The sequence below is a fragment of the Jatrophihabitans sp. genome (assembly GCF_035474675.1).
In the GTDB taxonomy this organism is placed as follows: domain Bacteria; phylum Actinomycetota; class Actinomycetes; order Mycobacteriales; family Jatrophihabitantaceae; genus Jatrophihabitans_A.
Genome location: NZ_DATINC010000075.1, coordinates 57,672 through 98,829, shown reverse-complemented (window position 1 = coordinate 98,829; position 41,158 = coordinate 57,672). Strand labels below are relative to the sequence as shown.

35 protein-coding genes (1 of these 35 running past the window's edge) are annotated in these 41,158 nt (G+C 70.8%); 13 read left to right on the top strand and 22 right to left on the bottom strand.

Annotated features, from left to right (window positions below; all coding sequences use genetic code 11):
• On the bottom strand, positions 1-1,008 hold a 1,008-nt coding region (locus tag VLJ82_RS09370; protein ID WP_408663070.1), incomplete at its 3' end, for a KUP/HAK/KT family potassium transporter.
• Between the two features lie 265 nt (positions 1,009-1,273).
• Between VLJ82_RS09370 and VLJ82_RS09365 the strand changes: the two genes are divergently transcribed.
• The gene (locus VLJ82_RS09365) at positions 1,274-1,531 is read left to right on the top strand and encodes a PspC domain-containing protein (RefSeq protein WP_408663069.1); all 258 of its coding nucleotides are present in this window, start codon (positions 1,274-1,276) and stop codon (positions 1,529-1,531) included.
• 87 nt (positions 1,532-1,618) lie between these two features.
• On the opposite strand, the gene VLJ82_RS09360 is transcribed toward VLJ82_RS09365, so the two are convergent.
• Entirely contained in the window at positions 1,619-3,364 is a 1,746-nt protein-coding gene (locus VLJ82_RS09360) for a prealbumin-like fold domain-containing protein (protein ID WP_408663068.1), read from the bottom strand.
• 569 nt (positions 3,365-3,933) lie between these two features.
• Here VLJ82_RS09360 and VLJ82_RS09355 point away from each other — a divergent pair.
• Positions 3,934-4,746, top strand: coding sequence for a class I SAM-dependent methyltransferase (locus VLJ82_RS09355; protein WP_408663067.1), 813 nt, complete (start codon positions 3,934-3,936; stop codon positions 4,744-4,746).
• Here the strand turns inward: VLJ82_RS09355 and VLJ82_RS09350 are convergent.
• Entirely contained in the window at positions 4,743-7,040 is a 2,298-nt protein-coding gene (locus VLJ82_RS09350; RefSeq protein ID WP_408663066.1) for a LamG domain-containing protein, read from the bottom strand. The genes VLJ82_RS09355 and VLJ82_RS09350 overlap by 4 nt on opposite strands.
• 174 nt (positions 7,041-7,214) lie before the next feature.
• Between VLJ82_RS09350 and VLJ82_RS09345 the strand changes: the two genes are divergently transcribed.
• The gene (locus VLJ82_RS09345) at positions 7,215-7,991 is read left to right on the top strand and encodes a DUF5995 family protein (protein WP_408663065.1); all 777 of its coding nucleotides are present in this window, start codon (positions 7,215-7,217) and stop codon (positions 7,989-7,991) included.
• A gap of 71 nt (positions 7,992-8,062) precedes the next feature.
• On the opposite strand, the gene VLJ82_RS09340 is transcribed toward VLJ82_RS09345, so the two are convergent.
• From VLJ82_RS09340 to VLJ82_RS09330, 3 genes are all read right to left on the bottom strand, one after another.
• Entirely contained in the window at positions 8,063-9,175 is a 1,113-nt protein-coding gene (locus tag VLJ82_RS09340; protein ID WP_408663064.1) for a cytochrome P450, read from the bottom strand.
• A gap of 98 nt (positions 9,176-9,273) precedes the next feature.
• Complete coding sequence (locus tag VLJ82_RS09335) at positions 9,274-10,371, bottom strand: glycosyltransferase family 2 protein (protein WP_408663063.1); 1,098 nt, start codon at positions 10,369-10,371, stop codon at positions 9,274-9,276.
• A 7-nt stretch (positions 10,372-10,378) separates the two neighbouring features.
• Positions 10,379-11,065, bottom strand: a complete 687-nt coding sequence (locus VLJ82_RS09330) for a lysophospholipid acyltransferase family protein (protein ID WP_408663062.1) — start codon at positions 11,063-11,065, stop codon at positions 10,379-10,381.
• Positions 11,066-11,250: 185 nt separating this feature from the next.
• Between VLJ82_RS09330 and crtI the strand changes: the two genes are divergently transcribed.
• The 4 genes from crtI (at position 11,251) to VLJ82_RS09310 (ending at position 15,024) form a co-directional block, all read left to right on the top strand.
• Positions 11,251-12,744: a phytoene desaturase family protein gene (gene crtI / locus VLJ82_RS09325; protein ID WP_408663061.1), complete on the top strand. Its 1,494-nt coding sequence runs from the start codon at positions 11,251-11,253 to the stop codon at positions 12,742-12,744.
• Positions 12,745-12,805: 61 nt separating this feature from the next.
• Positions 12,806-13,450, top strand: coding sequence for a TetR/AcrR family transcriptional regulator (locus VLJ82_RS09320; protein WP_408663060.1), 645 nt, complete (start codon positions 12,806-12,808; stop codon positions 13,448-13,450).
• Positions 13,451-13,478: 28 nt separating this feature from the next.
• Entirely contained in the window at positions 13,479-14,549 is a 1,071-nt protein-coding gene (locus VLJ82_RS09315) for a phytoene/squalene synthase family protein (protein ID WP_408663059.1), read from the top strand.
• A gap of 37 nt (positions 14,550-14,586) precedes the next feature.
• Positions 14,587-15,024 carry a VOC family protein gene (locus VLJ82_RS09310; RefSeq protein ID WP_408663058.1) on the top strand — a complete coding sequence of 146 codons (438 nt, stop codon included), beginning with the start codon at positions 14,587-14,589 and terminating at the stop codon, positions 15,022-15,024.
• 40 nt (positions 15,025-15,064) lie between these two features.
• On the opposite strand, the gene pepN is transcribed toward VLJ82_RS09310, so the two are convergent.
• From pepN to VLJ82_RS09235, 15 genes are all read right to left on the bottom strand, one after another.
• Positions 15,065-17,569 (bottom strand): aminopeptidase N, encoded by a 2,505-nt coding sequence (gene pepN, locus VLJ82_RS09305; protein WP_408663057.1) that lies wholly within the window; start codon positions 17,567-17,569, stop codon positions 15,065-15,067.
• A gap of 111 nt (positions 17,570-17,680) precedes the next feature.
• Complete coding sequence (locus VLJ82_RS09300) at positions 17,681-18,193, bottom strand: hypothetical protein (RefSeq protein ID WP_408663056.1); 513 nt, start codon at positions 18,191-18,193, stop codon at positions 17,681-17,683.
• A 41-nt stretch (positions 18,194-18,234) separates the two neighbouring features.
• Positions 18,235-18,585, bottom strand: a complete 351-nt coding sequence (locus VLJ82_RS09295) for an NIPSNAP family protein (RefSeq protein WP_408663055.1) — start codon at positions 18,583-18,585, stop codon at positions 18,235-18,237.
• Positions 18,586-18,665: 80 nt separating this feature from the next.
• Entirely contained in the window at positions 18,666-19,970 is a 1,305-nt protein-coding gene (locus VLJ82_RS09290) for an MFS transporter (protein ID WP_408663054.1), read from the bottom strand.
• A 14-nt stretch (positions 19,971-19,984) separates the two neighbouring features.
• The gene (locus tag VLJ82_RS09285; protein ID WP_408663053.1) at positions 19,985-21,262 is read right to left on the bottom strand and encodes an ATP-grasp domain-containing protein; all 1,278 of its coding nucleotides are present in this window, start codon (positions 21,260-21,262) and stop codon (positions 19,985-19,987) included.
• A gap of 46 nt (positions 21,263-21,308) precedes the next feature.
• Positions 21,309-23,117 (bottom strand): ABC transporter substrate-binding protein, encoded by a 1,809-nt coding sequence (locus tag VLJ82_RS09280; protein WP_408663052.1) that lies wholly within the window; start codon positions 23,115-23,117, stop codon positions 21,309-21,311.
• The gene (locus VLJ82_RS09275) at positions 23,114-23,494 is read right to left on the bottom strand and encodes a hypothetical protein (protein ID WP_408663051.1); all 381 of its coding nucleotides are present in this window, start codon (positions 23,492-23,494) and stop codon (positions 23,114-23,116) included. The genes VLJ82_RS09280 and VLJ82_RS09275 overlap by 4 nt, the downstream gene beginning before the upstream one ends.
• A 17-nt stretch (positions 23,495-23,511) precedes the next feature.
• Entirely contained in the window at positions 23,512-24,369 is an 858-nt protein-coding gene (ddaH, locus tag VLJ82_RS09270) for a dimethylargininase (RefSeq protein WP_408663050.1), read from the bottom strand.
• The gene (locus tag VLJ82_RS09265) at positions 24,366-25,646 is read right to left on the bottom strand and encodes an ATP-grasp domain-containing protein (RefSeq protein ID WP_408663049.1); all 1,281 of its coding nucleotides are present in this window, start codon (positions 25,644-25,646) and stop codon (positions 24,366-24,368) included. Before VLJ82_RS09265 ends, ddaH begins: the two co-directional genes overlap by 4 nt.
• Before the next feature lie 10 nt (positions 25,647-25,656).
• On the bottom strand, positions 25,657-27,309 hold the full coding sequence (locus tag VLJ82_RS09260) for a class I tRNA ligase family protein (protein WP_408663048.1): 1,653 nt from the start codon (positions 27,307-27,309) through the stop codon (positions 25,657-25,659).
• On the bottom strand, positions 27,306-27,671 hold the full coding sequence (locus VLJ82_RS09255; RefSeq protein ID WP_408663047.1) for a cupin domain-containing protein: 366 nt from the start codon (positions 27,669-27,671) through the stop codon (positions 27,306-27,308). The genes VLJ82_RS09260 and VLJ82_RS09255 overlap by 4 nt, the downstream gene beginning before the upstream one ends.
• Before the next feature lie 20 nt (positions 27,672-27,691).
• The gene (locus VLJ82_RS09250) at positions 27,692-28,984 is read right to left on the bottom strand and encodes a lysine N(6)-hydroxylase/L-ornithine N(5)-oxygenase family protein (protein WP_408663046.1); all 1,293 of its coding nucleotides are present in this window, start codon (positions 28,982-28,984) and stop codon (positions 27,692-27,694) included.
• Between the two features lie 27 nt (positions 28,985-29,011).
• Entirely contained in the window at positions 29,012-29,272 is a 261-nt protein-coding gene (locus tag VLJ82_RS09245; RefSeq protein WP_408663045.1) for an acyl carrier protein, read from the bottom strand.
• Positions 29,269-31,095, bottom strand: coding sequence for an HAD-IIIC family phosphatase (locus VLJ82_RS09240; protein WP_408663044.1), 1,827 nt, complete (start codon positions 31,093-31,095; stop codon positions 29,269-29,271). The genes VLJ82_RS09245 and VLJ82_RS09240 overlap by 4 nt, the downstream gene beginning before the upstream one ends.
• 44 nt (positions 31,096-31,139) lie before the next feature.
• Complete coding sequence (locus VLJ82_RS09235; RefSeq protein ID WP_408663043.1) at positions 31,140-32,228, bottom strand: 3-oxoacyl-[acyl-carrier-protein] synthase III C-terminal domain-containing protein; 1,089 nt, start codon at positions 32,226-32,228, stop codon at positions 31,140-31,142.
• 242 nt (positions 32,229-32,470) lie between these two features.
• Between VLJ82_RS09235 and VLJ82_RS09230 the strand changes: the two genes are divergently transcribed.
• The 5 genes from VLJ82_RS09230 to VLJ82_RS09210 all read left to right on the top strand — a co-directional run bounded on the left by VLJ82_RS09230 (position 32,471) and on the right by VLJ82_RS09210 (position 38,914).
• Positions 32,471-34,933, top strand: a complete 2,463-nt coding sequence (locus tag VLJ82_RS09230; RefSeq protein WP_408663042.1) for an AfsR/SARP family transcriptional regulator — start codon at positions 32,471-32,473, stop codon at positions 34,931-34,933.
• A gap of 249 nt (positions 34,934-35,182) precedes the next feature.
• The gene (locus VLJ82_RS09225; protein ID WP_408663041.1) at positions 35,183-35,320 is read left to right on the top strand and encodes a hypothetical protein; all 138 of its coding nucleotides are present in this window, start codon (positions 35,183-35,185) and stop codon (positions 35,318-35,320) included.
• Positions 35,321-35,666: 346 nt separating this feature from the next.
• Entirely contained in the window at positions 35,667-36,416 is a 750-nt protein-coding gene (locus tag VLJ82_RS09220; protein ID WP_408663040.1) for a helix-turn-helix transcriptional regulator, read from the top strand.
• A 135-nt stretch (positions 36,417-36,551) separates the two neighbouring features.
• Positions 36,552-37,535 carry a DUF1702 family protein gene (locus tag VLJ82_RS09215; RefSeq protein WP_408663039.1) on the top strand — a complete coding sequence of 328 codons (984 nt, stop codon included), beginning with the start codon at positions 36,552-36,554 and terminating at the stop codon, positions 37,533-37,535.
• A gap of 98 nt (positions 37,536-37,633) precedes the next feature.
• The gene (locus VLJ82_RS09210) at positions 37,634-38,914 is read left to right on the top strand and encodes a cytochrome P450 (RefSeq protein WP_408663038.1); all 1,281 of its coding nucleotides are present in this window, start codon (positions 37,634-37,636) and stop codon (positions 38,912-38,914) included.
• 71 nt (positions 38,915-38,985) lie between these two features.
• Here the strand turns inward: VLJ82_RS09210 and VLJ82_RS09205 are convergent, their stop codons facing one another.
• Positions 38,986-40,533: a GMC family oxidoreductase gene (locus tag VLJ82_RS09205; RefSeq protein ID WP_408663037.1), complete on the bottom strand. Its 1,548-nt coding sequence runs from the start codon at positions 40,531-40,533 to the stop codon at positions 38,986-38,988.
• 277 nt (positions 40,534-40,810) lie between these two features.
• Here VLJ82_RS09205 and VLJ82_RS09200 point away from each other — a divergent pair, with 277 nt between their 5' ends.
• A protein-coding gene (locus VLJ82_RS09200; RefSeq protein WP_408663036.1) for an SAM-dependent methyltransferase crosses the window boundary here: on the top strand, positions 40,811-41,158 show its beginning. 495 nt of this gene lie beyond the right edge of the window; the window shows 348 of its 843 coding nt (coding positions 1-348); the start codon lies at positions 40,811-40,813; its stop codon lies beyond the right edge, outside the window.

The window sequence follows — 41,158 nt, the reverse complement described above, 5'->3', positions numbered from 1 at the left end:
GAGCTGCATCGCCTGCCGGGACAGCGAGAACGCCCCGGAGATGACCGCCTGGCTGGCGATCACCGTCGCCGCGGTGGCCAGCACCACCATCGGCAGCCGGCTCCAGCCCGGCAGCAGCAGGAAGAACGGGTTGGCCGCCGCCTCTGGGGAGTGCAGGATCAGCGCCGCCTGGCCCAGGTAGTTCAGGGTCAGCGCCGGGAACACCAGGAAGAACCAGGCCCGCCGGATCGGCGCCGGCCCGAAGTGCCCCATGTCGGCGTAGAGCGCCTCGGCGCCGGTGATCACCAGCACCACCGCGCCCATCGCCACGAAGCTGACGAACGGATGGTCCGCGCCGAACAGCACCGCGTAGCTGGGCAGGAGTGCCCGCAGCACGCCGGGGTGTTGCAGCATGCCATGCAGCCCGGCGAGGGCCAGCGCGCCGAACCACACCACCATGACCGGCCCGAAGAACCTGCCGACCCGGCCGGTGCCGAACCGCTGCACGGCGAACAGGCAGGTCAGGATCACTGCGGCGACCGGTACCACCACGTGTTCCAGGCTGGGAGCGGCGACCTGCAGGCCCTCCACCGCCGACAGCACGCTGATCGCCGGCGTGATCACCGAGTCGCCGTAGAACAGCGACACCCCGACGATGCCGACCACCAGCAGCAGGCCGGTCCGGATCCCGCGGGCGGCGTAGAGCCGCTGGGCGAGCGCGGCGAGCGCCATCACGCCGCCCTCGCCGTCGTTGTCGGCCCGCATGATCACGCTGACGTACTTGACCGACACGATCAGCGTGACCGACCAGAACATCAGCGAGATCACGCCGTAGACGTCGCCCGGGGTGGGCCGCACCGCGCCGTTGTCGATCGAGAAGACCGTCTGCAGCGCGTACAGCGGGCTGGTGCCGATGTCGCCGAACACCACGCCCAGCGCCGCGAGCACCAGCCCGCGGGCACCCGACGGATGACCGCCGGACGGAGCCCGCTCCCCTGCCGTGCCGGCCGGTGCCGTGGACACGCGCATGCCGCCTCTTTCCGCCGGAATGGTCTTCCCGCAGGTCGATGGAACCCCTGACCATGATCGGCCTTTCCGATCGCCGGCGTGCGACCGCCCTCCCCGGAACCGGCTCCGGGTGGCGCGGCCGGGTGGACCCCGACCCGGTGGGTGCGGCATCCAGGGTGGTTCTCAGGGCTGTTCCCGATGCCCGGGCACCCCTGCCGGCGGCATCGTGAAACGCATCGACATTCCACTACCGCCGGCCCGGCCGGCACCGAAGGGAAGAAAGATCATGAGTTCCATCTCCGAGCTGTTCCGTAGCCACGGCCTGACCCGGGCGGCCGAGGGCGGCATCCTGGGCGGCGTCTGCGCCGGGTTGGGCCGGCGGATCGGCCTGGACCCGTGGCCGGCCCGGCTGCTGTTCTTCCTGGTGCTGCTGGTGATCCCGGGCTGCCAGCTGCTGGTCTACCCGATCCTGTGGATCCTCATGCCCAAGGACGAGCCCAGCCAGCCCACCGCCCCCACCGCCACGGCCTGGCCGACCGCCTAGCCATCCCAGGGCCGCGCCGGTTTCCGAGCCGGGACGTGACCGTGCCGGCCACCCGTCGCAGGTGGCCGGCACGGCGTCTTGCTGCGGTCAGCTGTTGGCGATGGTGAACCGCTCGGTGCCACAACTGGACGTGGCGGCGAGGTTGAAGGTGTCACCCGAGTAGCTCGACTGCCAGCGCCAGGTTCCTTCGGTGCTGGCGACGAAGCTGGTGTTGGTGGTGGAGTAGGTGCCGTTGCCGGACACGTTCACGGTCTGGGTCAGGGCCGGCGCACCGGAGCAGGTGGCATCGGCCGGGCCGTACAGGCTCATCGTGATCGTGCCGCCCGCCGTGCTGGTCGCCCCGGACAGCGTGAAGCTGTCATTGGGGATCAGGTGCTGGGCGGTGCTCGCCGACGGCTGGGCCTGCACCAGCAGCTGCTCGGTGGAGCACACGCTGGTCGCGCCGGCGTTGGCGGAGTCACCTGAGTAGACGGCCTGGAAGCTGTAGTAACCGGCCGCCGCGGCGACGAACGCGTCGGAGTTCGGGACCACTGCGTTGGTCACCGTCTTGGTGCTGTTGAGCAGGTCGGTGCCGGTGCAGGTGTTCTGGCCGGCGTAGGCGGAGTAGGTGACGGTGCCACCCGCGGTCGAGCTGGCGCCGGACAGCGTCGAGGAGTCGGTGATGCTGTCACCCACCTTGGCCGTGCTGGCCGACAGCAGGGTGGCGATCGTCGGGTGGAAGGTCCGGTTGTTGGTGTAGGTGCACTCGACCAGGCCCACGGCCCCCATGGTGATGTTCACCGTCGCCCCGCTCGGCGTCGCGCTGGTGCCGGAACCGGTGGCCGTGCACTGGAGGTTCTTCAGCGTCCAGCCGTCGCTGACCTGGGCCGCGGTGAGGTTCTCGGTGACCGAGTAACTGCCCACCGGCACCGGGTCGTAGGTCCGGGTTCCGCCGTTGGACAGGCTGAAGGTCGCCGGGGTCAGGCCGGTGGTGGTGTAGCCGAAGCTGCTGTCACCGTTCTCGGTGACCTTGTGGATCACGATCCGGCCGCAGTTGCTGATGTTCACCGGGATCGGGGCGATGAAGTCCTTGATCTCGGCGGTGAAGGAGGACGACGAGCGGCTCTTGACGAACGCGCTGCCGAACGCCTCACAGATGCCGGCCGGGAACACGTTGGCGGCGGTCAGGTCGATCGACGCCTCGCCGAACAGCCCGACGCCCAGGGTCGGCGAGCCGGCCTGCAGCGGGTCGACGATGCTGACGGTGTTCACCGCGCCTTCCGACACCGCGCCGCTGAGGTTGATGTGCTTGCCCCAGCACGGCAACGCGTTGGCCGAGAAGCACTGGCCGGCGGTGTTGCCGGCAGCCGCGGTCAGCCAGAAGTTCAGGCCCAGCGTCGGGGTGCCGCTGCCGCCGAAGTCGTAGGTGACCAGCAGGTCGCCGGCGGTGCGGTTCAGGGTGACCGGCCCGGTAGTGGACGAGGTGAAGCCGGTGGTGGTCTTCTGGTTGATCTCGAAGTCCAGGTTCGCGTTGCCGATGTTGACCAGGCGTTCCCAGGCGAGGTAGAGGTAATTGTGGTTGTTGGCACCCAGCGACGAGGCGACGTAGAAGCGCGACAGGTCGTTCTTGTTGGGCGGAATGGAGCCGGTGACTACAGTAACCGCCGCGTTGTCCTCCTTGGTGCCCTGCCCGAAGGAGTTGTCGGTGCTTCCGCTGGGCTTGTCGACTCCGGTGCTCACGCCGGCGACATTGGCCCAGTCGGTGTTTCCGGCGGTGTTGACCACCATGTTGCCGTCATTGCCCTCGAACGTGGTGCCCGCCAGATTCGCAGATGCGGTGGTGGCAACCAGCATCGAGATTCCCAATGCTGCAGCACTTGCGACGAAAAGCGTGTTCCGCCGCCGGACGTGCTGGTTGGACCTGTTTCTCGGCATAGCATTCCCCCCGATCGGTCAAGCACATTCGCGCGGGCTCAACAGCCCGCGGACAGAGCCATATCAGGCACAGGGGCAGCGAAGGGGGAAGCTCCTAGGGTTCAGCTGGCACCCCCGGTTCCGCCGGGCAGGCACCGATGATGACGCGGCAACCGGTCGTCCGTCAGGAAGCCGCCCGTCCGGACGAGAGCTGCCGCATGCACCGACGGATTGCCACCGGCAATCCACATATGCTTTCGGCTAGGAGAAAGGTGCCCGTACAGTGGCACACCTTCGCCTGCTTGCCAAGAGAAATTGTGCCGGCCTGGCAATTCTTGAAGAACCCCTGAAGATTTCACGGCTTTCGACCAGCCCACATAACCATTTTCCGGAAATGTAAGAACACCTCAACAGGCTCGGACGGTACCGGCATTCCTGTCGCTCGACCGGAACTGATTGTCCTGCCCGCAATCCCCGGTCGCGTCGCGCGTTGTCGCTATCCTGCGACCATGCGCCCGGATTCGGAATGGAACGCCGCAATGCCCGAGGTGTACGACGAGTGCCTCGGGTCGGCGCTGTTCGCGCCGTACGCGAGCCTGGTTGCCACGGTAGCGGCGCGGCTGGCACCCCGCCGGGTGCTGGAACTGGCCGCGGGCACCGGCATCCTCACCGCCGAGTTGCTGCGGGCACTGCCGGCGGCCGAGATCACCGCCACCGATCTGAATCCCGCGATGGTGACCCGGGGTGCCGCCCGGGTGCCGGGGCCGGACTGGCGGCAGGCCGACGCCCAGCAGCTGAAGCTGTCCGATGACTGCTTCGACCTGGTGGCCTGCCAGTTCGGCGTGATGTTCTTTCCGGACAAGCCGACGGCGTTCGCCGAGACCGCCCGGGTGCTACGGCCCGGCGGGCACGCGCTGTTCACCACCTGGGACACCGTCGACACCTCCGAGCTGCCGGCGGCCATGGTCGACAGCCTGCAGGCGGTGCTGCCGGAGGATCCGCCCCGGTTCATCGAGCGGATCCCGCACGGCTACGTCGATGCCGGGCAGATCACCGCCGACCTGCGCGCGGGCGGGCTGACCGACATCGGCATCGAGCGGGTGGTGCTGCACGGCCGGGGCGATCGCCCGCGGGTTCTGCCTGGGCACCCCGCTGCGCTTCGAGTTGGCCGAACGCGGGTCGCTGGCCGAGCTGACCCGGCAACTGGCTGCGGAGATGACTTCCCGGCTGGGCCCCGGCCCGGTGGCCGGCGAGCTGGCGGCGTTCCTGGTCACCGCCCGCGCGCCGGGCTGACCCGCGGCGCCGACCGGAAAGGGCGCTAGGACAGCCGGCGTCCGGAGGCGGTGTAGTGCCGCTGCACCGAGGTGAGCGGAAGCACCCGGTTGTACACCGCCGCCTCGTCGATGCTGCCGGCCAGGTACCGGCTGGTCGGCGTGAGCGGCCAGCCGGTCAGGTTGTCGCCGCCGATCCGCCAGTACCCGTAGTAGTTCTGGTTCGTGGTGGCGGCTGTGTACCGGGCCACCACCTTGCCGTCGACGTAGAGAACCAGGCCGGACGAGCCCTGGGTGCCGACCACCTGGTGCCACGCGCCGTTGTTCAGGCCGGGCCGGGAACCGATGGTGTAGTTGCGGTCGGCATGCACGCCGAACACCACCCGCCCGTCGTTGGTCAGGTAGAGGTGCTTGTCGTACTGCTGGCTGACGGCCGGCGTCCCGTTGAGGGTCAGGCCGCCCTGCTGGTTGCCGAAGCCGATGATCCGGCCGCCCTTGGTGCTGGTGGTCTTGAACCAGGCCTCGATCGAGAAGGTGCCCGGCGACCACTGCCCCCGGGTCGCCGAGACGTAGCCGGACGAGCCGTCCACGGTCACCGCGGTGCTGCCGGCGACCGCGCCGGCCGCTCCCCAGCTGATGCCGCCGCCGCCCAGGGTCAGCCCGCCGGGGTTCTTGGTGTTCGAGCTGTCCGCGGTCAGCGGGCCGCCGGGGTCGCCGAGCCGCCAGAACAGCACCGGGCTGTCGGCGTTCACCGCGGCCTCGTAGGCCGGAGCGGCGCTGACGACGGTGATGGTCCGGCTGGGCAGCGAGCGCGGCCCGACCCGCGGGCCGGAGGTTTCCTTCACGTCGACGGTGTAGCTGTGCCTGCTGCCGACGGCCAGCCGGTCGTCGGAGAAGGTGACCACCGGCCGCTTCCAGAACAGCGACTTGACCGCCGCGGTGGCGATTGGGGTGCTGCCGCCGTCCCGGAAGAGCCGGACGGTCAGGTGCACGTCGTCGGTGTCCAGCGGGGACTGCACGTAGATGGTGACCTTGCCGCCGGCCCGGGCCACCGCGGTCGGTGCGGCCGGCCGGGAGGGGCTGGCCAGGTCGCCGGTGGCCGGGTTGAACCGGGCCAGGCCCTGCTGCGGCAGCCCGTTGACGGTGGTGAACTCGCCGCCGACGAACAACTGGCTGCCGTCGGTGGCCATCACGCGGGGACCGAGGCCGGTCTTGTTCGGGCCGCCGTCGGTGTTCGGGTACCAGGTGGACAGCAGCCCGGTGCTGGTCGAGCGCGAGAGCAGGTGCCGCGACAGCCCCTTGGCGGCACCGACCTCGCCGAAGGCGTCCGGGTCGCGCGGCCGGTCCCCGCTGCAGTCGTGGCTGTGCGAGCCGGTGTAGAGGATGCCGCCGATCGGCTGCACCGCCTGGGTGGCGCCCAGGCACTTGCTCTGCCAGCGCAGCGAGCCGTCCGCCCCGTTGACGGCGAAGGTGCCGTCGAAGCAGCCGAGCCCCGAGCCCTCGACGCCGAAGTAGGCGCCGGTCGGGTCGGTCTTGACGGTCTTGGCCTCCACCGTGCAGGACGGGCTCTTGGGTGGGATCACCGAGCCCGCCGGGAACGGCAGCGCGGTGCCGGTGCTGCTGTCCACCACCGCTGCCGCGTGCTGGGCGGGATCGCCGTTCAGGCTGGTGAAGGCACCTGCCAGGTAGAGCTTGCTGCCGTCGCCGGACAGCGCCGTCTGGTAGACCACGTTGTCGGCGCTGGCTGTGAAGGTGGGCAGCGCCGAGCCGGTGACCGGGCTCACCGCGGCCAGCCGCTGCTCGCTCGCCCCGCCGGCCGTGGTGAACGAGCCGGACAGGTACACCGCCGCCGCGGTCGCCGAGATGCTGGTCACCCGGGCGTTGGCGCCGGGGTTGAAGGAGGTCAGCGCCCCGGTGGGGGCGTCGAAGGCCGCCACCCGGCTGCGCGCGAGGCCGTTGACGGTGCTGAAGTCGCCGCCGAGGTAGATCGTCTGCCCGTCCGGGCTGGCCGCCAGGGAGTGCACCGGCGCGTCCACGTCGAGGTTGAACCCGACCACCAGCCGGCCGGTGCCGGCCTCGAAGGCCGCCAGGTGGTGCCGGACGATCTCGCCGGAGCCGACCGGCCGGCCCGGCAGCCGGACGCTGGTGAACTCGCCGCCGACGTAGAGCACCCCGCCGGTGGCCAGCAGCGCCGAGACCGGTGCGTTGGTCTGCCAGGTCGGTGCGACGTTGGACGGCATCGGGCCCTCGATCGCGCCGGCCCGGGTGGGCCGGGCCAGTGCCGACAGGCCGGACACGGTGGTGGCGACCGCGGCGACGGCCGCGATCAGGCGCCCAGCGCGCATGTCGTTCTCCCTGCATCGGTAACGCATTCCACGGTAACGCCGGGTTACGCGCCACCAAACCTGGGCGGCATACGGCGTTTGTTGCCGGATGCCGCTCCCAGGCATTGTTAGTTTTATGCTAAACAATCTAACTCGGGGCTGGGCGGAGTACAACCGAACTGCTATCCCTGTCCCATGTCGAACTCCGATGCCCGGAACTCCGACCCGACCGGTCTCGATCCGGTCGCCGAGGTGGTGGCCCGGCTGCGGCACCGCCTGGACAGCCTGCCGGCAGATGCCCGGCACCGCGCGCCGTTCCTCGGCGCCTACCTGCGCACCACCGAGGCGGTGGGCTCGGCGGTGTACGACGGCCTGTTCGAGAGCCCCGACTGGGTGCAGCGCTGGGACGTCGCCTTCGCCGAGCTGTACCTCACCGCACACGACTGCGACCTGCGCGGCGACACCGCCGGCGTCTCCCGGCCGTGGCGGCTGGCCTTCGCCGCCCCGCCGGAGCTGCCGGAGCTGCGGCACGTGCTGCTCGGCATCAACGCCCACGTCAACTACGACCTGCCGCAGGCGATGCTGGCGGTGATCAGCCCGGCCGACTTCACCGATCCCGGCCTGATCGACGCCCGGCGCCGCGACCACGAGCGGATCGACACCGTGCTGGCCGGCCGGGTCAAAGCCGAGGACGCCGAGCTCGACGACCCGCGCCGGCTGCTGGACCGGGCGCTGGGCCCGCTGAACCGGCTGAGTTCCAAGCGGTTCCTGCGCGAGGCGCGGCAGAAGGTCTGGCACAACGTCGGCGAGTTGCACGCCGCCCGGCTGGCCGGCGACGGGGCGTACCGGGCCCGGCTGGCCGAGCTGGAGGTGCTCAGCGCCGCCAAGATCGCCGACCTGCTGGCACCCGGGCAGGTGCTGCTGCGGCTGGCGGTCGCCGGCTTCGGGGTGACGCTGCCGCCGGCCGCCTGACCGAGCGGTGCCCGGGACGCGGCAGTTCCGGACCAGCCGCCGAGCTCAGGCGCCGCCGCAGCCCGGCCGGCTCAGGCCCGCGGGGCGTGGCGCAGGATCAACGGGCCGGCCGGCGCCAGCGTGATGCCGGCCTTGGGGCTCGGGTCCGCGGCGACCACACCCAGCCGGCCGCCGGCGAACGCCTCCAGCACGGTGTCGAGCACCAGCCGGGCGTAGGCGCTGCCCAGGCAGGTCCGCTCGCCGGCGGCGAACGGCAGGAACCCCCAGGCCGGCAGCGGCCCGGCGAAGCGCTCCGGGCGGAACTCGTGCGGCTCCGGCCACAGGCCTGGATCCCGATGGGTCAGGTAGGGGCTGTAGAGCACCAGCGTGCCCCGGGCGATCGGCAGGTCGCCGAACGCGGTGTCCCGGGCGGCCCGCCGGCTGCCCAGCCAGCCCGCCGGGTACAGCCGCAGCACCTCGTTGACAGCCAGCGGGCGCAGCTCGGCGGTGTTCAGGTCCGGCCGGGCGGCGACGTGGTAGAGCAGCCAGGCCAGGGTGTGGGCCGTGGTGTCATAGCCGGCGCTGAGCGCGACCCGCACCTCGTCCAGGCCGCCGGGCAGGTCCCGGAACGCGGCCGCCAGGCAATCGTCCGGGGCGGCCGGCAGCGCCCGGGCCAGCGCCCGGTTCATCCGGCCGAACAGCACCGGACGGCGCAGCAGCGGCCCGGGCAGCGCGGTGTCCAGCGGCCGCAGGAACCGGGCCAGCAGCGGCCCGGGCAGCACGTCGCCGAAGAAGGTGGCCGACAGGATCTGCCGGACGACGGCGGCCGACCAGGCCACCGCGTCGAACTCGCCGCTGGGCAACGCCCGCTCGGCTACTTCCCGGATTCGCGGCCGCAGCCCGGCGATCGAGCGCCGGGCGAAGGGCGGGTTCAGCTCGGCCCGGCGCTGCCGGTGCTGCGGCGCCTCGGTCTGCACCACCCCGGCGGCCAGGTGCGGAGACAGCCCGCTCATGCTGCCCCGGCTGCGGAACAGCTCCAGATCGCCCAGCACGAACCGGTTCCAGTCCGGCGAGTAGCCCACCACGGTCTCGCGCCACAGCCGCAGCCCGAACACCGGGCCGAGGCCGGCGCCCTCCTCCAGCAGCGGCAGCGGGTGCCGGCCCCACCGGCCGAGATGACCGATCACCGGCTGGGACCGGGGCATCGGCGGTCCCGGGCGCGGCCCCTGGAGCGGGCTCTGAACCGATGTCTGGAACGGTCGCCGGAGCGACCTCTGCGGCGGGCTCACGGGTAGTGGCGGGCTCATGGGTAGCTGCGGCCCTTCCAGTACTGCCGGCGGCGCATCGCCTGGCCGGCCACCGGCACGAAGGCGAGCGGGTACAGCGGGGTGAGAACCGTCTGCCAGGCCGCCCGGGGATGGCACTTGAGGGCGACCAGCAGCCGCTCGGCCAGTCCCAGCCCCAGCGGCAGCAGCCAGCGCCGCCGCCGGCCCGCGGCGAGGAAGGGCAGCGTGTAGACCACCAGGTGCCAGCCGGCGGCCGCCACCAGCCGCCACCGGGCACCGCCGGTCACCGCCAGCAACCCCCGGCCCAGCCCGCGCACGGCCTCGGAGTAGCCGGAGTACATCTGGGTTTGCACCAGATTTCCGCCCAACGCCAGCCCGAGCTTGCAACCGGCCCGGCGGGCCGCCCGGGCCAGTGCCACGTCCTCGACGAGCTCCGCGCGCACCGAGGAGAAGCCGCCCAGCGCGCTGCAGGTCTGCCGGTGCAGGGCCAGCAGCGACCCGTTCGCGGTGGCCGCGGCCGGCACGTCCACCGACAGCAGGCCGAAGGGCAGGAAGCAGAGCAGCACGTCGTCGATCAGCGGGGTCAGCAGCGCGTCGCCGAGGCCGCCGGTGAGCTGGCGGGGGAACACCGAGAACAGGTCCGCCCGCTGGCGGGCCCGCTCGGCCAGCACCGCCCGGACCGCCCCGGGCGCCAGCAGCACGTCGGCGTCGCAGAACACCAGCAGCTCGCCGCTGGCCTGGTCGGCCAACTGCTGGCAGGCCCAGTTCTTGCCGACCCAGCCGGCCGGCGGAGCGGTGCCGGCGACCAGCCGGGCGTGCGGGGTGTCGGCCAGCAGCGACCCGGCCAGCGCGGCCGAGCCGTCGGTGGAGCCGTCGTCCAGCACGATCAGCTCCGCGACCCCGGCCTGGGCCAGCGCCGCCGGCAGGAACCGGGCCAGCCGGCCGGCCTCGTTGCGCATCGGGATCAGCAACGACACCCGCTCGGCAGGGTGCACTGCCGGCCCCGGCCGGCCGGCGTCCGGGTGGCCCCGGCCGAGCACCGGGAACCAGGCAAGGTTGGCCAGCAGCGTCGCGAGCTTGGCCAGCAGGAAGCCGAGGACGGCACGGAAGATCACCGCGGGATCACCGTCCCCGCCGGGCCAGTCGCGACCAGCGGTCGATGCGCTCGTCCCAGCTGGGCCGGCCGGCGATCAGCCGGACGAAGCCGGGTACCGGCTCGCGCGGGTCGCCGGCGGCCAGCGCGGCGTCCAGCCCCGCCAGCCGGTCGGCCAGCTCGGCCCGCAGCCGGTCGGGCGGGCAGGCCGGGCCGATGTCGATCAGCGCCTCGGGGTACTGGTGGCCGCGGGCCACCACCCGCACCGCGACCGGCAGCACCGGGGCCGGCGCCCGCCGGGCCAGCCACGCCGCACCGGGCGCCAGCTCGCCGAGCGGGCCGGCCGGCCGGAGCTCGGCCTCGGGATAGATCACCAGCACCCGGCCCTGCCGCAGTGCCTGCAACGCTCGCCGCGGCCGGTCGACCGGGATCACCCCGACCGGGGCCAGGAAGCGGTAGTCGCCCAGGTTGTCGCCGTCCATCAGCAGTGCCGCCCGGCGGTGCAGCCGGCCCAGCACCGCCGAGGCCAGGAAGCCGTCCCACCAGCTGTGGTGGTTGGCCGCCCAGATGCAGCCGCCGGCCGGCAGCTGCCCGCGCACCCAGACCCCGCGCAGCCCGCGCCTGACCAGCTGGTCGAAACCCGCGCTCAGCGCCCGGGCCGGCAGCGGCGGTCGCTGTGCCCAGCTGCCCTCGGCAGCGTCGCTCGCAGTAGCCATCCCACCCCCGCACCCGGCGTGCGCCGGCCGGCCGGCATCGTGGCCAGTATCGAGAAGTTGCACAAGTTATGCATAGCATCTGCCGAACCGTAGAGTGACTCTAACATCGACTGAGGAGCCCGGCGTACCAGCGGCAGACCGGCCGGCCGGCTCCCGAGACGCCCGCCCGAGCCGAAAGGACCGCCGTGCCCCGACGCCCCCGGACGGTGCCCGGGCCCACCGACTCCGTGGTGATCGTCGGTGCCGGCCTCGGCGGGCTGTCGGCCGCGTTGCGGCTGGCCGGTGCCGGGCGGCAGGTCACCGTCGTGGAGCGCTCGGCAGAGCCCGGCGGCCGGGCCGGGGTGCTGCGTCGCGGCGGCTACTCCTTCGACACCGGCCCGACGGTGCTCACCATGCCCGAGCTGCTCGACGACGCGCTGGCCTGCGTCGGCGAGCGGCTGACGGACCGGCTGGAGCTGTTGCCGCTGAGCCCGGCCTACCGCGCCAACTTCGCCGACGGCTCCCGGATCGACGTGCACACCGACCCCGAACGGATGGCCGCCGAGATCGCCGAGGTCGCCTCGGCCCGGGACGCGGCCGGCTACCGGAAGCTGGTGGACTTCCTGCGCACGCTCTACCGGGTGGAGCGCGACAGCTTCATCGACCGCAACCTGGACTCCCCGCTGCAGCTGCTGGGCAGCGCCGGGATCCGGCTGGTGGCGCTGGGCGGGCTGCGCCGGCTGGCACCCAAGATCGGGCAGTACCTGTCCGACGAACGGTTGCGGCGGATCTTCTCCTTCCAGGCGATGTATGCCGGCCTGGCCCCGCAGGACGCGCTGGCGATCTACGCGGTGATCTCCTACATGGACACCGTGGCCGGCGTCTACTTTCCGCGCGGCGGCATGCACGCCATCCCGCGAGCGCTGGCCGGGGCGGCCGCCGACGCCGGGGTCACCTTCCACTACCGGACCGAGGTCGAACGCATCGAGGTGTCCGGCGGCCGGGCCCGCGCGGTGCACACCCGGGACGGCCGGCGGCTGGCCGCCGACGCAGTGGTGGTCAACGCCGACCTGCCCACCGCCTACCAGCAGCTGCTGCCCGCCGAGTACCGCCCGCGCCGGTTGGCGCGGCTGCGCTACTCCCCGTCCTGCGTGCTGGTGCACGCCGGTTCGGCCACCAGCTACCCCGACCTCGCCCACCACTCGATCTTCTTCGGCCAGGCCTGGCGCGAGACGTTCACCGAGATCATCGACCGCGGCCGGCTGATGAGCGACCCGTCCTTCCTGGTGAGCTCGCCCAGCCGGACCGACCCGTCGCTGGCGCCGCCGGGCCGGACCGGCTACTACGTGCTGTTCCCGACCCCGAACACCCGGGCGGCGATCGACTGGTCGGTGCTCGGCCCGCGCTACCGCGACGAGATCATGGCCACCCTGGACCGGCGCGGGCTGCCCGGCTTCGAGCAGGGCATCGAGGTCGAGGAAATGGTGACCCCGCGGGACTGGCAGGAGCAGGGCCTGGCCGCCGGGGCGCCGTTCGCAGCCGCGCACTCCTTCTTCCAGTCCGGGCCGTTCCGCTTTCCCACCCTGGACCGCCGGATCTCCAACCTGGTGTTCTGCGGCTCCAACTCCCAGCCGGGGGTGGGCGTTCCGATGGTCCTGCTGTCGGGGCGGCTGGCCGCCGCCCGGATCACCGGGAGGTAGCGCCGTGGCCAGGGCCGGCTCCACCGGCGACACGGGCTCCACCGGCGACAGAGGTGTCCGGATGAGCGAGACCGGGCTGCGCGAGCGGCACAAGCGCCGGACCCGCCAGGCCATCAACACCGCCGCGATGTCGCTGTTCTTCGAGCACGGCTACGACGCCGTGACCGTCGCCGACGTGGCCCGGCAGGCGCACGTCTCGGTCGCCACGGTGTTCAACTACTTCGACACCAAGGAGGACCTGTTCTTCGACGAGGTGGACCGGATGCTCGACGCGCTGCTGGACTCGGTGCGCCGGTGCCGGTCCGGCAGCTCGATCCTGCAGGCGCTGCAGGACCAGGTGGTCTTCCAGCTGACCGGCGGCCGGCCCGCGGCCGAGGCCGAGGAGGTGGCGCGCTTCCACGCCGCCGTGCTGGACAGTCCCGACCTGCAGCGGCGCGAGCAGCACCTGCAGCTGCGCCGCCGGCAGGCCCTCGCCGCGGCGCTGGCCCAGGCCCTGGGCACTCCCCTGCCGTCGCTGGCGGCCGACCTCGCCGCCACCCAGTACCTGGCAGCCGAATCGGTGATCGGCTCCGAACTACGGAGCAGGCTGGGAGCAGGACTCGCGCTGCCCGACGCGCTGGCGGAGCTGGAGCCGGTGACGGCCGAGGTGTTCGCCACCCTGCGCACCGGGCTGGGCCCGCTGGTCAAGGCCGGTGCACCGCAATGAAACCGACCGCCCCGAGGAGGGCCGGATCATGACGACCGACCGTGCCGAGGAGGACCGGGTGCCGCAGTCCCAGACGTCCGTACCGTTCCGGATCCCCGCCGCCGGAACCGGGCCCGCCAGGCCGATGCCGAGCGCGGACGCCGGCCGGGCCAGCCGGGGTGCCCGGCGCGAGCTGGCCGCCGCCGGCATCGTCGAGCCCGGCCTGCGGGCCGGTTACCTGCGGGCCCGGCAGCTCAACGCCCAGCACGGCAAGACCTACTTCCTGGCCACCCAGTTGCTGCCGGCCGCCAAACGGCCCTACGTGCACGCCCTGTATGGCTTCGCGCGCTACGCCGACGACATCGTCGACGACCTCGACCCGCGGCTGGACCAGGCCGAGCGCGCCCGCACCTTCGACGCCTGGGCCCGGACGTTCCTCGCCGACCTGCAGCGCGGCACCGCCGCCGACCCGCTGTGCCTGGCGGTGCTGGACACCATCGACCACTGGCAGATACCGGCCGAGCACTTCGCCGACTTCCTGCAGTCCATGCGGATGGACCTGGAGATCACCGAGTACGCCGGCTTCGCCGACCTGGAGAAGTACATGTGGGGCTCGGCGGCGGTGATCGGCCTGCAGATGCTGCCGATTCTCGGCCGGGCCGACCCCCGGGTCAGCTGGAGCAGGCTGCGCGGCCCGGCGGCCGACCTGGGCCTGGCGTTCCAGCTGACCAACTTCCTGCGCGATGTCGCCGAGGACCTCGACCGGGGCCGGATCTACCTGCCGATCGAGTCCCTGGACCGGTTCGGGGTGGACCGGGCGATGCTGCTGCGGGCCCGGGCCGGCGGCTCGGCCGGCGAGCCGATCCGCGACCTGATCGCCTACGAGGTGGCCCGCACCCGCCGGCTGTACGCCTCGGCGCTGCCCGGCATCGACCTGGTGCACCGCACCTCCCGCGACTGCCTGCGCACCGCCTGGACGCTGTACGGCGGCATCCTGGACGAGATCGAGCGGGCCGGTTACGACGTGTTCAGCCGCCGGGTCAGCGTCGGCCTGCGGCGCCGGCTCAGCGTGGCCGCCGGCGGGCTGGTCCGGGCGGCCTGGGCTCGCGCGGTCGACTGACGGTGCTCGGCACCGGCCAGGCACTAGGGTGGGCACTGTGATCATCGGCATCGACCACATCGGGCTCGCGACCGAAGACCCAGCCGGCGTCGCGACATTCCTCACCGCGCTGGGCCTGGGCAAGGACGACGACGGCATCGCCGAGGAGTACGGGGTGGCCTGCGAGTTCTGGTCCCATCCGACATCCGACGGCCAGCCCGCGGTCGAGCTGGTGACGCCGATACGGGAGGACTCCGCGCTCTCGGACCACTTCACCCGCCGGTCGCCCTCGCTCTACCACGTCGCGTTCGAGGTGGACGACCTCGACGCCGAGCTGGTCCGGCTGCGCGGCCACGGCCTGGTGCCGGTCGACGCGGCGCCGTGCGCCGGTGCCCGGCCCGGCATGCGGGTGTCGTTCATGTACGTCCCGAAGCCCGCCGCGCTGCTGATCGAGCTGGTGCAGTACGGGGTACCCGAGACCGGCAGTGCCAGTTAGCCGCTGAGGCCGACCGCACTGCCGGTCCGCGCGGAGCCGGTCAGCCGCTGACCGCCAGCTGGCTCTCCCGGGCCCGGATCACCTTGCGCAGGTCGTCGGTGAAGTCGGCGACCTTGCGGCGCAGCGGCAGCGAGATGTCACCGCGGCTGACCAGCTCGGTGGCGAACTCCACGGTGTCGGGCGAGGCCGCGAAGCGCGGGTACAGGAAGCGGATCAGCTCGGCGATCACGTAGTCGCCGCGCAGCTTGGCGACCTCGGGCATCGCGGTGAAGAACCGCTGCACGTACGGCTCGGTGAGCTCGAGCTGCTCGGGCTGCCAGAACCCCTCGGCCAGCGCCCAGATCTGGTAGCTGGACAGCGTGGTGTCGCTGGTCATCGCGTCCCAGGCCGCGCTCTTGGCCGCCGGGTCCGGCCGGGCCGCCCGCGCCTTGGCCGCGAACATCTCCCCCGCCGTGCTCGGGTCGATCTCGTAGCCGGCCTGGATCTCGGCCTCGTCCACCTCGCCGAGCACCGCCAGCCGGTACTGGACTCGCCACCGGGTGTCCGGGTCGAGCTCGATGCCGTCGGGCACCCCGGCCCCGTCGAGCAGCCCGCGCAGCTCGGCGACGTCGGAGGAGAACTCGATCAGGTTGCGGAACAAGGTCATCTGCCGCTCGTCCCCGGCCGGGGTGCTGGCCAGCCGCTCCCGCAGGCTCTCGGCGATCCGGGCCAGCCAGTGCGGGCGTTCGGCCGGCGCCAGGAACCGGTCGGCGACGTCGTAGCGGGCCTGCTCGAGCACCTCGGTGAGGATGGACAGCTCCGTCTCGGCTGCCACCATCTCGGTCACCAGCGACAGGTGGTCCGCGGCCGGGAACACCGCGTCCTGCACGCCCAGCAGCAGCTGGCACCACACCATGGCGCGGTTGAGCGGCGACAGGGTGGGCAGCAGCCGGGGCAGCGCGGCGGCCGAGTCGGCGTCGAACCTGATCTTGGCGTAGGTCAGGTCCCCGTCGTTGAGCAGCAGGAACTCCGGCTTCGGCAGCCCGACCAGCTCCGGCAGCTCGGTGCGCTCGCCGTCGATCGACACGCTGACCACCCGGTTCTCACCACCGCTGCCGTACAGGCCGACGTTGAAGGTGTGCGGCCGCAGTACCGGGTGCGACTCCGGCGCGGTCTGCGTCACCGCGAAGGCCGAGATGGTGCCGTCGGTCACCTCGAGCTCGGGGTGCAGGGTGTTGACGTTGGCGGTCCGGAACCACCGGTCGGCCCAGCCGGTCATGTCCTCGCCCGTCGCGTCGCTGAGCGCGGACAGGAAGTCGGCGTGGGTGGCGGTGCCGAAGGCGTGCCGGTCGAAGTAGGTGCGCAGGCCCGTGCGCAGCGCCTCGGTGCCGACCCGGGCGGCGAGCTGCCGGATCGTCGAATGTCCCTTGAAATAGGTGATCCGGTCCATCTCCAGCAGCACGGTCTGCACGTCCGGGCCGTCCAGGCAGATCGGGTGGGTGGAGCTGCGCTGGTCGGCGAGGTAGGCCTGCCCCTTGCGCCGGGCGGCGAAGGTGGTGGGCGGGCCGGGGAACCGGGTGACCTCGCTGGGCACCCGGTGCGCCATGTAGTCGGCGAAGACCTGGCCCAGCCACAGGTCGTCCCACCAGGCGTTGCCCACCAGCGCGGCGAGCCACTGCAGCGAGATGCCGTGCGCCAGCACCACCGCGCGGGTCTCCCGCTCGCTGGCGGTGCCGGGGGTGCGGAACAGGTACAGCTCGCGCAGCAGCACGCAGCCCGGATGGTCCAGCGACAGCACGCTGAACTCCGGCACGAAGACGTGGTCGAGCTTGCCGAACGGGTAGCGCACGCCGAACATCCGCTCGTACTCGTCCAGGCACTGCCTGGTCACCTCGAAGGTCTCGTCGAGGTCGACGCTGAGGTACTTGGCCAGCGACGCCCGGCAGTGGAAGCCCAGCCGGATGCCGTCGTGGTCCTGGAAGACCCCCTCGTAGGGACCGGCCACCAGCGCGGTGAGGTAGGTCGCCTGCGGCGGGGTGGGGCCCAGCTCCCAGCGGCCGGGCGCGGTCCGGCGGGCATCGCTGTTGCCCAGCACCTGCCAGTTCTCCGGCACGGTCAGGGTGAAGGTGTACGGAGCCTTGAGGTCGGGCTGGTCGAAGCAGGCGAACACCTTGGGCGCGTTGTCGATGTAGACGAAGGCGTAGAGGTAGACCTGGTCGTCGGCCGGGTCGACGTAGCGGTGCAGTCCCTCGCACTCCCTGGAGTAGCGCATGTCGGCGTCCACCACCAGGGTGTTCTCCTCCGCCAGCCCGGTCAGCGGCAGCCGTCCCTCCGACAGCGCCCCGACGTCGACCGGCCGGCCGTTGAGCAGCGCCGAGTGCAGGGTTTCCGGTTGCACGTCCAGGAAGACCTCTGAGCTCTCAGCACCCGGCCGGGCGTCGAAGGCGATGGTGGTCTTCGACCGGAAGGTGTCGGCCCCGGTGGTGAGGTCGAGGTCGACGAGGTAGGAGCGGACCGTCAGGACGGAACCGCGCGCGGCCGCCTCGGTGCGGGTCAGGCTGGGCATGGCTGATCTCCTCGGTGTTCCCGCCGTCGAGCGGGGCGACCGGCCGGAGCCGATCGGGGTTCGTGCACCGGGTGCCCGCCCGCGACGGGCACCCGGTGGGGTGGATGGTTGTCAGACCGGTCCGGAGTACCGGCTGGTCAGGTAGGCGATCTTGGCTTGCTCGTCCCGCGCGGACAGCAGGTACTGCGTCCACGCCTGCCGCTCGTGCACCACCGCGCCCAGCTCCCAGACGCAGATCACCTCGAGGTGGGTGCCCTGCGGGATCAGCTGGAACCCGCCGCCCTTGGCGACGTCCTGGCCGTAGAGCGTCTCCCACATCTCGTTCTGGTTGCGCCAGGTCAGCACGATCAGGAAGTAGAAGGACTCGCCGCACAGGTGGAAGACCACGAAGCCAAGGTCGCCGTCGAGCTTCAGCCTGCCGGCCTCACTCTCGGCATGCAGGAACTCGCGCGCCTCGGCGCGCACCTGCTCCGGGATCTCCGCCTCTTCCGGGCGCACGTCGTACCACTTGAGATACCCGTCGGACAGCGCCACGTCCTCGCCCGGAACCGCGATCTTGGGGCGGTGGACGTAGTCGCTGGGAATGTTGCCGAATCGGGTCAGGTCAGGCAGCTGGATAGTCATCGCAGGATCGTATTCCAGGCTCGCTCGCACCGGCGGGGACGTCAGGCGGGTTGGCCCACCAGGGTCGGAGACAGCGCGTGGGTCGCCGGGATCACCGCGGTCCGGTAGTCCGCGATCATCGCGGTGACCGGGGCGTCGTAGTTCTCCTCCCACTCCGCGGTGGCGTAGATGGCCTGCGATTTCTCGACCCGTTCCTCCTCCGAGCGGAAGGCCCGCAGCAGGAAGTAGCCGTTCTCGTCGTTGAGCATCGGGCCGAAGTCCAGCACGTTGATGCCGTAGCGCCGCATCATCGGGATGGTGCCCTCCTCGCTGATTCGGTGGAACTCGTCCCGGGTGCCGGGGTGCACCTTGAACAGCCGCATCTCCAGCAACCAGCTCTCGGCTTCGGTCACGTCCAAACCTCCTGTAGGGAAAGGGAGGACAGCGGCGCCGCCACTGTCGTTTCCGGTTGTCTCGAAGGGTCCCGCGGTGCTCAGGTCGGTTCCTCGACCAGGCTGCCCGGCACGTCGGCGACCAGCGGCACGTCCGGCGTCTCCGGATCGTCGACGGCCTGCTCGGTCTCGGCCTTCGACGGGCTGCGCACCGACGCCACGCCCAGGGTGGCGGCCACCGCCGAGATCAGCGCCATCACCAGCCACACCCGGTGGCCGAGCGAGGTGAACAGCCAGCCGCCGACCACCGGCCCGATCGCGGTGCCCAGCCCGAACACGAACTGGAAGCTGCCGATGTAGCGGCCCTTGAGGTGCGCGGGACCGGCCATCGCCGGGAAGGCGAACACCGCGGGGGCCCCGACCACCTCGGCCAGCGTCCAGATCAGCGTGCCCAGGATGATCACCGCGGGGCCGAGCGGCAGGCCGTAGCAGAGCATGCCCAGGCCCACCAGCCCGAACGCCAGGCCCACCAGGATCTTGAACGGCCAGTGCTGGGAGACCTTGGTCACCGGCAGCTCGAACAGGATCACGATCAGGCCGTTCAGCGCGACCGCGACGGTGTACCAGAAGATCGCTACCCCCTCGGCCTTGACGTCCAGCGGCAGGGTCGACAGGTACTGCACGTACACCGCGGCATTCAGCAGCATCCCGATCAGGAACAGCACGTAGCGGCGGTTGCGCAGCACGTCGAGGTAGCTGCCGCTCGGCGCCGCCGCCTCGTCGGCACCGGCGACCGGCCGGTCCCGGCGCGGCAGCGCCACCAGGGCGAGGGCGGCATAGCCCAGCGCCACCAGCGACTCGGCCCAGAACAGCAGGGTGTAGCCCTGGTCGTCGAGGTTGTACAGCGCGAAGCCGATCAGCGGGGCCGCGGTGGTGCCGAGGTTCAGGCCGAACCGGTACATCGCGAAGATCATCACCTGCCGGTTCTCGGGAGTCAGCTCCGACAGCAGGGTGGCCGAGGCCGGCCGGAAGATCTGGCTGACCAGGCCGCACAGCGTGACCGCGACGAGCAGTGCCGCGTAGTTCGGCAGGTACAGCAGGGAGGCGACCAGCACCGCCGAGCTGGACATGGAAAGCACGGTGGCGTTGCGGGCGCCGAGCCGGTCGGCCAGCATGCCGCCGATCAGCACCCCGATCACCCCGCCGGCGCCGTAGGCGCCCAGCGCGAACGCCGCCTCGGACGGCGAGCGGCCCTTGGAGGTCATGAACAGCACCACGAAGATGCTGAGGAACGCGCCGAGCCGGTTGATGAAGACGCCCGCGAAGATCGCCTTGACGGCAGTGGGTGACTCGTTGAACGTTCGCCAGATGCCGGCGCTCTGAGCGGGCGCGGTGTCAGTCGACATGTCTTCCACTTCTTCTAGGGACGGGCGGCGACGGTGCTGGGCTGCACCGTGCCGGTGATGACGAGCGCCGCTTCGGCGGCGTCCAGGGCGGCGGCGCACCGCGGGATCGAGTCGGCGGCCGCGATCGCGGCCGCGATCCGCCCGAAGGCGGTTCCCTTCGGCGGCGGCGAGACCACCGCACCAGGGGCTGCCACCACTATCGTCCGGTGCACCTCCTCGGGCAGCTGCGCGCCCTCGAAGCTGACCGAGGTGATCTCGGTGTTCTCCTCGGCGACGTAGAAGAACCGGATCGCCGCGGTCCGGTGCTGGCTGGCGGTCAGCTCCAGCGGCAGCCCGCAGGCCGCCCGGGCGGCGGTCAGCCCCGGGTCGATGCCGGTAGCCAGCAGCCCCAGGTAGGGAATCAGGTCACCGCCCAGCCGGCCGTTGACCTCGATCACCTGGGGACCGGTGCTGGTCAGCATGTACTCGCTGTGCGTCCAGCCGTCGGTGAAGCCGAGCGCGGCGTGGGTGTCCTGCAGGGCCGCCAGCAGCGTGGCGTCGGTCAGCAGCGGGTCGTCGGCGCTGACGTAGTGCCCGACCTCCTCGGCGTAGGGCGGGTAGCCGAGCACCTTGCGGCCGATGAACAGCGGGGTGACCCGGCCGTCCGAGATCACCGAGTCGATGCTGATCTCCTCGCCCAGCACGCATTCCTCGACCAGCACCGGCCGCTCCGGCAGCGCCACCGGCTCGGGGGCACGGGTGTCGCGGGTGAAGGGGAACATCCGGCGCAGCTCCTGGGCGTTCTCCACCCGGACCACGCCGAGGCTGGCGCCCAGCCCGCGGGGCTTGAGGATCGCCGGGTAGCCCACCTCGGCGGCGGCGGCCAACGCCTCGGCCTCGTCCTTGACCGGCACCGAGCGCGGCTGCGGCACGCCGGCCACGGCCAGCGCCGCACGGGTCTGGCCCTTGTCGCGCAACCGGGCGATCACGTCCGGGTCGCCGTTGCGCACTCCCAGCGCCTGGGCCACGAACGAGGTGGCGTGGATGCGGGCCTCGTCCCAGCAGAGCACCCCGTCGAAGGGCTGCTGCTGGTGCAGGGTGCGGGCCGTCTCGGCCATCGCCGGGCCGTCGGAGGTGCTGGGCAGCACCGTCCAGCCCGCGATGTAGTCCTTCTCCCAGCTCGGCTCGGCGGTGTGGAAGAGGTGGATCCGGAACTGCGAGCTGATCGAGCGGAGCAGGTACTCCCGGTAGGAGCGCAGTCCGGTTCCGATCACCAGCAGCGCCGGGCGCTGCTCAGGGGTGGGGGTTGTCATCGTCGTCTTCTCCTCTTGGACGAGCCGGCCGGCCGGGCGTGCCCGGTCACTGCTCGCCGTCCTCGACGTAGTACCAGTTCTCGGGAGCGATGTTGGCGAACGGGTTGATCGGCTCAACCCCCCGCAGGTTGCCGGCGTACTCCAGCAGGCGGATCGGGAAGTTCGGCGTGAAGATGACCGGCACCTGCTCGGCGATGTAGTCCTGGTACTCGTACAGCACATCCAGGTCGTCGCTGGTGACGGTCCGCTCGATCAGCTCGTCGGCCCGCGCGTCGGTCCAGTGGCCGAAGTTGCCGCCGGCGTCGGTCTTGAACACGATCTCGCCGGTCGGGTGGTGGTACACCCAGCCCCCGTTCCAGCAGCACATCTCCCACAGGCACGGGGTTTCCTCGCTCGGCACGCACGGGGCGTCCTCGGCCACCAGGATCGAGCCGTACACCTCCTGCAAGCGCAGCTCGATGCCGGCCGCGGCGGCATCCCGCTTGAACCGGCGCATCAGCTCGGTCAGCGCCGGGCGGCCTTCGACGTAGCGCAGCAGGATGCTCAGCTTGGTGCCGGCCGGGATGCCCTCGCCGGCCTGGCCGGGTCCGGTGCCCGGGCGGACGCACACCGCCGGGCTCTGGCTGGTGTCCCAGCCGTTGTCCTCCAGCAGCTGCTTGGCCCGGGCCACGTCGAAGGGCAGCGGCCAGGCGGCGCCGCGCTGGCCGGGCGAGACCAGGTCGGTGGCCGGGATCATCGGCACCGGCCCGTTCTGCCGGTAGGCGTAGCCCTGGTAGATCTCGCGCACCGCGGTGTCCTGGTCCAGGCAGCTCTGCAGCGCCTGCCGCAGGTAGGTCTGGGCCAGCAGCTTGCCTGCCACCGTCGGGTTGTTGAAGTTCAGGCTGATGTAGCGGATGCAGTACACCACCTGCGGGGCCAGCCGGAACCGTTCGCCCAGCGGGTTGTCCCCGCCCTTGGTGGGGTCGTCGGTGGAGCCGGCGGCGAAGCTCAGCGGCAGGTAGCCGACCTGGACCGTGCCGTCCTGCAGCATCTGGAACTGCTCCTCGTCGGAGAAGGTCGGCAGCTGCCGGAACTCGTCGATGTGGGGCTTGTTCGGGCCCGAGTAGTGCTCGTTGGGCACGAACGTGACGACGCCCTCCAGGGTGTAGCTCTTCAGCCGCCACGGGCCGCTGACGATGCTCCACAGCGGGCTGTCGGCCCACTTGGTGCGGTGCGCGTTGTTCTCCTCGACGGCGTTGCCCTGCTGTTCGATCAGGTAGTCATAGACCGCCTCGACGTCGGCGAGGTCGCCGCTGGCGTTGGCGGGCCCGGCGGCGGTGCGGTCCCAGGCCTTGGGCAGCGGGGTGATGGTGCTGAACTGGTTGAACAGCATCCAGCGCTTGGAGTAGGCCTTGTCGAAGGTGAAGTAGACCTTGTCCTCGGCGACCTTGCCGTAGTCGACGCAGTTGTCCGGGAAGTAGCCCGGCACGTACTCGCCGTACCGGGCGCCCTTGACCTTCATCAGGTTGACCCAGAACAGCACGTTGTCCGCGCACAGGGTCTCGCCGTTGGACCACTTCCACGGCTTGACGGTGATGGTCGCGGTCAGCCCGTCCTCGCTCCACTCCGGCTCCTCGCCGATGCTGAGCTCGTAGTCCACCTCGGGCTTGCCGCTGTTGCCGAAGTAGTACAGCGTGCGGTACATCAGCGCCTGGAACTCGATGACGTTGCGGGTGCCCATCCGCTCGGGCGGGGTGAACGGGAAGATCACCGCCGGCGGGAACCCCGGGGCGCACGCCCAGGTGACGACGCCGCCCTTCTTCGGCCGCTCGCCGTCCTTGGCCAGCTCAGCCGCATCGGTCAATTGCGCGGTCATGCTTCCTCCGAACCTGCTGGACGTCCTGATGCGGTGCCGGCCTGGGCGAGCTCCTCGATCGAGGACACCCCGCGGCTGCCGGCCGTGCCGTAGCGCTCCCATTCCTCGTGCAGCCGGATGCGCCCGTCGGGCAGCACCGTAGGGGTGCTGTGACAGCGGCCGGAGATCACCTCGCCGCCGTCGAGAACCATGCAGTAGGCGAAGTCGAGCGTGCCGTCCTCGGCACAGGTGCCGGCCAGCGAGCCGCGCCGGGCCTGCCCGCCGGAGAACTCGCCCCACAGCAGGTCGCCGTCCTGCCGGTAGAGCGCCACCCGGTCCTTCTCACCGGGCACGCCGTCGGCGGGTGAGAACCGTCGTCCGTCGTAGTTGATCCGCACGGCAGTGCTCCCAGTGCTCACCGGGCCGGTAGCTCGCGCAGCTCCAGCGTGCAGCACTTGGCGCTGCCGCCGGACTTGAGCAGCTCGGACAGGTCCACCCCGATCGGCACGAAGCCGCGGGCCCACAGCTCCTCGATCAGGTGGGTGGCCTGCGAGGCCAGCAGCACGTGCCGGCCGTCGGAGACCGCGTTCAGGCCGAACACCTCGGCATCGGCGTCGGTGGCCAGGATCGCGTCCGGGTAGAGCTCGCGCAGCACCTGCTGGCTGTCGGGCGAGAAGGCCTGCGGGTAGTACATGATCTCGTCGTGGTCGAGCACCGCGAGCGCGGTGTCGAGGTGGTAGTAGCGCGGGTCGACCAGGGTCAGGCTCTGCACCGGTAGGCCGAAGAACCGGGCCGCCTCCTCGTGGGAGAGCCGGTCGGTGCGGAACCCGGTGCCGGCCAGGATCCGGGAACCGGTGACCAGGTAGTCGCCCTCCCCCTCGTTGATGTGCTCGGCCTCGTGCACCTGGTAGCCGCGCTGGCGGAACCAGTCGGCATAGGCCGGCCCCTCGTCGGCCCGCTGCGGGTAGCGGAACCGCGCCGACAGCACCTTGCCGTCGACCATGGTGGCGCCGTTGGCGGCGAAGACCATGTCCGGCAGGCCGGGTACCGGCTGGATCTGCTCCACCTGGTGGCCGAGCCCCCGGAACAGGTTGATCAGCCGTTCCCACTGCACCAGGGCCAGGCCGCCGTCGGTGGGCTTCTCCGGCTCCATCCACGGGTTGATGGAGTAGCAGACGTCGAAGTGCACCGGCGGGCACATCAGGTATCTCCTGGGCCGGGCCGTACGCACCGGCCGGGTTGTGCGTACCGGGGCGCTGGTGGTCAGTGTCACGCGTGCTCCAAAAGCTCAGAGGGTGAGGTCGCCGGCGTGGCGAAGTTGACCTGGATCTTGGATGCGAAGTCGTTCATGGTGTCGAAGGCCTCCTCGAAGGAACTGCCCTTCGTGCCGAGGAAGCCGATGATGGTGTTGCCCTCCGGCGGCCGCTTGATCTTGTCGCCGGGCTTGGCGGTGATCTTGAGCAGGAACACCTTGTCGGAGTTGGCCACCTCGTCCGGGACCACCACCTGCTCGACGATGCCGGCCGCGCTGATCAGGCACATCGCGGTGATGTGCGTGCCGGTCGGCTGGAAGTGCCGGACCCGTGGCTTGCGGCCCAGGCCGATGTCGACGGTGGCCTCGATCGGATCGTGGTCGGCGGTCAACTTCGCGATGTCCTCCAATCCCCCGCCGCCTACCCGAGCGGCGATCTCGAGCAGGTGCGGCTCGCCGTTGTGGAAGCGCACCTCGGCGTGCATCACGCTGCGCCGCAGGCCCTGCGCGTGCGCGGCCAGGGTGACCGCGCGGTGCACCTTGGCCAGGTCGTCCTCGCCGAGCGTGGTCGGCGCGTGGTGCACGTCGTCGTCGAAGTTGTCGCCCTCCGCGGTGATCCGGTCGACCACCGAGCCGAGGTAGACCTCGTCGTCCCAGGCCACCCCCTCGATCAGGTACTCCTTGCCGTCGAGGAAGGACTCCACCAGCAGGCCGTTCGGCCCGAGGTCCATGCCGTCGGCGTCGGCGAGCAGGTCGCCCAGGTGCGCGATGCCGTCCTGCGCCTGGCCGAACCGCTCGGCCATCTCGGCGGGCGAGTGCACCTTGAACACGTAGTAGCTGCCGGCACCCAGGGTCGGCTTGAGGATCACCGGGTAGCCGAACTCCTCCGCGGCCGACAGCGCGTCGCGCAGCTCGGCGACGTAGCGGTAGGACGGGATCGGCGCGCCGCCGCGCTCGTAGGCCTGCCGCATCAGGTACTTGTTGCGGCTCTGGATCGCCGCCCGCACGTCGATGCCGGGCAGGCCCAGCGCCTCGGCCACCGCCGCCACCGCGGTCACCGCGAACTCGGCGAAGGTGATCACGCCGTCGAAGTGCTCCTCGGCGTGCCAGCGCTTGGCTTCGGCGATGATGTCGTCGATCTGCTTGCTGCCCACCAGCCGGTAGCGCTCGGCCGGCCAGAAGTCTTCGGTGCCGGTGCCGTTGAGCACGTAGACGACGTGGCCGTACGTCTCCGCCCGCTGGTAGCGGGCCTGGTAGTAGTGCATGTACTGCTGCGGTTCGATGGCAAGCAACTTCATGGCGGACTCCTTAGACCGCGCCGTCGAGCGCGGGAGTGCGGGTGAGCAGCTCAGCGGTTGGGCTGTCGGGTGATTCGATGCGGCTCGCCAGCCGCGGCAGTTCGAAGGCCGGCACCTCGGTGGCGGGCTCGGCCAGCAGGTCGAGCTGCACGCCGGCCGCACCGGCCTGCTCGGCCAGGTCGATCAGGATCGGGGCGGCGCCGGCCAGCAGGGTGCGCGCCTCCAGCAGCAGGTCTCCCGGCTCGGCCGAACCGTCCTCGGCCATCGCCCGCAACCGGGCCAGCTGGTCGGCGAAGGTCTCGGCGGCCCGGGCGACGCTGAAGGTGTCCAGCTCGTAGGCCGCGCGCAACCGGGCCTGCACCAGCGCGGCCCGGGCCCGGCCGGCCGGCGTGGTGGCCAGCATGCCGCCGGCCCGTCCGGCGATCAGCAGCGAGATCGCTTCGGCCAGGGCGTTCCACGGCTCGATCAGGCGAAGCTCGGTCACCTCGTCCAGCGCCTGCCGGGTGAAGTTGGTGCGCTGGTACTCCGGGGCGGTGAGCGCCAGGAAGAACCGCACCTCGTCGCGCGTCACCTCCGCCAGCAGCTCGCTGCCCCGGATGAGGTGGTTGCGGCTGGTGGAGAACTTCGAGCCCTCCAGGTCGTAGAACTCGTTGCAGACGTTGCTCTCCGGCAGCACGTAGCGCTCGCCGTGGGCCATCAGCAGGGTGAGGTCCATCAGGCCCCAGTGGTAGGTGTTGTCGAAGCCGTGGAAGTACACCACCTCGGCGTCGCGCTCGGCCCGCCAGAGCTCGTCCACCTCGACCGGCTGCGGCTCGCCCTGCCGACCGGCTGCCCACCAGGTGCTGTAGATCGAGGCTGGCATGGCCTCGATCCAGGGGTAGAGGATCTGCCCCGGCGTCTCGGCGAAGGGCGCCTCGATTCCCCAGCCGCCTCCCGGCACGGTGATCGGGATGTCGGGCAGCGAACCGGCCAGCAGCTCGCGGATCAGCTGCATCGAGTGCGGCCGCCAGCGGTCGGCCCGGGCCTCGAAGTACTCGGTCAGCCGCTGGCGGTAGTCCTCCATCGGCAGCACCAGGATGGCCTGCTCGCGGTAGCCGACCGGGTCGGTCGGGTCGATGGTCGAGCGCGGCTCCAGCAGCTCGTCGTAGCTGTTGGGATGACCGCAGCTCTCGCAGGTGCCGCCGCAGCTGCCGGCCAGGCACACCGGGCAGGCGCCGGTGACCAGCCCGTCGAACAGGTAGGTGCCGCTGCGCTCGGCGTAGGGCAGCCGCACGGTACGCAGCCGCAGCCGGCCGGTGTCGTAGAGCCGGGTGACGAAGGACAGCACCGTCTGGCGGTACCGGTCGTCGATCGGCGGCAGCCCGGCCATCGAGATGCCCATCGCGGACAGCGAGTTCTCGATGGCCACGGTGGAGCGCTGGCACAGCGCCTGCGGCGTAACGGCCTGCCGGGCGGCGGTCGCGACCACGTAGGTCTGGCTGTCGTCGGTGCAGGTGGTGTAGATCACCGGCCGCCCGAGGGCGCGCAGGTAGCGGGCGTAGACATCACCGGCGAGGTACGGTCCGGCCAGGTGCCCGACGTGCAGGTCGCCGTTCGGGGTGGGCGTCGCCGCGATGATGATCGCGGGGCGGGTGGACCCGGCGGACCGCTCGGTGCCGCTCATCCCTCTTCCTGGTGCCGGGCGGCGAACTTGGCGGCCAGGTCGGTGTCCCACCACACCGAGTACATCTCGAAGTCGGCGTCGCCGTCGTTGATCACCTGGTGCGTCGAACCCGGCCGGAAGTGCACGATGTCGCCGGCCACGAACGGCGTCTTCTCACCGTCGCAGAGAATGTGCGAAGAGCCGTTGAGCGCGATCCAGATCTCGTACTCGTGGTGGGCGTGCGGGCCCGAGGCGGCGCCGGGCTTGACCACGCACCAGGAACCTTCGAACGGCGCGTTCAGGGCGGGCCACGGCATCAGCCGCTGGGCCCGCAGGCCGTTGTCCAGCTTCAACTCGCCTCGGGACAGGCTACGGATTTCCATTGTTCGATCCTCTTTCGGGCTCAGCTCGGCACCGGAACAGTGGCCACCAGCTGGTGGGCGGGCTGGTGGGACAGCAGGTCGCGCACGATCTCCTCCGACCGCACCGCCAGCAGGCTCAGCAGCGAGTCGGCGATGCCGTGGGTGGCCTCGTTGACGCCCTGCAGGTAGCAGCCGGCCCGCACGTTCGGCGGCAGGTTCATCCGGTAGCTGCGGCTCACCGAGACCTCGTCCATCGACACCGAGGCCGCCAGGTCGCGGATCACCTTCGGCATCTCGCGCTCGAAGCCGGTGCCCAGCAGCACCAGGTCGCAGCGCAGCTCCTCCGAACCGCCGTTCTTGCGGTCGAGCAGGGTCAGCACCACCTCGTTGTCGGCCATCCGGGCGGCGGCGACCTCGGACATCGTGATCATCTTCAGCCGGTCGGCCCCGGTCAGCTTCTCCAGGTACATCTGCCGGTACAGCACGTCCAGCAGGGCCGGGTTGAGGCCGGAGTAGTTGGTGCGGTGCATCTCGCGCAGCAGCTGGTCACGGGCCTCGGGGAGGGCGGCGTGGAACTCGTCGACGAAGGACGGGAAGTACAGCTGGTTGGTGAACTTGGAGTTCTCGTAGCAGTTCAGCCCGATCGAGCGCATCACCATGGTGCACTGGGCGTTCGGGAACTCCTGGTGGCTGGCCCACAGCATCTCGGCCGCACTCTGGGCACCGCCGAGCACCACGATCCGGTGCTCGGCGTCGCGGTCGAAGGCGGCGATCCGGGAGGAGAACTCGGTGCTGTGGATCAGTCGCTCCCGCGGCACCTGGGCGAACTCCGCCGGGATGTGCGGGTCGCGGCCGGCGCCGATGATCAGGTTCCGGCAGGCGATCTCGCCACCGTCGGCCAGCCGCACCAGCCACTCCGAGACCTCACCGTCGGCGTCGTGGCACGGCTCGATGCTGACGCACCGCCGGCCAGACTGGATGCGGACCTCCGAGAGGTTGCGGGCCACCCAGCTGAGGTAGTCCGAGATCTCCATCCGGTACGGGGTGAAGCTGCCCAGGTTGATGAAGTCGTCCAGCCGGTCGGTCTCGTGCAGGAAGTTGACGAAGGAGTACCTGCTGCGCGGGTTGCGCCGGGTGACCAGGTCCTTCAGGAACGACACCTGGCTCTGCGACCAGGGCAGCAGCAGCCCGCGCTGCCACACCACGGTGTCGTGCTGCTCGACGATCACGGTCTCGCGCGCCACCTCGGGCGCGAGCTCCTCCAGCGCGACGGCCAGCGACAGGTTCGCCGGCCCCGCGCCGATGGCGAGTACTTCCACTTCCTGGCGGTCCAAGGGATTCCCCAATCTGGTCATGGAGGCCTACCGCTGTCCGACGGTGCTGGAGCCGGCGTGCTGCACCAGTTCCACCAGGTCGGAGATCCGGCGCGCGGCCTGGTAGGAGCGCAGGTCGAGGGTCACCCCGAACTGGCTCTCCAGTTGGGCCAGCGCCTCCAGCGAGCTCAGGCTGTCCCAGTCGTAGGCAGCCAGCACCGGGTGGTTGTTCAGGTCCTCCACCGACTCGTGCAGGACATCGCTGAGAATGGTCACCACGGTGTGCTCTATCGACGCCGCGTCGGTCATCTGGTCGCTCGCTCTCTGTCGGGTTGCGTTATCCAACTGGGCGCCGGATCCCATCCGGCGCGCAGGTCAAGGGTGAAAGTGCCGTCGGAATCGGCCGGGGAGAACCCGGCTCGCTTCCAGAAGCCGGCGGCCGCGCCGTTCTTGGCCGACGGGACGAAGCTGCCCTGCAGGGTGCTGGCGCCGGCCTCGCTGGCCCGCTGCGCCAGCCAGTCCACCGCGGCCAGCTCGATGCCCCGGCTCAACACCCGGCAGCTGAGCACCATGTTGAGCACTCGCCAGGTCTCGCCGCCGCACTCGACCCACATCGCCCCGACCACCCCTTCGTCGCCGAAGCGGTCCGAGACCGACAGCGAGGCGACCAGGTGGCCGGGATCGGCGGCCATCGCCGCCGTCCGGGACTCGTCGAACCGGATGCCGGTGAGGTTGAACTGGTTGGTGCGGGCGGCCAGCTGGGCCACCCGGGCCACCCCGAACGGGGTGACCGGCTCCACCTTCAGCTCGATGGCCAGCGCCTGCAGGTAGTCCTCCGACGAGCCGAAGCTGCCCTCGAACTCGGTGCGCAGGGCGCGGGTGCGGTACAGCGCCGGGCGTTCCCGGTCGGTCTCGGTCAGGTCGAGCACGTCGAACCAGCCCGGCGCCAGCAAGGAGCCCACCAGGTGCGCCGGGTCGCCGTCGGCGGCCACCAGGGCGACCTCGGGCAGCTCGCTGCCGACCTGGCCGCGCTCGAACGGCGAGTCGTCCATGAAGACGAACGAGCCGGTCGACAGGCTCAGTGTCTCGGCGGCCTGTCGCAGGTTGTCGGCCTTGGGCGACCAGTTCACCGCGGTCACCGAGAACGCCTCGGACCGCAGCAGCATCTCCGGGTGGCTGCCCAGCGCGTCGTCGACGATGGCGGCGTCGTTCTTACTGGCCAGCACCAGGATGACGCCCTGCTCGCGCAGCCGGCGGGCGCTGCGCTGCAGGTTGAGGTAGCAGGAACCCGGGTACAGCCCGCCCAGCTCCACGCCGGTGGCGCCGACCTCGCCCAGCACGCCGCCCCACAGGGTGTTGTCCAGGTCCAGCGCCAGCACCTTGCGCGACAGGCCCATCCGGGCCTGGACGATTCGGGCCACCTGCTTGGCCAGCACGTGCAGGGCGCCGTCGGTGTAGGGCAGGTCGGCGTAGCGGTGCAGCCGGGCGTCGCGGGCCGGGAACGGCTGCTCGGCCAGCGCGCTGACCAGGTCCACCACCAGCACCTGCCGGTGCTCGGCGGCCAGGCCCAGCAGGTCGGCGTTGAGCCGCGCCCAGGCAGCCGACAGCGCCGCCCGAGCCCGCCAGCTCAGGAAGGTCTCGCGCACCTCGACCGGCAGCGGCAGGGTGTGCAGCACCAGGGTGGCGGTGCTGCGCCGGGTCACCGAGTCGAGCAGGGCCCGGAACTCGGCGAACCGGGCCTCCAGCTGGCTGATCACCCCCTCGACGTCCCCGCCGGTCCAGTCGCCGGGCAGGAAGAAGGACTCCTCCATCAGGCAGACCAGGACGTCGGGCTCGCCGTCGGCGGCGAAGGCGCCGGAGGCCAGCGAGAACTCGAAGGTGCCGTAGTCGGCCACCGAGATGGCGGGCAGCGCGCCCACCGCCACCAGGCTGGTCCGCAGCAGCGGCTCGAACGGGCCGACGGTGCAGGTGGCCAGCACCGAGAGGTTGACCGGCGGCAGCCCGCCGTCGGCCGGCTGCAGGTTGCCCAGCAGCTTGCCCAGCTTGCGGGCCAGCACCGGGTCCGTCAGTTGGGCCAGCGAGACCCGGACATCGGTGGCCGGCGTGCGGTCGGACTCGACCGCGCGGCGCACTGCATCCAGCAAAGTACTCGAATCAGTCATTTCTTCGGGGGGGGTCAGACCTGGACCAGGGTGCAGTACCACCGCATGCCGATCGAGATGCCCGACATCGCCACCAGGTCACCGGACTTGATGTCGCCACGCTGCAGGGCCTCGCCCAGGCTGACCAGCTGGTCGGCCGCACCCATGTGACCGTGGGTCAGCGACACCTCCGCGTTGGTGTGCTCCACCGTCACGCCGAACGGCGCCGCCACTTCCTCGATGGTGTCGGCGCTGTCGTTGATGTAGATGATGTGCGCCAGCCGCTCCGGGCTGACGCCGGCCTGCTGGCAGGCCAGGGTGATGACCTCGGTCACCCGGCTGCTGAGCTTCTCGGAGAACTCGCGCAACCGGTTGGGGTCCTTGCCGAAGTGGTTGAGCACCCGCTCCAGCCCGCTGGGAGCGGTCGCAGTCGACCAGTCGGCCGGCGGCTGGGGAGTCACCGCGCCACCGAAGTCGCACCGGAAGAAATCGCACAGGTCCGGATCGGTGAACTGCGCGGTGGCCAGCCAGCGCAGCTGGTCGTGGCCGCGGCGCAGTACGGTCGCCACCGCCCCGTCGCTGTGTACCGCGTTGTTCACGTTCATCCGGTTGCGGTGGAATTCGCTGACCCGGTTCACCGCGACGAACAGGGCGGTGTTCAGGTTCGGCTGGATGGCCATCTGGCCGGCGATCATGCCAAGCCCCGTGACGCCGGAGGCGCAGCCCTCGTTGAGCAGCAACGTCTGGGTCTTGTCGATGCCCAGCTCCCGGGCCAGCGCCGCCGAGGTGTCCCAGTACAGGTAGTCCGGCATCTCCGAGGTGGCCAGCACCACCAGGTCCAGCTCGGAGGCGTCCATGTTCAGCTCGGCCAGCGCCTTGCGGGCGGCGTCGGCGGCCAGCCTGGTGGCGGTGACGTCCGGCTCGGCCCGGTGGAAGGTGGAGTACCCCCAGCGGATCACCCGCTCGGGGTCGGTGACGTAGGAGCCGGCGGTCTCGGTCACGTCCAGGTCCTGGCCGAAGGCGTAGCCGAACGAGAGGATGCCGAAGTCGACGACCTGGCTACCTGGAGCCCTCTCGGAGTCGCCGGCGATGGTGGCTTGGGGGATGCTGGGGCTGTCAGCCATCTGGAGGGCTCACTTTCGCTCACGTCGTTGTGGGGGTATGCCCGGATCGGCTGCCGGCCAGGGGGCAACTTCCAGGCTGCTTTGCGCCGCCCTATCCTGACCATCGGCGTTGTACCGTTCGCTGCAGTAATGACTGCAGTTCGAACTACATCTGGTCTTATGGATTTTTATAGGTATTCTTCCTAGCCGAAACGTACTCCTCGCTTCTGCCATTGCTGCCAACCGCAGCAGGGAGGGCGCTAATGGACGATGTCGTCAGCGCCGGGATTAAATTCGAGGTGCTCGGCCCGCTACGAGCATGGCGCGACGGGGTCGCCCTGCCGCTTGGGCCGGTGCAACAGCGAGTGGTCCTGGCGGTCTTGCTGCTGCACACCAACCGGCCGATCGGCCGGCAGCAGATCATCGACGCGGTGTGGGGACCGGCGCACCCGACCCATGCGGTCAACCTGCTCCAGCGGCATGTCTCGGCACTGCGCCGGGTGCTGGAGCCGCAGCGCTCGGCCCGGGCGGCCTCGGACCGGGTGGTCTGGACCGACGGGGGCTACCTGTTCACGGTCTCGGCCGGCAGCCTGGACCTGGAGCAGTTCGACAGCAGCGTGAGCATGGCCCGGGCGGCCCGGGCCGCCGGTGACCTGCCGAAGGCCGCGGCGGCCCTGCACTCGGCCCTGCAACTGTGGCGCGGACCCGCCTGTGACGGCCTGATCAGCCCATTTCTGGACTCCCAACGCGAGCAGTTGGCCGAGCGCAGGATCAGCGCCCTGGAGGAGCGCATCGACCTCGACCTGGCTCTGGGCAACCACCTCGACGTCATCGCCGAACTGCGTGCGCTGGTCGCGGAGTACCCGTTGCGGGAGCGGCTGCGCGGGCTGCTGATGGCAGCGCTCTACCGCTCCGGCCGCCAGGCGGACGCGCTGGCGGCCTACCAGGACGCCCGCCGGCAACTGCGCGACGAGGTGGGGGTCGCGCCGGCGGCGGCGCTGCAACGACTCCAGCAGCAGATCCTGGCAGCCGACCCGGACCTGGCCCCACCGCTGCCGACCGGACCCCTCACCGTGCTCCCGCCGCGCAAGAGCCGGCCACAGATCCCGATGCCTGCGCAACTACCCCGCGATTTGTCCACTTTTGTCGGACGAGACTGCGAACTGAGCCGCCTCAATTCATTAGTAAACGCCAAGGACCCTCAGTCAGAAAATCCTGAAGTGACTGCGCTGTTAGGAATGGCAGGCATCGGGAAGACAACGTTGGCGGTGCATTGGGCGCATCAAATTCGGGACCAATTTCCAGATGGGCAAGTTTACTTGAATCTTCGCGGGCACGACCCGGGCGAGCCTGCGATGGACCCGGCCGAGGCGCTGCAGATCGTGCTGGAGGCCTTCGGGGTGTCCGGCCAGCAGATCCCGGCGAGCCTGGAGGCCCGCGCCGCGCTCTACCGCAGCCTGCTGGCCGGCCAGCAGGTGCTGATCGTGCTCGACAACGCCTACGACGCCGAGCAGGTGCGCCCGCTGCTGCCGGGCTCGGGCGGCTGCCAGGTGATCCTGACCAGCCGCACCCAGCTGACCAGCCTGGCCGCCATCGACGGCGCCCAACTGCTGCCCCTCGAGCCGCTGTCGAACGCCGATGCCCAGCAGCTGCTGGCCCGGCGGCTGGGAGCGCAACGGGTCGCGTCCGAGCCGGCCGCGGTCGAGCAGATCGTCACCGCCTGCGCCGGCCTGCCGCTGGCCCTGTCGATCGTGGCCGCTCGTGCCGTGCCCGGCTTTCCGCTGGCCGCGGTGGCCGACCAGCTGCGCTCCGCCCGGGGCAGCCTGGCCGCCTTCGACGCCGGTGACGAGATCGCCAACCTGCGCAGCGTGCTGGCCAGCTCCTACCGTGGCCTGACCCCGCTGGCGGCCCGGGTGTTCCGGTTGCTGCCGCTGCTGCCCGGGCCGGACTTCGCCAGCTGCGTGATCGCGGGCCTGGCGGGCCTGCCGATGGCCGCGGTCGACCCGCCGCTCACCGAGCTGCGCCGGGCCAACCTGATCACCGAGGTCAAGCCCGGCATGTTCGCGCTGCACGAGCTGCTGCGGGCCTACGCCACCGAGCTCAGCGGCGAGCAGGACAGCGAGGAGGACCGGCGGCTGGCCCTGCGCGGGCTGTCCGAGCACTGCCTGCACCCGGCCCACCGGGCCGACCGGTTGCTCAGCCAGCTGAGCGAGGACCGCAGGATCTGGCGGTCCGGGCAGCCGCCCACGCTGGCCGACGACCTGCCCGCCCACCGGGAGGCGCTGGACTGGTTCACCGCCCAGCACCCGGGCCTGCGCTGGGCGCTCGGGCCGTCGGCCAACTCGAGCTTCGAGCAGGGCCTGCGGCAACTGGCCTGGACGTTCGAGTCGTTCCTGGAGGGCAACGACTACCCGCGCGAGCCGCGGACGTTGCACCGGGGCGGCGCCGAACACGAGGAGCATCCGCACGAGCCGGCCGGCCAGGCGATCTGCCACGCCTGCCTGGCCTACGCCTACGGCCAGCTCGGCCGACTCGACGACGCCGAGCTGCACGCCCGCCAGACCCTGGCGCTGTACCAGGAGCTGGACCAGCGCATTCCGCAGGCGCATGCCTACCGGCTGCTGTCCTGGGTGCTGGACCTGCAGGGCCGCTACCGGGAGGCGCTGGTACAGGCCGAGCTGGCCGGCGAGCTGGCCGGCCAGCACCAGCTGAACCTGCCGGCCTGACAGCAATGCGCCCGAGGTCAGCGCCAGGGCGCACCCACCATTCCTTCTCCTCCGCCGCACCCCCGGGACGGAGCCACCGAGCAAGCTGCCGCCGGGCAGCCTCCGGTGCGCCGACGCTCCGGTCGGTGACGGCAGAAAGAACGTAGCCCCGCCTTTCTTCCGCTGAACGTGGCTGACACTGACGTCCTGCGCCGTTCTGCTCCGGCCAGGGAGGCTCGGACACTCCAGGTCCAACGAGGATGCAGATGGATGGCCGATCATCAGCCGGGCCTTCCTGCCACCGGGCACCTGCCCGGGATGCCGGCGGATCTGCTCGCGGCGCTGCGGGAACGCCGCCGGAGCGCGGAAGTATCGCGCGCGCCGGAACTGTTCGGCCGCGGGCGGTAGCGATCCGGAAGGCTCCCGTCCGGCCGGCATCCGCCCCGGCCGCGGCGGCCGTTCCGCACCGCTGCCCCGGGCTCGAACCGGTGCCGCGGCAGGCGCGTCGGCTGTCGGCTCAGACGTGCGCACCGTTGATTGCGCAAGCACTGTTGGTCGCTAAACATCCATACGGGCAACTTCAAAGAAAGGTGGTTGCCCAAGTATGCGCATCATCGAGCTATCGGCCGACATCGGTGCAAATACATCCGGGGACCTCATTCTACGGCACCCACACACAGTTACAACCAACGCTGAAATAAGGGGTAGTCACGTGGATGTAGCGAGGCAAGCGGTAGAACGCGCGATTACTACGATGTGGGAACGCTATAGCGAACCGTTGTCGTTGGATGAGATCGCAGACACCGCCATACTCAGCAAGTTTTACTTCTCTCGAGTCTTCAGGTCCATCACCGGCACGTCACCGGGGCGTTTCTTGACTGCGATCCGGCTGTACCGGGCGAAGAACCTTCTACAAAAAACTTCACTGAGCGTCACCGACATCGCATACATGGTCGGCTACAACAGCCTGGGCACCTTCACGACCCGCTTCACCAAGAGCGTCGGGATGTCGCCGGCCCGGTTCCGGGTGCTGTCGCACAGCGGCCTTCCCGCGTTGCCGCGCCCCGAGACCGACTCCTACCCGGGATCCGGCGAGCTGCACGGCACGGTGGTGCTGCCGCCGAACACCATGCCGCTGCGGGTCTATGTCGGCGCCTTCGGCAGCCCCATCGTCGAGGGAATGCCGGTCTCCTGCGACATCCTCGACACCTACGCCAATGCCGAGGGCTGCCAGGTGCACGAGTACCGGCTCAGCGAGGTGCCGGTCGGCAAGTGGTACGTGCGCGCCGCCGCCGTAGCGGTGCGCTGGGCCGACTCCGACATCCGGCCCTGGGCCCGCCGGCCGCTGTTCCTGGGGTCGGGAAAGTCCATCGTCATGCTTCCCGACCACACGGTGGAACTTCACATTCCGATGCGCGCGGTGGACAGCACCGATCTGCCGATCCTGCTGGCGCTGCCAGAGTTGGACAATCGTTTCTTTCCGGAGCCGATGTTGAGCGCTTAATGGTGGAATTTTTGAACCAAATAACGGTCGGGGCCGGGCGCCCACAGGCGGCCAGGAGTAGGCCGGTCGAGTAATGCGTTGCCACGATCCAGCATATTCAGGGACATTCGAGCGATCGGCCGATAGGAGAAAACAATGGCAAGTGGTTGGCGAGCGCTCAGGCGCCGGGTTCTGACACCGAGTAAGTCGGAAGCCAACCTCGATGTCCGCGGTTTCCATGCCAAGAGCCCAGCGGCACGACAGCTGCTGGAAACCGTCGGTGAAACCTTTTTGACGGGATATGCATATGCCGTCGAGGCGCGGGTGCCGGCAGAGGCCGAGGAGCGACTCGAACAGATACCGCGGCAGTTCCGCGGCTTTGCCTACGAAGGTGCCGGCATGGGCTTTGCGATCCTCGACGCCCTGCCGTTCGGTGGCACCCACCTGAGCCGGTTCCTGCAGGGCAGGGCCAGCGAACACATCTACATGGTCTACGTCGGGGTGGGCTGGGCCCTGGCCCGGCTGCCGCGGTTCCGCTGGGCCAAGGCGTCCGCCGGCGCCGTGGATCCGGTGCTGCGCTGGCTGGTCCTGGACGGCTACGGCTTCCACCAGGCCTACTTCCATACCGACCGGTACGTTCGGCAACAGTACCGGGAACCGAGCTTCCCGTGGCCGGCCGGCGGCCCGGCCTCGTACGCGAACCGGGTGATCGACCAGGGCATCGGGCGGGCGACCTGGTTTGTCAGCGGGACCGACCCGCAACGGGCCGCCGATCTGATCGACGCGTTCGACGAGAGCCGGCGGGCCGACCTCTACGCCGGTGCGGGCCTTGCTGCGACCTACGCCGGCGGGGTGGGCGAGGACGAGCTGCAGGCCTTCGTACAGCGAGCAGGCCAGTACCTGCCGGAGGTCGCCCAGGGCTCGGTGTTCGGCGCGGCCGCCCGGTTCCAGACCGGTCTCGTGCTGCCGCACACCACGCTGGCCGCCGCCACCCTCACCGGCCTCACGCCGGCAGCGGCGTCCGAGCTGGCCGACCGGGCCCGGACCGGCCTGCTCGGCGCCTCTGACCTCCCGTTGTACGAACTGTGGCGGCGCCGCATCACCACAGAGCTCAGGGAACTGCGCCGGGCCGCGCCGTGACGGCAACGGATTCGCCGGCCACCGACACTGCGGCCCGGCGGCCCGGCCGGCAGATCCCGGGGCCGGGGCGGGCGGCCACGCTTCCCGTCCTTGCCAGGATGGTGCGCAGCCGGCTGGACGCCATGGTGTGGGCCGTCGACAAGTACGGTGACGCGGTTCGCCTGCCGCTGGGCCCCAAGACGCTCTACTTCTTCAACCACCCAGACCATGCCAAGCACGTGCTGGCCGACAATGCCGACAACTACACCAAGGGCCTCGGCATGATCCACGCCAAGCGCGCCCTCGGAGACGGCCTGCTCACCAGCGAGGGCGAGGTCTGGCGCCGGCAGCGCAAGACGATCCAGCCGGTCTTCCAGGCCAAACGGATCGCCGCTCAGCTCGGCGTCATCAGCGACGAGGCCGAGCGGCTGGTCGCCCGGCTCCGCTCCCACAGCTCGGCAGGTCCCGTGGACGTCCGCGAGGAGATGACCGAGTTCACCCTGAACGTGCTGGGGCGAGCGCTGATCGATGCCGACCTCGGCGAGTTCGACTCGCTCGGGGAGTCTTTCGAGGCGGTGCAGAACCAGGCGATGTTCGACGCCATCACGCTGGGCCGGGTGCCGCTCTGGCTTCCGCTGCCCCTGCAGACCGGCTTCCGCCGGGCCAGGCAGGACCTGCAGCGGATCGTCGACAAGCTGGCCGCCGACCGCGGCAGCAGGCCGGCCGGCGACGACGTCGTCTCCCGGCTGATCTCCTCGGTCAGCCGGGAGCCCGACCAGCGCGCGGGACGGGCCCGGATGCGCGACGAGCTGGTCACCCTGCTGCTCGCCGGGCACGAAACCACGGCCAGCACGCTGAGCTGGACCTTCCACCTGGTCGACGAGCACCCAGACGTGTGGGAGCGACTGCACGCCGAAGCCGTCGCGGTGCTCGGGCAGGGGCCGCTGAGCGTCGAGAGCCTGCACCAGCTCACCTACACCACGCAGGTCCTGCAGGAGGTCCTTCGGCTGTACCCACCGGTCTGGCTGCTCCCCCGCATTGCCCGGGCAGCCGACGAGATCGGCGGATACCCGATCGGCGCCGGCGCCGACGTGCTGCTGTGTCCCTACCTGCTGCACCGGCACCCGGCGTTCTGGCCGGCACCGGCCCGCTTCGACCCGGAGCGGTTCACCCCCGCGGCCTCGGCTGGCCGGAACCGCTACTCCTACATCCCGTTCGGAGCGGGTCCGCGGTTCTGCGTCGGCAACAGCCTCGGGATGATGGAGGCCACTGTCGTACTCGCTACCATCGCGCGCGATCTGTACCTGACCAAGGCACCGGGATACCAGGTGACCGGCGAGGCGATGCTCACCCTGCGAATCCGGGGTGGGCTGCCGATGACGGTGCGCCCGGTGTCCTGATCGGGCTTCCTACAAAGAGAACCGGCTGGAGCGGATCATCCGCTCCAGCCGGGTCTCTCTGCTCGTCCGGGCTACTCGCGCAGCCAGTCGGCGCTCCGCTCGCCGATCATGATGGAGGTCAGGTTCGTGTTCGCGCGAACCGTGCTGGGCATGATGGCGGCGTCGCACACGTAGAGGCCCTCGAGCCCGTGCACCGCGCAGCGCTCGTCCACCACGGTGGAAGGATCCGACGCCGGCCCCATCCGCACCGTGCCGACCGGGTGGTAGGCGCTGTCCACGCTGGTCCTGACGTACTGCCGGATCATCTCCTCGTCCTCGATCACCGCCTCGCGCAGCACCACGAAGCCCTGTCCCAGCCCGCGGATGCCCGGATGGTTGGCCAGCTGCCAGGAGGTGCGCACGCCCTCCACCAGGAGGTCGAGCTCCCGGCCGTCGTCGCCCAGGAAGTTCAGCTCGACGTGCGGCGAGGCAAGCGGATCTGCCGACGTCAGCAGCAACCGGCCGCGGGAGCGCGGCCGCTGCGAGACCACCATGACGCCGAGGATCATCGTCGTTCCGGACAGCATCTGCAGTTCGGGGAAGGCCTTCAGGTCGAAGTGGTTCACCATGTAGTACTGCAGGTCGTTCGTCTCGCCCGATCCGCGAGCGGTGGTGCGCAGGATCTGCTGGAGGAACGGCTCGGCCGGGTCGCAGGCACCGGGCTGCGGTGACAGGAACACGCCGGTCCGCTGGTGGTCGACGAGGTTCGCGCCGACTCCCGGCAGGTCGGCGCGGCAGTCGATGCCGAGCCGGCGCAGGTCCTCGGCCGCGCCGATGCCCGAACGCAGCAGGATCATCGGCGATGCCACCGCGCCGGCCGCCAGAATCACGCGCCGGGCGGTGATCGTCTCGAACCCGCCGCCGGCGGCCGACGCCGTGACGCCGACCGCGCGGTCGCCTTCGAAGAGCACCCGGTCGACGACGGTGTGCGCCCTGATCTCGAGGTTGGGACGGTCCCGCACCGGGTTCAGGTAGGCCATCGAGGTGGTGACCCGGAGCAGGTCGTCGCGCCGGTTCGACGGGATCGGTCCCACGCCGGTCGCGTCCGGGTGGTTGTGGTCCTTGACCTCGGGATAGCCGGCCTCCAGGCAGGCTTCGGTGAAGGCGAGCTGCCCCGGCACCAGCTCGTCCGGCCGCCAGCGCCGGATGGGATACGGGCCGTCCTGGCCGTGGTACTCGCTGCCGCCGAAGTCCAGGTCGTCCTCCAGGCGCCGGAAGTACGGCAGCACCTGATTCCAGGACCAGGACGGGTTACCGGCACTGGCCCAGTCGTCGTAGTCCTGCGGAATGCCGCGCAGCGCGACCGTGGCACCGACGGCCGACGAGCCGCCGGTCACCTTCCCCCGGGGATAGCGAATTCGGCGCCCGTCGGAGATGTCGGCCTTGAACTGCCAGTCGTGGTCGAGAAAGGACATCGCGTTGCCGGAGCGGATGTCGCCAGGGGTCTCCTGCGACGTCAGGTAGTCCGGCCCGGCTTCCAGGACAAGGACCCGGCGCGATGCGTCTTCAGACAGTCGGGCGGCGAGCACTGCGCCGGCCGATCCGGCACCGACGATAATGTCGTCGTAGTGAGGCATCATCCATCATCCTCGCTGAGATAGGGCTGCGGAAGGAGCGACGCGAACAGGCGCGCGCGTCACCAGAGACGCACGAACTATGAGTCCCTCCGGGCAAGCGTCACACATCGGCCGGTACGGCCGACTACTCCTGCATTGCCTCTGCACTGCCTCTGCCGGTCGCGTGCGGTGCTGTCGCGCGCGGGGCAACGCCAGAGAAGCCGCGGGCGCACCAGCAGCGCCACGCTGAGGCCACATTAGCCGCGCTACGGCGCTACGGCGGACAACAGGAGGCTGGAGTATGCCTGACAATCTCCCGACCACGACGCTGGAAGAGGCGCCGGTCGGAGTGAACGCCATGATTCCCAACTCGGCGCGGATCATGGACTACCTGCTCGGCGGGAGCGCGAACTTCGCCTCCGACCGGGCCGTCGCCGACAACGCGTTCGTCAACTGGCCGGGCGACCCGGGCGGCGTCGAGGGGGTGAAGGTCGACCTGCACGCAGCGCGCGACGTCCTGGGACGCATCGTCGGGTACCTGGCGGGCGAGTGCGGGATCCGGCAGTTCCTCGACCTCGCCAGCGGGGTGCCGACGATGGGCAACACCCACGAGGCCGCCCGGGCGGTCGCCGCCGGCTGCCGGGTCGTG

Coding starts and splice junctions, on each gene's coding strand:
- VLJ82_RS09365 (WP_408663069.1), top strand. CDS start 1,274: ATGAGTTCCATCTCCGAGCTGTTCCGTAGCCACGGCCTGACCCGGGCG.
- VLJ82_RS09360 (WP_408663068.1), bottom strand. CDS start 3,364: ATGCTGGTTGCCACCACCGCATCTGCGAATCTGGCGGGCACCACGTTC.
- VLJ82_RS09355 (WP_408663067.1), top strand. CDS start 3,934: ATGCGCCCGGATTCGGAATGGAACGCCGCAATGCCCGAGGTGTACGAC.
- VLJ82_RS09350 (WP_408663066.1), bottom strand. CDS start 7,040: ATGCGCGCTGGGCGCCTGATCGCGGCCGTCGCCGCGGTCGCCACCACC.
- VLJ82_RS09345 (WP_408663065.1), top strand. CDS start 7,215: ATGTCGAACTCCGATGCCCGGAACTCCGACCCGACCGGTCTCGATCCG.
- VLJ82_RS09340 (WP_408663064.1), bottom strand. CDS start 9,175: ATGCCCCGGTCCCAGCCGGTGATCGGTCATCTCGGCCGGTGGGGCCGG.
- VLJ82_RS09330 (WP_408663062.1), bottom strand. CDS start 11,065: ATGGCTACTGCGAGCGACGCTGCCGAGGGCAGCTGGGCACAGCGACCG.
- VLJ82_RS09320 (WP_408663060.1), top strand. CDS start 12,806: ATGAGCGAGACCGGGCTGCGCGAGCGGCACAAGCGCCGGACCCGCCAG.
- VLJ82_RS09315 (WP_408663059.1), top strand. CDS start 13,479: ATGACGACCGACCGTGCCGAGGAGGACCGGGTGCCGCAGTCCCAGACG.
- pepN (WP_408663057.1), bottom strand. CDS start 17,569: ATGCCCAGCCTGACCCGCACCGAGGCGGCCGCGCGCGGTTCCGTCCTG.
- VLJ82_RS09300 (WP_408663056.1), bottom strand. CDS start 18,193: ATGACTATCCAGCTGCCTGACCTGACCCGATTCGGCAACATTCCCAGC.
- VLJ82_RS09290 (WP_408663054.1), bottom strand. CDS start 19,970: ATGTCGACTGACACCGCGCCCGCTCAGAGCGCCGGCATCTGGCGAACG.
- VLJ82_RS09285 (WP_408663053.1), bottom strand. CDS start 21,262: ATGACAACCCCCACCCCTGAGCAGCGCCCGGCGCTGCTGGTGATCGGA.
- VLJ82_RS09280 (WP_408663052.1), bottom strand. CDS start 23,117: ATGACCGCGCAATTGACCGATGCGGCTGAGCTGGCCAAGGACGGCGAG.
- VLJ82_RS09265 (WP_408663049.1), bottom strand. CDS start 25,646: ATGAAGTTGCTTGCCATCGAACCGCAGCAGTACATGCACTACTACCAG.
- VLJ82_RS09260 (WP_408663048.1), bottom strand. CDS start 27,309: ATGAGCGGCACCGAGCGGTCCGCCGGGTCCACCCGCCCCGCGATCATC.
- VLJ82_RS09255 (WP_408663047.1), bottom strand. CDS start 27,671: ATGGAAATCCGTAGCCTGTCCCGAGGCGAGTTGAAGCTGGACAACGGC.
- VLJ82_RS09245 (WP_408663045.1), bottom strand. CDS start 29,272: ATGACCGACGCGGCGTCGATAGAGCACACCGTGGTGACCATTCTCAGC.
- VLJ82_RS09235 (WP_408663043.1), bottom strand. CDS start 32,228: ATGGCTGACAGCCCCAGCATCCCCCAAGCCACCATCGCCGGCGACTCC.
- VLJ82_RS09230 (WP_408663042.1), top strand. CDS start 32,471: ATGGACGATGTCGTCAGCGCCGGGATTAAATTCGAGGTGCTCGGCCCG.
- VLJ82_RS09225 (WP_408663041.1), top strand. CDS start 35,183: ATGGCCGATCATCAGCCGGGCCTTCCTGCCACCGGGCACCTGCCCGGG.
- VLJ82_RS09220 (WP_408663040.1), top strand. CDS start 35,667: ATGTGGGAACGCTATAGCGAACCGTTGTCGTTGGATGAGATCGCAGAC.
- VLJ82_RS09215 (WP_408663039.1), top strand. CDS start 36,552: ATGGCAAGTGGTTGGCGAGCGCTCAGGCGCCGGGTTCTGACACCGAGT.
- VLJ82_RS09210 (WP_408663038.1), top strand. CDS start 37,634: ATGGTGCGCAGCCGGCTGGACGCCATGGTGTGGGCCGTCGACAAGTAC.
- VLJ82_RS09205 (WP_408663037.1), bottom strand. CDS start 40,533: ATGATGCCTCACTACGACGACATTATCGTCGGTGCCGGATCGGCCGGC.